General features: G+C 46.2%; 54 protein-coding genes and 1 riboswitch (2 of these 55 cut by a window edge). Of the genes, 25 read left to right on the top strand and 29 right to left on the bottom strand.

Annotated features, from left to right (window positions below; translation table 11 throughout):
* The 4 genes from AB4263_RS04105 to radC form a co-directional block, all read right to left on the bottom strand.
* Positions 1-238: the 5' portion of a hypothetical protein gene (locus AB4263_RS04105; RefSeq protein ID WP_372097578.1), read on the bottom strand. The gene continues 287 nt to the left of window position 1, outside the view; only the first 238 of its 525 coding nucleotides appear in the window; its start codon is at positions 236-238; its stop codon lies beyond the left edge, outside the window.
* 204 nt (positions 239-442) lie between these two features.
* Entirely contained in the window at positions 443-610 is a 168-nt protein-coding gene (gene rpmG, locus AB4263_RS04100; protein WP_002535344.1) for a 50S ribosomal protein L33, read from the bottom strand.
* Between the two features lie 13 nt (positions 611-623).
* Positions 624-860, bottom strand: a complete 237-nt coding sequence (rpmB, locus tag AB4263_RS04095; protein ID WP_004728407.1) for a 50S ribosomal protein L28 — start codon at positions 858-860, stop codon at positions 624-626.
* Positions 861-1,151: 291 nt separating this feature from the next.
* Positions 1,152-1,826, bottom strand: coding sequence for a DNA repair protein RadC (radC, locus tag AB4263_RS04090; RefSeq protein WP_048607667.1), 675 nt, complete (start codon positions 1,824-1,826; stop codon positions 1,152-1,154).
* Positions 1,827-2,050: 224 nt separating this feature from the next.
* Here radC and coaBC point away from each other — a divergent pair, with 224 nt between their 5' ends.
* The 3 genes from coaBC to lpxL all read left to right on the top strand — a co-directional run bounded on the left by coaBC (position 2,051) and on the right by lpxL (position 5,042).
* Positions 2,051-3,292, top strand: a complete 1,242-nt coding sequence (coaBC, locus tag AB4263_RS04085; RefSeq protein ID WP_372097576.1) for a bifunctional phosphopantothenoylcysteine decarboxylase/phosphopantothenate--cysteine ligase CoaBC — start codon at positions 2,051-2,053, stop codon at positions 3,290-3,292.
* Positions 3,293-3,431: 139 nt separating this feature from the next.
* The gene (gene slmA / locus AB4263_RS04080) at positions 3,432-4,022 is read left to right on the top strand and encodes a nucleoid occlusion factor SlmA (RefSeq protein WP_017063086.1); all 591 of its coding nucleotides are present in this window, start codon (positions 3,432-3,434) and stop codon (positions 4,020-4,022) included.
* Positions 4,023-4,061: 39 nt separating this feature from the next.
* Entirely contained in the window at positions 4,062-5,042 is a 981-nt protein-coding gene (gene lpxL / locus AB4263_RS04075) for an LpxL/LpxP family Kdo(2)-lipid IV(A) lauroyl/palmitoleoyl acyltransferase (protein WP_372097574.1), read from the top strand.
* Between the two features lie 77 nt (positions 5,043-5,119).
* On the opposite strand, the gene pyrE is transcribed toward lpxL, so the two are convergent.
* Both pyrE and rph read right to left on the bottom strand, forming a co-directional pair.
* Positions 5,120-5,761: an orotate phosphoribosyltransferase gene (gene pyrE / locus AB4263_RS04070; RefSeq protein ID WP_017059267.1), complete on the bottom strand. Its 642-nt coding sequence runs from the start codon at positions 5,759-5,761 to the stop codon at positions 5,120-5,122.
* A gap of 107 nt (positions 5,762-5,868) precedes the next feature.
* Complete coding sequence (gene rph / locus AB4263_RS04065) at positions 5,869-6,585, bottom strand: ribonuclease PH (protein ID WP_009847983.1); 717 nt, start codon at positions 6,583-6,585, stop codon at positions 5,869-5,871.
* Positions 6,586-6,833: 248 nt separating this feature from the next.
* Here rph and AB4263_RS04060 point away from each other — a divergent pair, with 248 nt between their 5' ends.
* Positions 6,834-7,700 carry a YicC/YloC family endoribonuclease gene (locus tag AB4263_RS04060; protein WP_017063084.1) on the top strand — a complete coding sequence of 289 codons (867 nt, stop codon included), beginning with the start codon at positions 6,834-6,836 and terminating at the stop codon, positions 7,698-7,700.
* Between the two features lie 329 nt (positions 7,701-8,029).
* On the opposite strand, the gene AB4263_RS04055 is transcribed toward AB4263_RS04060, so the two are convergent.
* From AB4263_RS04055 to AB4263_RS04045, 3 genes are all read right to left on the bottom strand, one after another.
* Positions 8,030-8,242, bottom strand: coding sequence for a cold-shock protein (locus tag AB4263_RS04055; protein WP_004735656.1), 213 nt, complete (start codon positions 8,240-8,242; stop codon positions 8,030-8,032).
* A 310-nt stretch (positions 8,243-8,552) separates the two neighbouring features.
* Positions 8,553-8,978 (bottom strand): phosphate-starvation-inducible protein PsiE, encoded by a 426-nt coding sequence (locus AB4263_RS04050; protein WP_017062464.1) that lies wholly within the window; start codon positions 8,976-8,978, stop codon positions 8,553-8,555.
* Between the two features lie 221 nt (positions 8,979-9,199).
* A complete protein-coding gene (locus AB4263_RS04045; protein ID WP_372097572.1) occupies positions 9,200-10,570 on the bottom strand; it encodes an NCS2 family permease in 1,371 nt (456 codons plus the stop codon).
* 58 nt (positions 10,571-10,628) lie between these two features.
* Positions 10,629-10,728, bottom strand: a riboswitch (purine riboswitch).
* 348 nt (positions 10,729-11,076) lie between these two features.
* Between AB4263_RS04045 and gmk the strand changes: the two genes are divergently transcribed.
* The 4 genes from gmk to recG all read left to right on the top strand — a co-directional run bounded on the left by gmk (position 11,077) and on the right by recG (position 16,638).
* Positions 11,077-11,700: a guanylate kinase gene (gmk, locus tag AB4263_RS04040; RefSeq protein WP_017062466.1), complete on the top strand. Its 624-nt coding sequence runs from the start codon at positions 11,077-11,079 to the stop codon at positions 11,698-11,700.
* Positions 11,701-11,819: 119 nt separating this feature from the next.
* On the top strand, positions 11,820-12,092 hold the full coding sequence (gene rpoZ, locus AB4263_RS04035) for a DNA-directed RNA polymerase subunit omega (protein WP_009848003.1): 273 nt from the start codon (positions 11,820-11,822) through the stop codon (positions 12,090-12,092).
* A gap of 53 nt (positions 12,093-12,145) precedes the next feature.
* The gene (gene spoT, locus AB4263_RS04030; protein ID WP_372097570.1) at positions 12,146-14,272 is read left to right on the top strand and encodes a bifunctional GTP diphosphokinase/guanosine-3',5'-bis pyrophosphate 3'-pyrophosphohydrolase; all 2,127 of its coding nucleotides are present in this window, start codon (positions 12,146-12,148) and stop codon (positions 14,270-14,272) included.
* A 287-nt stretch (positions 14,273-14,559) separates the two neighbouring features.
* A complete protein-coding gene (recG, locus tag AB4263_RS04025) occupies positions 14,560-16,638 on the top strand; it encodes an ATP-dependent DNA helicase RecG (protein ID WP_017066313.1) in 2,079 nt (692 codons plus the stop codon).
* Between the two features lie 276 nt (positions 16,639-16,914).
* On the opposite strand, the gene envZ is transcribed toward recG, so the two are convergent.
* Positions 16,915-18,210 carry a two-component system sensor histidine kinase EnvZ gene (gene envZ / locus AB4263_RS04020; protein WP_372097568.1) on the bottom strand — a complete coding sequence of 432 codons (1,296 nt, stop codon included), beginning with the start codon at positions 18,208-18,210 and terminating at the stop codon, positions 16,915-16,917.
* A 153-nt stretch (positions 18,211-18,363) separates the two neighbouring features.
* Positions 18,364-19,083 (bottom strand): two-component system response regulator OmpR, encoded by a 720-nt coding sequence (gene ompR / locus AB4263_RS04015; RefSeq protein WP_017068942.1) that lies wholly within the window; start codon positions 19,081-19,083, stop codon positions 18,364-18,366.
* Positions 19,084-19,261: 178 nt separating this feature from the next.
* Between ompR and greB the strand changes: the two genes are divergently transcribed.
* The gene (gene greB, locus AB4263_RS04010; protein WP_017063080.1) at positions 19,262-19,744 is read left to right on the top strand and encodes a transcription elongation factor GreB; all 483 of its coding nucleotides are present in this window, start codon (positions 19,262-19,264) and stop codon (positions 19,742-19,744) included.
* 664 nt (positions 19,745-20,408) lie between these two features.
* Positions 20,409-22,739 carry a Tex family protein gene (locus tag AB4263_RS04005; RefSeq protein ID WP_372097566.1) on the top strand — a complete coding sequence of 777 codons (2,331 nt, stop codon included), beginning with the start codon at positions 20,409-20,411 and terminating at the stop codon, positions 22,737-22,739.
* Between the two features lie 251 nt (positions 22,740-22,990).
* Here AB4263_RS04005 and AB4263_RS04000 read toward each other — a convergent pair whose 3' ends face one another.
* Positions 22,991-23,464, bottom strand: coding sequence for a hypothetical protein (locus AB4263_RS04000; protein ID WP_017066129.1), 474 nt, complete (start codon positions 23,462-23,464; stop codon positions 22,991-22,993).
* 353 nt (positions 23,465-23,817) lie between these two features.
* Positions 23,818-24,594, bottom strand: a complete 777-nt coding sequence (gene bioH / locus AB4263_RS03995; RefSeq protein ID WP_102394586.1) for a pimeloyl-ACP methyl ester esterase BioH — start codon at positions 24,592-24,594, stop codon at positions 23,818-23,820.
* A gap of 93 nt (positions 24,595-24,687) precedes the next feature.
* On the opposite strand from bioH, the gene AB4263_RS03990 reads away from it, so the two are divergent.
* From AB4263_RS03990 to cysQ, 4 genes are all read left to right on the top strand, one after another.
* The gene (locus AB4263_RS03990) at positions 24,688-25,401 is read left to right on the top strand and encodes a ComF family protein (RefSeq protein WP_170962812.1); all 714 of its coding nucleotides are present in this window, start codon (positions 24,688-24,690) and stop codon (positions 25,399-25,401) included.
* A 109-nt stretch (positions 25,402-25,510) separates the two neighbouring features.
* Positions 25,511-26,095, top strand: a complete 585-nt coding sequence (gene nfuA, locus AB4263_RS03985) for a Fe-S biogenesis protein NfuA (RefSeq protein WP_029235103.1) — start codon at positions 25,511-25,513, stop codon at positions 26,093-26,095.
* Between the two features lie 289 nt (positions 26,096-26,384).
* Positions 26,385-26,936, top strand: coding sequence for an ADP compounds hydrolase NudE (gene nudE / locus AB4263_RS03980; protein WP_017062476.1), 552 nt, complete (start codon positions 26,385-26,387; stop codon positions 26,934-26,936).
* A gap of 36 nt (positions 26,937-26,972) precedes the next feature.
* Positions 26,973-27,800, top strand: coding sequence for a 3'(2'),5'-bisphosphate nucleotidase CysQ (gene cysQ / locus AB4263_RS03975; RefSeq protein ID WP_017062477.1), 828 nt, complete (start codon positions 26,973-26,975; stop codon positions 27,798-27,800).
* Between the two features lie 119 nt (positions 27,801-27,919).
* Here cysQ and AB4263_RS03970 read toward each other — a convergent pair whose 3' ends face one another.
* From AB4263_RS03970 to gspC, 12 genes are all read right to left on the bottom strand, one after another.
* A complete protein-coding gene (locus AB4263_RS03970) occupies positions 27,920-28,699 on the bottom strand; it encodes a type II secretion system protein N (protein ID WP_017063075.1) in 780 nt (259 codons plus the stop codon).
* A gap of 1 nt (position 28,700) precedes the next feature.
* Positions 28,701-29,189 (bottom strand): type II secretion system protein M, encoded by a 489-nt coding sequence (locus AB4263_RS03965; protein WP_017062479.1) that lies wholly within the window; start codon positions 29,187-29,189, stop codon positions 28,701-28,703.
* Between the two features lie 20 nt (positions 29,190-29,209).
* Entirely contained in the window at positions 29,210-30,439 is a 1,230-nt protein-coding gene (gene gspL, locus AB4263_RS03960) for a type II secretion system protein GspL (RefSeq protein ID WP_017066632.1), read from the bottom strand.
* Complete coding sequence (gene gspK / locus AB4263_RS03955) at positions 30,408-31,457, bottom strand: type II secretion system minor pseudopilin GspK (RefSeq protein WP_017062481.1); 1,050 nt, start codon at positions 31,455-31,457, stop codon at positions 30,408-30,410. The genes gspL and gspK overlap by 32 nt, the downstream gene beginning before the upstream one ends.
* Positions 31,441-32,208, bottom strand: coding sequence for a type II secretion system minor pseudopilin GspJ (gspJ, locus tag AB4263_RS03950; protein ID WP_017063073.1), 768 nt, complete (start codon positions 32,206-32,208; stop codon positions 31,441-31,443). The genes gspK and gspJ overlap by 17 nt, the downstream gene beginning before the upstream one ends.
* Positions 32,195-32,590, bottom strand: a complete 396-nt coding sequence (gspI, locus tag AB4263_RS03945) for a type II secretion system minor pseudopilin GspI (protein WP_017062483.1) — start codon at positions 32,588-32,590, stop codon at positions 32,195-32,197. The genes gspJ and gspI overlap by 14 nt, the downstream gene beginning before the upstream one ends.
* Positions 32,577-33,170: a type II secretion system minor pseudopilin GspH gene (gene gspH / locus AB4263_RS03940; RefSeq protein ID WP_017062484.1), complete on the bottom strand. Its 594-nt coding sequence runs from the start codon at positions 33,168-33,170 to the stop codon at positions 32,577-32,579. Before gspH ends, gspI begins: the two co-directional genes overlap by 14 nt.
* A 97-nt stretch (positions 33,171-33,267) precedes the next feature.
* Positions 33,268-33,711, bottom strand: coding sequence for a type II secretion system major pseudopilin GspG (gene gspG / locus AB4263_RS03935; RefSeq protein WP_017062485.1), 444 nt, complete (start codon positions 33,709-33,711; stop codon positions 33,268-33,270).
* A gap of 88 nt (positions 33,712-33,799) precedes the next feature.
* Positions 33,800-35,020, bottom strand: coding sequence for a type II secretion system inner membrane protein GspF (gene gspF / locus AB4263_RS03930; RefSeq protein ID WP_017070113.1), 1,221 nt, complete (start codon positions 35,018-35,020; stop codon positions 33,800-33,802).
* Position 35,021: 1 nt separating this feature from the next.
* Positions 35,022-36,524 (bottom strand): type II secretion system ATPase GspE, encoded by a 1,503-nt coding sequence (gspE, locus tag AB4263_RS03925; RefSeq protein ID WP_017070112.1) that lies wholly within the window; start codon positions 36,522-36,524, stop codon positions 35,022-35,024.
* Entirely contained in the window at positions 36,524-38,548 is a 2,025-nt protein-coding gene (gene gspD / locus AB4263_RS03920) for a type II secretion system secretin GspD (RefSeq protein WP_215920959.1), read from the bottom strand. Before gspD ends, gspE begins: the two co-directional genes overlap by 1 nt.
* 41 nt (positions 38,549-38,589) lie before the next feature.
* A complete protein-coding gene (gene gspC / locus AB4263_RS03915) occupies positions 38,590-39,471 on the bottom strand; it encodes a type II secretion system protein GspC (RefSeq protein ID WP_017070110.1) in 882 nt (293 codons plus the stop codon).
* 331 nt (positions 39,472-39,802) lie between these two features.
* Here gspC and hslR point away from each other — a divergent pair, with 331 nt between their 5' ends.
* The 4 genes from hslR (at position 39,803) to AB4263_RS03895 (ending at position 45,183) form a co-directional block, all read left to right on the top strand.
* Entirely contained in the window at positions 39,803-40,189 is a 387-nt protein-coding gene (gene hslR, locus AB4263_RS03910; protein ID WP_017062490.1) for a ribosome-associated heat shock protein Hsp15, read from the top strand.
* A gap of 18 nt (positions 40,190-40,207) precedes the next feature.
* Positions 40,208-41,101: an Hsp33 family molecular chaperone HslO gene (gene hslO, locus AB4263_RS03905; protein ID WP_017062491.1), complete on the top strand. Its 894-nt coding sequence runs from the start codon at positions 40,208-40,210 to the stop codon at positions 41,099-41,101.
* A gap of 337 nt (positions 41,102-41,438) precedes the next feature.
* The gene (pckA, locus tag AB4263_RS03900; protein WP_017062492.1) at positions 41,439-43,064 is read left to right on the top strand and encodes a phosphoenolpyruvate carboxykinase (ATP); all 1,626 of its coding nucleotides are present in this window, start codon (positions 41,439-41,441) and stop codon (positions 43,062-43,064) included.
* 154 nt (positions 43,065-43,218) lie between these two features.
* Entirely contained in the window at positions 43,219-45,183 is a 1,965-nt protein-coding gene (locus tag AB4263_RS03895) for an AsmA family protein (RefSeq protein ID WP_372097563.1), read from the top strand.
* Between the two features lie 64 nt (positions 45,184-45,247).
* Here AB4263_RS03895 and AB4263_RS03890 read toward each other — a convergent pair whose 3' ends face one another.
* The 3 genes from AB4263_RS03890 to AB4263_RS03880 are packed head-to-tail and all read right to left on the bottom strand — an operon-like array spanning position 45,248 to position 47,547.
* The gene (locus tag AB4263_RS03890) at positions 45,248-46,183 is read right to left on the bottom strand and encodes a bifunctional GNAT family N-acetyltransferase/hotdog fold thioesterase (RefSeq protein WP_102428477.1); all 936 of its coding nucleotides are present in this window, start codon (positions 46,181-46,183) and stop codon (positions 45,248-45,250) included.
* Positions 46,184-46,199: 16 nt separating this feature from the next.
* The gene (gene dtd, locus AB4263_RS03885; RefSeq protein WP_004735590.1) at positions 46,200-46,634 is read right to left on the bottom strand and encodes a D-aminoacyl-tRNA deacylase; all 435 of its coding nucleotides are present in this window, start codon (positions 46,632-46,634) and stop codon (positions 46,200-46,202) included.
* Positions 46,606-47,547 (bottom strand): virulence factor BrkB family protein, encoded by a 942-nt coding sequence (locus AB4263_RS03880; RefSeq protein WP_032546762.1) that lies wholly within the window; start codon positions 47,545-47,547, stop codon positions 46,606-46,608. Before AB4263_RS03880 ends, dtd begins: the two co-directional genes overlap by 29 nt.
* Before the next feature lie 205 nt (positions 47,548-47,752).
* Between AB4263_RS03880 and AB4263_RS03875 the strand changes: the two genes are divergently transcribed.
* A complete protein-coding gene (locus tag AB4263_RS03875) occupies positions 47,753-48,394 on the top strand; it encodes a DUF2959 domain-containing protein (protein ID WP_029235101.1) in 642 nt (213 codons plus the stop codon).
* 31 nt (positions 48,395-48,425) lie between these two features.
* Positions 48,426-48,962, top strand: coding sequence for an AAA family ATPase (locus AB4263_RS03870; protein WP_372097561.1), 537 nt, complete (start codon positions 48,426-48,428; stop codon positions 48,960-48,962).
* Between the two features lie 285 nt (positions 48,963-49,247).
* On the opposite strand, the gene typA is transcribed toward AB4263_RS03870, so the two are convergent.
* Entirely contained in the window at positions 49,248-51,083 is a 1,836-nt protein-coding gene (gene typA, locus AB4263_RS03865; RefSeq protein WP_017070104.1) for a translational GTPase TypA, read from the bottom strand.
* Between the two features lie 562 nt (positions 51,084-51,645).
* On the opposite strand from typA, the gene glnA reads away from it, so the two are divergent.
* The 5 genes from glnA to AB4263_RS03840 form a co-directional block, all read left to right on the top strand.
* Positions 51,646-53,055, top strand: coding sequence for a glutamate--ammonia ligase (gene glnA / locus AB4263_RS03860; RefSeq protein WP_017059221.1), 1,410 nt, complete (start codon positions 51,646-51,648; stop codon positions 53,053-53,055).
* 392 nt (positions 53,056-53,447) lie between these two features.
* Positions 53,448-54,017: a DUF4124 domain-containing protein gene (locus tag AB4263_RS03855; protein ID WP_017059222.1), complete on the top strand. Its 570-nt coding sequence runs from the start codon at positions 53,448-53,450 to the stop codon at positions 54,015-54,017.
* A 168-nt stretch (positions 54,018-54,185) separates the two neighbouring features.
* Positions 54,186-55,262, top strand: a complete 1,077-nt coding sequence (gene glnL, locus AB4263_RS03850; protein WP_019826501.1) for a nitrogen regulation protein NR(II) — start codon at positions 54,186-54,188, stop codon at positions 55,260-55,262.
* Between the two features lie 121 nt (positions 55,263-55,383).
* Entirely contained in the window at positions 55,384-56,787 is a 1,404-nt protein-coding gene (glnG, locus tag AB4263_RS03845) for a nitrogen regulation protein NR(I) (protein ID WP_017063059.1), read from the top strand.
* 108 nt (positions 56,788-56,895) lie between these two features.
* Positions 56,896-57,671 carry the start of a GGDEF and EAL domain-containing protein gene (locus AB4263_RS03840; protein ID WP_017063058.1) on the top strand. It continues 1,807 nt past the right edge of the window, so the window shows 776 of its 2,583 coding nt (coding positions 1-776); its start codon is at positions 56,896-56,898; its stop codon lies beyond the right edge, outside the window.

Here is a 57,671-nt window from a genome sequence, read left to right as displayed (position 1 = left end):
GGGCGGAGCCTTTCAATTGATAACCCCACTGACCATCTTCGAGTACCAATGACCACTTAGCAAAGTGCAACGCTTGAAGCTTTGCTGTTGGGTTCAGGAGATAAGGATAAGGGCTATCAACCTGCGGTTCAGGCTCGATAAGGTACGCTTTGATCAATGTTGGAAGGTTTAACACGCCAATAAAAGCGATCACACTGAACATGAGTATGTTGTTCCACCGGCGTCCACGATATCTCATCTGATTCTGCTCATCTAACCTATTGAACATTCAGTATATCGTGAAAGTGGCAATACTTTCTATGTTGTACAGATTTCTATCTATCAGAGGCTATATCAAGCAAGAATAATTGAGTTCCTCAAATTGTAGATATAAAAAAACCCAGCGATTAAACTGGGTTTTTCAATTCTTTCTTCTACTGAAGAAGAGCAAAAAAAGCATCAATTACTTGATTTTAGCTTCTTTGTACATAACGTGTTGGCGAACTACTGGATCAAACTTTTTGATCTCAAATTTGCCTGGCATGTTACGCTTGTTCTTATCAGTTGTGTAGAAGTGACCAGTACCTGCAGAAGATACTAGACGAATTTTCTCACGAATGCCTTTAGCCATTGCTTAATTCCTCTTAAACGTTTTCGCCACGTGCACGGATATCAACAAGAACAGCATCGATGCCTTTCTTATCAATGATACGCATGCCTTTAGCAGTTAGACGTAGTTTAACAAAACGTTTTTCGCTCTCTACCCAGAAACGATGAGTTTGTAGGTTCGGCAGAAAACGGCGCTTAGTAGCATTGCGTGCGTGTGAACGGTTGTTACCCGTTACTGGACGCTTACCAGTTACTTGGCATACTCGGGACATGAATGTCTTCTCCAATCGTTTCAGCTCGATATCAACCTTGGTGGCCGAACCTCTCTATCAATTAAAATAGAAGGTAAAAACCGTTATGGAAAATCCATACAAGGCTATCAAAGGTCGCGCATTATACTAACTTGACACGCATTGCTCAAGACCCGAACAGATCCTTTTTACGGATTTCGTGATCTTTTTTTGTGCAGCGCAGCTTGCTTGAGTAATCAGAGCTGATTTTAGGTCTAAAAATGTGGCCGGAATAATAGCAGATTTAACGCAACTAACAACCTAAAATGTGATTCAAATCCATCCACGCTCTGCAAAAGAGACAACTTCACCATCTCCAACGACAAAATGGTCGAGAACTCGGATGTCCACCAGCGCTAATGCATCGGTTAATCGGCGTGTAATCCGCCTATCCGCTTGGCTGGGCTCAGCAACACCTGAAGGATGGTTATGAGCTAAGATTAATGCCGCCGCATTATGATGAAGTGCCCGTTTAACCACTTCCCGCGGGTAAACCGATGCGGCATCGATGGTTCCTTCAAACATCACCTCGTCCTTTATTACCCTATTTTGGTTATCGAGGAACAATATATAGAAGGCTTCTCGCTGGCGATCACGCAACATGCTCGAAAGATAAAGCTTAGTATGACTAGGGCTAGTGAGTGCATCTCCGCGAGATAACGTCTCTGCTAGATAGCGCTGTGTCATCTCTAACACAGCCTGTAATTGAACATACTTGGCCTGCCCCATCCCTTTATGGGCACAAAATTCTTCCTGCGTTGCTGAAAAAAGATGACGGAGCGAGCCAAAGTCTTTGATCAACTTGTCAGCAAGTTCCAACACGTTCATTCCTTGTGTCCCTGTTCGCAGAAATATCGCGAGCAATTCCGCATCACTCAAAGAATCAGGCCCTCGACTCAATAACTTTTCTCTCGGCATCGATTCGGCAGGCATTTTATCTATTGGCATATAAAAGCTAATCACTAGTCATAAACACGACCCACCACCTTAATGAGATCGTAATCTGAGATCCTTCGATAGAGATAAAAGGAAACGAGTCACTAGCAAAACCGTGTAATTGATAAGTTTGATAACACCAACTTGATGAGCGTCAAATCTGTTCTAATTCTGCTTCTAGGCACTAATCCTTTGTTCTGATATCGTAAGTCGCAGAGAAATTAAGGAACAGAATCATGCAAACATTGGTTAATCAACTGGATAACGCTGACCTACAAGGCCTAGCTGGGAAAAAAATCCTACTTGGCATTAGTGGTGGTATCGCTGCGTATAAATGTGCCGAACTGACTCGACGCTTAATTGAACGTGGGGCACAAGTACAAGTCGTGATGACAAATGCAGCCAAAGAGTTCATCACTCCTCTCACCATGCAAGCCGTCTCTGGAAGGCCAGTGTCTGATAGTTTGCTTGATCCTGCTGCTGAGGCTTCCATGGGGCACATCGAGCTCGCAAAGTGGGCTGACTTGGTATTACTAGCGCCAGCAACCGCTGATCTGATTGCGCGCATGACAGCTGGCATGGGTAACGACCTACTGACCACTTTGGTTCTAGCAACCGATGCGCCAGTTGCGGTATCTCCGGCAATGAACCAACAGATGTACAGCCACCCTGCCACTCAAGAGAACATCGCAACACTAAAACGTCGTGGTTGTGAGATTTGGGGACCGGCGGCTGGCGAACAAGCGTGTGGTGATGTGGGAATGGGTCGCATGCTAGAGCCTATGCAGCTCGTGCACCGCTGTGAAGACTTCTTCCAACCTAAACCTCTTGCTGGTCGCTCTGTGTTAATCACGGCGGGTCCAACTCGTGAAGCCATTGACCCTGTGCGTTACATTACCAACCACAGCTCGGGCAAGATGGGCTATGCTCTGGCTGAAGCGGCAGCGAAACAAGGCGCAACAGTAACTCTAATCAGCGGCCCTGTATCACTCGCGACACCAAATAAGGTTAATCGCATCGATGTCGACAGCGCTCAGCAGATGTTTGATGCCGTGAGTGCCAATGCAGCTCAACACGATATTTTCATCAGCTGCGCCGCGGTAGCTGATTACCGCCCTGAGACCATCGCAGACCAAAAGCTTAAAAAGGTCGACGGTAAAGACGACATGACCATTCAAATGGTTAAGAACCCTGACATCGTCGCTTCTGTCGCTGCAATGACTGAAGGTCGCCCATTTACTGTCGGCTTCGCAGCTGAAACTCAAGATGTTGAGAAGTACGCGCGCGGCAAACTGGAAAGAAAGAACCTCGACATGATTTGCGCCAACGACGTTTCTGTCGAAGGTCAAGGCTTCAATAGCAGTAGCAATGAGCTGCATCTTTATTGGAAAGGCGGCGATAAGTCTCTGCCACTGGAAAGCAAAGACACACTTGGTTTCCAGATCCTCGATCAGATCCAACAGCTTATTGATGCATAAACGCACAAATTTGCTCTGACAATCTGCTGACACCTCTCGATTCTGTTGACCTAGGGCTCACAAAACTAGGAAACAGAATTGATTGGTGTTTATAATCCTTCTTCACTCAATCCTCATCTTTAGGAAAGGAAGTAAATAGATGGCTGGTGCTCGAAAATCAAACCGTCGTGAAGAAATCCTACAAGCTCTCGCACAAATGTTGGAATCGACCGAAGGTGCTTCTCGTATCACAACGGTAAAGTTGGCCAAGCAAGTGGGTGTTTCTGAGGCTGCGTTATACCGCCACTTCCCTAGCAAAGCTCGTATGTTTGAAGGCCTAATCGAGTTCATTGAAGAAGCGTTGATGTCTCGAATCAACCGTATTCTGGATGAAGAGAAAGACACGCTAGAGCGCATACGCCTAGTGCTACAACTTATCTTAGTTTTCTCAGAACGTAACCCTGGCCTGACTCGAATTTTGTCTGGTCATGCTCTAATGTTTGAAAATGAACGCCTGCGTGATCGCATCAACCAACTTTTCGAACGCATTGAGACGCAACTTCGCCAAATCCTGCGTGAAAGAAAACTTCGTGAAGGGAAATCATTCCCGGTTGATGAGAAAATCTTAGCCGCTCAACTGCTCGGTCAAGTTGAAGGCAGCTTGAATCGCTTTGTTCGTTCAGACTTCAAATATCAACCGACAGAAAATTTTGATGCTTATTGGGCTCTATTAAGCGCTCAGATTAAGTAGCAATCAAATTAAGTAGCAATCAAATCTTAAGTGATGGTTATGACGACGAAAACTTCTCCGACAAGCAGCACTGCACAACACGTTATTACTAAGCCACCTTTTACTCTGGCGTTACTCCACCCTAAATACTGGGGAGTATGGTTCGGCTTTGGGCTGTTGGCGCTTATCGTTAACGTTCTACCTTACCGCCTGTTATTACTGTTAGGACGCTCATTGGGCACTTTGGGCGCTCGCTATGGCAAAAAGCGCGTCGCAGTCGCAACACGTAACTTGGAGCTCGCCTTCCCAGCCAAGCCAGCAGACGAAGTTGCAGCAATGGTCAGTGAGAACTTCAAGAACACCGGTATGGCACTGATCGAAACCGGTATTACCTGGTTTTGGCCGACGTGGCGTTTCAAGCGAATCCTAGTAGATAAAGACACTCAAATGCTGCGTACACATAAAGCCAACGGCAAAGGTGTTCTGCTGTGTTGTGTGCATGCCTTGAACCTAGAGATCACTGCGCGAGCAATGGCTGTTCTCGGTATTTCAGGTTTAGGTGTTTATCGCCCGCACAACAATCCGGCTTATGAATTCATTCAATACCGTGGTCGTACTCAAAACGGCAACCGCCTGATTCACCGTAAAGACGTGAAGCGTATGATTCGAATCCTGCGTCAGGGTGAGATCCTTTTCTACCTTCCGGATCATGATTACGGTCGTAACAAGTCTGTGTTTGTGCCTTTCTTCGCAGTAGAAGATGCGTGTACCACAACAGGCACCAGTATCCTAGCTTACACTAGCCGATGTGCACTTGTTCCGGGGTCTGGTTTTAGAAATGCCGATGGCAAATATGAGATCATGGCCGATGAATCAATTGAAGATGACTATCCACAGAAAGATGAGAAAGCGGCTGCCGCCTACATGAACCGCTACCTTGAGAAGATTATCTTAAGAGCACCAGAACAGTGGATGTGGCTGCACAAGCGCTTTAAGACCATGGAAGACCCAGAAGTGGAGCGCGGCATTCGTTATAAATAATGAATACTGAACCAAAAGGAAAGGGGCTGATGAATCATCAGCCCCTTGTGCATTCTATAGTCTAATTACGAGTAGTATTAGATGCCGTATTGAGCGCGGTATGCTTTTACTGACTCTAGGTGTGCTGCGTCTGTGCCTTTCTCTTCAAGGAAAGTCACCAAGTCAGTCAGGCTAACGATTGAGATAATCGCACAACCGAAGTCACGCTCAACTTCTTGAATCGCAGACAGTTCGCCTTTGCCCTTCTCTTGACGGTCGATAGCAACAAGCACGCCCGCTAAATCAGCGCCATTTGCTTGGATGATTTCCATCGACTCACGAATCGCAGTACCTGCAGTGATCACGTCGTCCACTAACATGATGCGACCTTCAAGCGCGCTACCGACAAGGTTGCCACCTTCACCGTGGTTTTTCGCTTCTTTGCGGTTGAAGCAGTAGGGCGTGTCTACATCGTGGTGATCCGCTAGTGCAACCGCTGTCGTCGTTGCAATTGGGATACCTTTGTATGCAGGACCAAATAGTACATCAAACTCAATGCCAGAATCAGCCAATGCTGCTGCGTAGAAGCGACCTAAGCGCGCTAGGTCACGACCTGTATTAAACAATCCAGCATTGAAGAAGTAAGGGCTCTTGCGGCCAGACTTTAAAGTAAACTCACCAAACTTAAGTACTTCTTTCTCTAGTGCAAATTCAATAAATTCACGTTGATATGCTTTCATGTTTTTCCTCTATGTTTACTCAATAAAACTTAACTTACGCCCTGTACCACCCTTTCAGGTTTTACAGACAAAAAAATAGCCCCCAAATTGGGAGCTATTAAAAATGACTAGTCGGCCAACGCAGCTTTCTGCGCTTCGACGATATCGGCAATGCCCTTATTAGCCAGGGCTAAAAGCTGCATCAGCTCTTCGTGGCTGAACGGTTCGCCTTCTGCGGTACCTTGAATCTCAATCATCTTACCGTCTTCCGTCATTACAACGTTCATGTCGGTATCGGCTGCTGAATCTTCAACGTACTCAAGGTCACACAGTGCTTGTGCACCAACGATGCCCACTGAAACTGCCGCTACGTGGCCTTTCATTGGGTTCTTTTTCAGTTTGCCGCTTGCTAGTAGGCTGTTGATAGCATCAGCCATTGCAACGCTTGCACCTGAGATAGAAGCAGTACGAGTACCGCCGTCTGCTTGGATAACATCACAATCGACAGTGATCATAATTTCACCCATTACTTTCAGGTCAACAACAGCACGTAGGCTACGAGCGATCAGACGTTGGATTTCCATCGTACGACCACCTTGCTTGCCGCTCGCCGCTTCACGACGGTTACGAGTGTGCGTTGCACGTGGCAGCATGCCGTATTCAGCCGTTACCCAACCCTTTCCTTGGCCTTTTAACCAACGCGGTACGTTTTCTTCTACCGTCGCATTACATAGAACTTTAGTGTTGCCGAACTCAACTAATACAGAACCTTCAGCATAAGCTGTGTAGTTACGAGTAATTTTAATTGGACGAATTTGATCTACAGCGCGGTCATTTGGACGCATTGGTATCTACCTTATTAACAGTCTGAAGTGATTTACTATCGAAAGAGTGCATCACCTAAGAAAGGGGTGAGACAGTTTTGATTGGGGCAAGATTATATAGCAGTTTATCGTGCAAATCTATTTACCGTTCAAAGCTATTTATCACGAAAGGCTATTTACAGTGAAAAGCGACAGGCTTCGAGAGCACACCATATCGTGATACTATGCGTGCGCGTTATTTTCAGAATGATAAAAGACAGGAAAATTCGATGATTTATAGTATGACCGCGTACGCACGCAAAGAAGTAAAAGGCGATTGGGGCAGCGCAGTATGGGAAATCCGTAGTGTAAACCAACGCTACCTAGAAACTTACTTCCGTATGCCTGAACAGTTCCGTGGTTTAGAGCCAATCTTGCGTGAGCGTTTCCGTAAGCGTCTAGCGCGCGGTAAGGTTGAATGTAACCTACGCTTTGAAGCAAACCCTGCTGCAAAGGGCGAACTAAGCATTAACGAAGGTTTGGCTCAGCAAGTAATCAATGCGGCGAACCAAGTAATGACGATGACTGGCGAAGAGAGCCGTTTGAACCCATTCCAAGTCATGAACTGGCCTGGTGTGATGGAAACGCCAGAGCAAGACATGGATGCCATCAACAAAGACCTACTTGAAGCATTCAACGATGCTATCGCAGAGTTCATTGATGCTCGTGCTCGTGAAGGTGAGAACATGAAGGCGCTAATCGTACAGCGCTTAGATGCAATCACTGAAGAAGTAGTGAAAGTTCGTGCACGCATGCCTGAGATCCTAGAGTGGCAACGTGAGCGTCTTCTTACCAAATTTGAAGATGCGAAAATCGAACTGGAAGGTTCTCGTGTTGAGCAAGAGCTTATCCTGCTAGCGCAGAAGTCAGACGTAGCAGAAGAGCTAGACCGTCTAGATTCTCATGTGAAAGAAGCGAATGCAGTACTGAAGAAAGGCGGCGCTTGTGGCCGTAAGCTAGACTTCATGATGCAAGAGTTCAACCGTGAGTCAAACACGCTAGCGTCTAAGTCTATCAGCACAGACATCACAGCATCGGGCGTAGAGCTTAAGGTTCTTATCGAACAGATGCGTGAGCAAATTCAGAATATTGAATAACAGTTTGTCAGTAACACGCTGAATAGCCATTAACTGAATCAGTGTTGATTAGATCAAGATAAGCTCCTAGTTTTAGGGGCTTTTTTTGTGGATACAGTAATAGTAATCAGGATGAGCAAGTGACTGGTTGTTACGTAGAAGGTTGAGTTAGAGCAAAGAGCAGATACAACGATAGTTAGAACGAGATAACGGACGTAAAACAGGATTTTTGAATACTTAGAGAGGGTATTGCTAATGGAGAAGAGTGTTGCGGTAAAACTGAGGGGGGAAACAAATTTGAGAGAGAAAGTGACGCAAGTTGCTGTTGCAACCTGCGCCGACTTAAAATCTTATAGAGCTACAACGTTTGCAGCTTGAAGACCTTTTTGGCCTTGCTCTACTTCGAAAGACACTTGTTGGCCTTCTTTAAGAGTCTTGAAACCTTCAGAAGCGATTGCACGGAAGTGTACGAATACGTCAGCGCCGCCGTTGTCTTGAGTTAGGAAACCGAAACCTTTCTCTTCGTTAAACCATTTTACTACGCCGTTTGTTTTGTTAGACATGATGTGTCCCTTATATAAAAATAAAAAATTAATCGCCAAAAGTGCGATGCGCTGAAAGCTTGAATTATTTAATGTATCTATGAAGCCAAGGGAAACACTGAGAATAACAATGAAGCAATACTAAGGGTTTTACTTTACAACTGATGTTTCATTTAATAACTCTGAAAACAGAGCGAGGCCATTCTTGGTGATCTGGGTCGGGTTGTAAAGCTTTATTTGAAAATAATTGATGTTTTTTTGTTCGGTTGGCTTGAATTCAAGCCCAGCTAGGTCACCGGGCTTGATTTGTAAGACTTTGATCTCAAAAAATTTACTCGTCCGGCTGCTTAGTTCTGAGATCGACATATGGCCAGTAATGGTGACCGACTCGAATCAACAGAGTTGCTGCTGCTAAGATAAATGCCGCTAAAGATAACCAAACGATCAATACCGCATCGAGTTCTTTCATGCCCAAAGTGATGTAACGAGCAATCGCCATCATCGCGATATAGATTGGGTATCGCACTGGGATCTTACCGTTCATCACAAACTGCTGAACCATCGCCAACACTTCTAAATAGATAAACATCAGCAGAATGTCGGTCAATTGCACTCGGCGCTCAGCGAAGACATGCATGAACTCTTCGACCATCGCAAACAAGGTCGCGAGCGTGATCGCCACCAGCAATACCGCTTCCATAATGTGGAATACTTTTAAAAACGGCTTACTAAAAGATTTAGGTAAGTGAGAAGGCATAGTCACTCTTCAAAAAATAATTAATCCAGTCTCTACAATAGCATGCATCAATATAAGTCGCGTACTGTCAAAGCACCGACTTTAGGCTAACGCCATCAACTCATCGGTAACCAACATTAAGAAGCAACGGTAAAAAGCAACAAATACAAAAATGGCCCCGCATTCACTGCAGAGCCATCTGTTTGTCTTTTACTTAGCGACTTCTTAGTGACTAATTAGCCTTAAAGCAGAATCAGGTAAGTTAAGAACACCACACACAGTCCGTAGATAAGCGGGTGTACTTCTTTGCGCTTACCTGCCACAACCATTGTGAATGCGTAGCTGGTGAAGCCCATCGCCATACCGTTCGCAGGAGAGAAGCTTAGCACTGTGAACATGATGGTAAAGAAGGCTGCAATGCGTGACTCTTTCTTTTCCCAGTTGATCTGACCAAGACGACCTACCATGTAGATGCCGACTACTACCATCGCCGGTGCAACCATTGCAGCCGAGAAGATAGAGAAGATTGGGTATAGGAATAGCGAGATTAGGAACAGACCAGCCACCATGACTGCTGCCAAACCCGTTTTTGCACCTTGAGAAGAAGCGATGCCAGACTCAGAGAAAGCAGTGATCGATGTGGTACCAAGAATTGAACCAATCACAGTACCGCCCGCATCTGCTACTAGAGCCGATTTCGCGTTTGGCACCTTGCCGTCTTTATCGATGATACCCGCATCACGGCCAACGCCGACAATGGTGCTCAAGCCATCAAAGAAATCGACAATCAAGAAGATAAGTACGATGAACAGTAAGTCGAACATTTTCTCTGGCGTGAAAGCAGAGAAATCGAAGATAGCGCCGAAGCTGCCAGCCATGCTTGGTGGCATAGCAATGAACTGCTCTGGGATTGGTGCGTTTGAAGTGCCCATGAAGACGTCAGCAAGAATCGTCAACACGATAGCAGAAACGAATGAGATGAACGTTGCTAGCTTGATGTCACGAACCATACAACCCAGTGCGATGAAGATGCTCACGTAAGCGATGATCACTTTTGGATCAGAAATGTCGCCTAAGCCTACCAATACGAATGGGTTAGAAACGATGATGCCCGCATTCTTAAGACCTAAGAAAGCAATGAACAGTCCGAGAGACACGGTAATCGCCAACTTCAAATCTTCAGGAATCGATTCAATCATCGATTTACGAATATTGGTCAATGAGAACGCAAGGTACAAAATACCAGATAGGAAGATACCGAACAGCGCTTCATTCCAAAGCACGGCAACAGATCCACTTAACAGCAGACCTTTGAAAAAGCCGTTCATACTCATGCCCGGCGCTAGCATTACAGGGTAGTTGCCCCAAATGCCCATAATTAGGGTTGCGATTGCCGCAGACAGAGCCGTTGCAGTAAACACGGCACCTTTGTCCATGCCTGGAATATCACCCAAAATTGCTGGGTTAACCGCCAGAATGTAACTCATCGCCAAGAAAGTAATGAAACCCGCATACAGCTCAGTGCCAATCGTGGTTTTTCTTTCAGTGATTTTAAACATCGAATCAAGCGAGCCAGAGGTGTTCTGGGCTTTCAGGGTGGAATCGGTACTCACAACAAAACCTTTGCAATAAATTAAGAATTTGGTGATTCAAATGCTGTGTGAATAGAGAGGTCTCTACACTAAAAACTGTAGTCACCAAGGTAGGCTCGGTAGTAGAAACATCTAGTCCATATCACTAGATATATACAGCATTTAATCGTTTGCGCGGATTGTAAGGATTGAGATTAAAACTTCAACAAATTTTGTCCAGATCACATAAAAAAGTACCGATGACGAGTCATTACATTTATACAAAGATCCTTGAGAAGATCATTCGCTAATAAATAACGATCAAGCCAGTTGTTCTCAATCATCTAAATATGCTACTCTTCGCCTCCATTTTTCTGACCTAATTTTCACCAGTTGCTTCTATTAGTTTTACTCGTTATCTCTTTATAGACGTAACCAACGGCACAATTAGTAGATGCGCCATCGGAACAAAAATTAGAGTCAGTGCTATCTTTTAAAGTGTAGGTTTATTGCCTTCACTCAATCCAACCAACAGTGGAAATATACAGATGGGCAAAGGTACTCTTTACATCGTATCTGCACCTAGTGGCGCAGGTAAGTCGAGCTTGATCTCAGCAATGCTAGAAACCAATCCAACCTACGCAATGAAGGTATCTGTTTCACACACCACTCGCGGTATGCGCCCTGGTGAAGAAAATGGTGTTCACTACCACTTCGTAGAGAAGCATCATTTTGAAGACCTTATTACTAAAGGTGAATTCCTAGAGTACGCTGAAGTGTTCGGCAACTACTACGGTACTTCACGCGTTTGGATTGAAGAAAACCTAAACCGCGGTATCGATGTATTCCTAGATATCGACTGGCAAGGTGCTCGTCAGATCCGTGAACAAATGCCTCAAGCGAAGAGTGTATTCATTCTTCCACCATCAAATGGTGAACTAGAGCGTCGTTTGAATGTTCGCGGTCAAGACAGCGACGAAGTTATTGCGAAACGCATGAGCGAAGCAAAATCAGAGATTTCTCACTATGCAGAATATGATTATGTGATCGTGAATGACGACTTTGATGCAGCCCTAATGGACTTCAGAGCTATCATTCGTGCGGAACGCTTAAAAGAAGATAAGCAAGCAGCGAAATACAGCGGCATGCTTACTGCTTTATTAGCGGAATAATCTAGATCCCCTAGATTTTCTATTGAGATAAGTATACGGTGATCTAGAAAGTATCTAGTTAAACTTGTATACTTTCTCGTCATCAAAAATTTATTAGTTAATTACTATTTGGAGTCCTCATGGCACGCGTAACTGTTCAAGACGCTGTTGAAAAAGTTGGCAACCGTTTCGACCTAGTTCTTATTGCGGCTCGCCGCGCACGTCAAATGCAAACTGGCGGTAAAGATTCACTAGTGCCTGAAGAAAACGATAAGCCAACGGTTATCGCTCTTCGCGAAATCGAAGAAGGTCTTATCACTAAAGACGTACTAGATGCTCGTGAACGTCAAGAGCAACAAGAGCAAGAAGCGGCTGAACTTGCAGCAGTAAGCAGCATCGCTCACACTCGTTAGCTCATATTCGCAAAAAGCGTCATTCGAACTAATTAACCTTCCGGGCCTTTAATTTGTATCTATTCGATAGCCTCAAAGACGTTGCCCAAGAATACCTAACAGAGCCTCAAATTGAGGCTCTGCGTCAATCTTATGTGGTAGCGAGAGACGCCCATGAAGGGCAAACCCGCTCAAGCGGTGAACCATACATTATCCACCCTGTAGCTGTTTCAAGAATCCTGGCAGAAATGCGTCTGGATATCGAAACCCTGCAAGCTGCTCTGCTTCATGATGTCATCGAAGACTGTGATGTCACTAAAGAAGATCTAGAGGAAAAATTTGGCAATACCGTTGCTGAATTGGTTGATGGTGTATCTAAGCTGGATAAGCTTAAATTTCGTGATCGCAAAGAAGCGCAAGCAGAGAACTTCCGCAAGATGGTTCTCGCCATGGTGCAAGACATCCGCGTTATCTTGATCAAATTAGCTGACCGTACTCACAACATGCGCACGCTTGGGGCACTTCGTCCTGACAAAAAGCGTCGTATTGCTCGTGAAACCCTAGAGATTTATTCTCCACTAGCTCACCGTCTTGGTATTCATAACATCAAGACCGAACTAGAAGAGCTGGGCTTTGAAGCCCTCTATCCTAACCGTTATCGCGTACTTAAAAACGTAGTGAAAGCTGCGCGTGGTAACCGTAAGGAAATGATCCAACGTATCCATAGCGAAATTGAAGGCCGCCTTGAAGAGGTCGGTTTGCCTGCTCGCGTACTTGGTCGTGAAAAAAACCTGTTCTCCATCTACAACAAGATGAAAACTAAAGAGCAGCGCTTCCACACCATTATGGACATCTACGCTTTCCGCGTCGTGGTTGATACCCCAGATACTTGTTATCGCGTACTTGGTCAGGCTCACAGCCTGTACAAGCCTCGCCCTGGCCGCATGAAAGATTACATTGCGGTACCAAAAGCCAACGGCTACCAATCTCTGCACACGTCAATGATCGGCCCTCACGGGGTGCCAGTTGAGGTTCAGATCCGTACTGAAGATATGGATCAAATGGCAGACAAAGGTGTCGCAGCGCACTGGTCTTACAAAGGCAACGGCTCACGCAGCAGTAATGGCACAACCGCACAGGTTAAAGCACAACGTTGGATGCAGAGCTTACTTGAGCTGCAACAAAGCGCGGGTAACTCATTCGAATTCATTGAAAACGTTAAGTCTGATCTGTTCCCAGATGAGATCTTCGTGTTCACGCCGAAGGGTCGCATTGTCGAGCTTCCGGCAGGCGCAACAGCGGTCGATTTTGCTTACGCGGTGCATACCGATGTCGGCAACATGTGTGTAGGTGCTCGTGTAGACATGAACCCTTACCCACTCAGCAAATCGCTGAAGAACGGTCAAACTATTGAGATCATCAGTGCTCCGGGCGCACGTCCGAATGCAGCATGGCTCAACTACGTAGTGACCTCACGCGCACGTACAAAGATCCGTCAGGTTCTAAAAACCATGCGTCGTGAAGAGTCGATCACGCTAGGCCGTCGTTTACTGAATCATGCACTTGGCGAACACTCTATTGCCGATATCGGCCAAGAGAATATTGACCATGTATTGTCTGACTTACGTCTAGAAAGCGCTGAAGACTTACTGGCGTCGATTGGTCTTGGTGAGCTGATGAGTATCGTAATTGCTCGTCGTCTGCTTGGTGATGCTGACGAACTGACTGAAGTAGAAAACAACAGTGACACACCGAGGAAGAAACTTCCGATCCGTGGTGCTGAAGGTCTACTACTGACGTTCGCTAACTGTTGTCACCCGATTCCAGATGATCACATCATTGCCCATGTATCGCCAGGTCGTGGCCTTGTGGTTCACCGTGAAACGTGTCCAAACGTTCGTGGTTACCAGAAAGAACCAGACAAATACATGGCGGTTGAATGGTCTGACGATTACGACCAAGAGTTCACCGCTGAACTTCAGGTTGATCTGCAGAACCACCAAGGTGCACTGGCTGAGTTAACTAACGTTATCTCAAAAACAGGCTCTAACATTCACGGTATTTCAACCGAAGAACGTGATGGACGCCTGTACACAGTGACTATCTTGCTGACCACCAAAGATCGTGTTCACCTTGCAAGTATTATGAAAAAGCTACGTGTGATGCCACACGCGCTGAAAGTAAGACGTCGTAAGAACTGATCAAAGTAAAGATGAGGGATTCGAGATGGCGAGATGCGAAGAGCAAAAGACTTCGTGACTCACCATCTTGGCTCCACATTTTTTTTAATCTTTTCGTATCTCGATTACCCGTATCCCGCATCTGCTCTTCATCCCTTCGCATCTCGATTACCCGAATCCCGAACCTGCTCTTAATCCCTTCGAATCTCGTTTACTCGCATCCCGTATCTGCTTCTAAGCTTTATCCTGTACAAAAATCCAGTAAAATGCTTGAATAGATTATCTCTCTTACGTTTATGAGCCTTGTTATGTCACAGCTTTTATCTGCTATCCCTCTCAACTCTTTATCTGGAGTCGGCGCTAAAGTCGCAGAGAAACTGGAAAAGGTTGGGCTTAACAACGTACAAGACCTACTGTTTCACCTACCTTTACGATACGAAGATCGAACACGCATCTACCCAATCGTAAAACTGCACGCTGGCCTTTGGGCTGCAGTACAAGGCAAGGTCATGCATGTCGATACCATTTTCGGTAAACGTAAGATGTTGGCGGTAAAGATCAGTGATGGTAACGGCACCATTACTCTGCGCTTTTTCAACTTTACTGCCGGTATGAAGAACAACTTTGCCGAAGGCAAACAAGTCCATGCCTACGGTGAAATCAAGCGCGGTAATATGGGACTTGAGATCGTCCATCCTGACTACAAGTTCTTTGCACCAAGGCAACAACCAGATGTGGAAGCGAACCTAACTCCGGTGTACCCAACCACCGAAGGGCTAAGACAAGTCACGCTGCGTAATCTTACCGATCAAGCCTTAGAGCTAATCGACAAGGCCGCAGTTAACGAGCTTCTCCCATCAGGTTTATACGACCACCAAATTACCCTCGCACAAGCACTGCATACCATTCACAGGCCGCCCCCGGGCATTGACCTAGAGCTGTTTGATGAAGGCAAGCACCCTGCGCAACTGCGCCTAATTATGGAAGAGTTACTGGCTCAAAACCTGTCTATGTTGTCTGTTCGTAGCAAAGGGCAGCAAGACAAGGCAATGCCTTTTCCTCCAGTAAACACCCTTAAAGATAAGCTACTGGCTCAGCTGCCGTTTTCACCAACCAATGCCCAAGCACGAGTGACCAAAGAGATCGAAGCTGACTTGGAAAAGCCGCATCCTATGATGCGTTTAGTGCAAGGTGATGTGGGCTCTGGTAAAACCTTAGTCGCTGCACTGGCGGCGGTTCGCGCATTGGAACACGGTCAACAAGTAGCACTTATGGCACCCACTGAACTACTCGCAGAACAACACGCGATTAACTTTGCCAACTGGTTTGAGGCAATGGGTATTCAAGTTGGATGGCTAGCAGGTAAGCTCAAAGGCAAAGCTCGTGAAACTGAACTAACACGTATTGCCAGTGGCGAAGCGCAAATGGTGGTCGGTACTCATGCCCTGTTCCAAGAGCATGTCGAGTTCAAAAACCTTGGTTTAGTGATCATTGATGAGCAACACCGATTTGGTGTCCACCAGCGATTAGAGCTACGTGAGAAAGGCGCAAAGCAAGGCTACTACCCACATCAGTTGGTCATGACCGCTACCCCAATCCCACGAACGTTAGCAATGACGGCCTATGCCGACCTCGAAACTTCGATTATTGATGAACTGCCACCGGGACGAACCCCAATTCAAACCGTGGCAATTCCTGATACCAAGCGCGATGACATTGTTGAACGTGTGAAGAATGCGTGTCTCAATGAAGGCAAACAAGCCTACTGGGTATGTACGCTGATTGATGAATCGGAAGTACTGGAAGCTCAAGCTGCAGCTGATACAGCAGAAGAGCTACAACGCAAACTGCCTGACGTAAAAATTGGTTTAGTCCATGGCCGTATGAAACCCGCCGAGAAACAAGCGGTGATGCGAGAGTTCAAAGAGAACAAGCTGCATCTATTGGTTGCGACAACCGTGATTGAAGTTGGTGTGGATGTTCCGAATTCGAGCTTAATGATCATCGAGAACCCAGAACGTCTTGGCCTAGCGCAACTGCACCAACTGCGTGGCCGTGTCGGCCGAGGTTCGGTCGCAAGTCATTGTGTATTGTTGTATCACTCTCCGCTGTCTAAAACCGCTCAGAAACGCCTAGGTGTGCTACGTGAAAGTAACGATGGCTTTGTGATTGCACAGCGCGACTTAGAAATCCGTGGCCCCGGTGAATTGCTCGGTACCAAACAAACTGGCTTGGCTGATTTCAAGATCGCCGATCTAATTCGTGACCAACGTTTGATACCTGAAGTGCAGCGTATTGCGCGTCATATTCACGATAGCTACCCAGACAATGCTAAGGCGATCATCAACCGTTGGTTGGGTGAACGCGATGTTTACTCTAAGGCGTAGTTAACACTAAGGCATAGTTAACACTGAGACCGTATTCAAACGTAAAAAAGGCTTCCTCAAGGAAGCCTTTTTAGTGTGCGTTACTTTCATCAAGCAAGAGCGAGATTCCCTATTCGCTCGTTCCTCACGATAGGGAATGACGATCAAAGTAAACTTTCATCATCAAAGTCCATGGTTAGCAATTCGTCATCCTCGGAGAGGGAAGAATGACCGAGTCGGGGATCTCTTAACCGTTCCTCGAACCGAACTTATCGTCATCAAACGGACCGATGATAACTAGGGCTTAACCGGGAAACTGATCTGCGCTTTTAAGCCACCTTCACTGCGGTTATTGACCACAACAGCACCTTGATGCTGGCTAACGATACGTTTCACAATTGCTAAGCCCAAGCCCGTTCCTTCGCTACCACGAGCCGTGTCACCACGCGTGAAAGGTTCAAACAGCTTTCCGATCTGGTCTTGTGGAATACCCGGCCCGTTATCTTCTACCGTCACCCAAGCAAGCTTGTTATCCGCCGTCATACCAGTTGATACCTTGACCCAACCATTACCGTAACGCAGCGCATTCACCACCAAGTTGCTCACAGCACGCTTCATCGCGATCGGATTACCTAGCGCTGGCTTCATCGATTCTGGAATATCGGTTTCAATCTGGACCTCATAGCCACCTTCAGAGCTAGAGACTTCTCGCGCAATATCATCGACAAACACCGCTTGGAATGAGTCTCTGTCAACAGGCTTTAGGTAATCCATGAACTGACTGATGATCTCGTTACACTCTTCGGTATCACTGATGATGCCTTCCGCCAAATAGCTGTCTTCTGGCGACATCATCTCGGTTGCTAAGCGAATACGCGTTAACGGAGTACGTAAATCATGGCTGATACCCGCCATCAACAAGGCGCGGTCTTCTTCTAGCTCTTGGATGCCTTTCGACATCTGGTTAAAGGCTCGAGTTACCGAGCGAATCTCTTGTGCGCCTTGAACTGGCAATGGCGGTGGAATATCACCTCGCCCGACACCTTGCGCCGCTTTCTCTAGCGCTATCAAAGGCCGGTTTTGCAAGCGAATGAACAGCCAGCCACCCGCGACAATCAACATAGCCATGATCAGGCTGTTACGGAACAGAGGCGCAAAGTCTTCTTCTTGCAGCTCAGACAGAGGAATACGAATCAATGAGTTAGGTAGCTGCGCGATGTCCATCCACAACACGTAGCTCTCTTTACCCAAGATCAATCGCACTTCGGTTTCAGAGCCCAGCTCCTTGGTCATCTCCTCACTCATCAGGTCGATTGCTACTGCATGGTAATACTCACCCGCCGCTTCGCTGCCCTTGGCGTGAACGGTTACCCCGAGCTGTTCAAGCACACGCTGACGCAATGGCGCATCGATCTCGATATCACTGCCTTGGTCCAATACCAGGTTTAGCTCGTGAGCCAAAATCTTATTAAACTGCTGCAAACTTGGCATCAACGCATAGTTAAACACCGCGTAATAAGAAAAAATTTGGCTAGCGACCAATAGCGTTAAGAAAAGCACTATCGACTGAGTAAAGGAGCTACGTATACGCATGGGGTACCCGAGATGTAGAAAGATAAAGAAAGTGTTATATGACTATAACTCTAAACCATTGTGCTGAATAGAAAACGGGCCATCGCATATTAATGAGATGACCCGTAAGATTCACAGAATCGGTAAAGCAGCTATAGAGCTTATAAAGCTGGATTACACAGCTTTGCCATCTGGAACGAATACATAACCCAAGCCCCACACCGTTTGGATGTAACGAGGTTTACTTGGATCTTCTTCAACTAGACGACGCAGACGTGAAATCTGAACATCGATAGAACGTTCCATCGCTGAATACTCACGGCCACGAGCCATGTTCATCAGCTTATCGCGAGACATTGGCTCACGAGCGTTAGTGACCAGTGACTTAAGTACCGCAAACTCACCTGAGGTCAGAGGCATTGGCTCTTCACCACGGAACATTTCACGTGTACCTAGGTTCAAGCGGAACTCACCAAAGGCAACCACAGATTCTTCTGTGCTTGGCGCTCCCGGAGCTTCAATCACTTGGCGGCGCAGTACAGCTTTAATACGAGCAAGCAGTTCACGTGGATTAAATGGTTTTGGCAGGTAATCATCAGCACCCACTTCCAAGCCCACAATGCGATCCACTTCATCACCCTTTGCAGTAAGCATCAGGATTGGTAGCGAGTTGTTTGCGTTTCGTAGACGACGACAGATCGATAGACCATCTTCGCCCGGCAACATTAAATCCAATACCATCAAGTGAAAATTTTCACGGGTTAACAGGCGGTCCATCTGCTCACTGTTTGCCACGCTACGCACTTGAAAGCCCTGCTCTGACAGATAGCGCTCTAACAGTGCACGTAAACGAGCATCGTCATCGACCACTAAAATTTTGTAGTTTTCTTGCATGTAATGGTTCCACCTATTAAAGCTTAAACCTAAGGTTAAGCATTCTTGGTAAATTGTATATTGGTATAAGACATTAAAAATGTAACATTATTGGAGAAAAAGTCGCCTAAATAATTGTTAACGTATGTTGCCTTTCTATATATTCTATCTTAGATCATCATTTCATTAAGTCAGATTTATGAAAACCAAACTTATTACTCGAGAAGGTTATAACAAGCTCAAAGCAGAACATGACCACTTATGGCACGAGAAACGCCCTGAAATTACTAAGATAGTCACTTGGGCTGCAAGCCTTGGAGATCGTTCAGAAAACGCAGATTACACCTTCAATAAACGTTTGCTTCGTCAGATTGATCGCCGAGTGCGTTTCTTAAGAAAGTTCCTACCTGATGTCACGATCGTGGATTACTCACCTCAACAAGAAGGTAAGGTCTTTTTCGGTGCTTGGGTCGAAATTGAGAATGATGATGGGGAAATTAAGAAGTTTCGAATTGTCGGCCCAGAAGAGATCTACGGCGATGCTAAAGGCTATATATCTATCGACTCACCAATGGCTAGAGCTCTGCTCAAGAAAGAAGTGGATGATGAGTTTACGGTAAAAACACCAGAAGGCGACAAAGAGTGGTTCATTAACTCAATTTGCTACGCAGACAACGAATAACCAAACCTAATAAACACCTAGCGATGAGCTGAGTGTTCAAGCAAACCCAAACTCCAGATAAAAGAAAACCCCGCAAGGCTTTCGCCTAGCGGGGTTAAGTCTCTATCGCAGCAATCCGGCTACTGTTTATCTCTTCGAGATAAGGTGCTCCCTGCATCTTTCCTTGATAGTGGCTAAATCCTTTAACCAATTTCCTTTTTGTTCATCGCCATCCTAGCGGTGTCCATTCTAGCCTGTCATCCTGACTGGCGAATCTCATCCAGAGATTATCACTTCCTTGCTGACCACTCATCCTAAGTAATCAAATCTTCATCCTGAAGATACCTAGTCCATTAGGCTTTTTCCTGTTCCTGCCAACTCCCTGTCGACAAGTTAAATATTACGGCAAATGGCCGTGTTTCCTAGATAGTCTTAAAAAACATTTCAGGTGAGAAATACGCCCACAAACACACAATCAAATAAAATCAGCAACTTAGTGTAACATCAAGACGATTTCATCGGTCTAAAGCGACTTAGTCTCACATCACTTGTAAGAGATCTCGCACAAAGCGGGTATCAGAAACGGAAATTCGACTTCTGACAGGATAATTACACAGCCAAAGCTAGAAAAAGCGTACGCTCACCCCCATGTATTTGTCACGATATTAAATAAGAGATTCATCGGATGAGCCAAGCTATCTGTCGACTGATCGCTGAAGAACTGAATGTCCGTTCTGAGCAAGTCACTGCCGCAGTAAACCTAATTGACGACGGTAACACCGTTCCCTTTATTGCCCGCTACCGTAAAGAAGTTACGGGTGGCTTAGACGATACCCAACTACGTAACCTTGATAGCCGCCTTTCATACCTTCGCGAGCTAGACGATCGTCGCCAAACAATTCTTAAGTCGATTCAAGACCAAGGAAAACTCACGCCAGAACTCGAGCGTGATATCACTCAGGCTGACAGCAAGACTCGCTTAGAAGATTTATACCTGCCATACAAACCAAAGCGTCGCACTAAAGGTCAAATTGCTATCGAAGCAGGCTTAGAACCACTTGCCGACACACTGTGGAATGAACCACAGCACGATCCAGAAACGGAAGCGGCGAACTTCATCAGCAACGATAAAGGCATTGCCGATACCAAAGCTGCTCTCGATGGTGCTCGTGCGATCATCATGGAACGCATTGCGGAAGACGCAAACCTACTAGAAAAGATTCGCCAACACCTAACACGCAACTCAGAGCTAGTCGCTCGTGTAGTGACAGGTAAAGAGCAAGAAGGCGAGAAGTTCAAAGACTACTTCGAGCACAACGAAACACTCAGCAAAGTGCCGTCTCACCGTGCACTTGCCATGCTGCGTGGCCGCAATGAAGGCTTCCTAACACTGGCGATGAATGCCGATCCTGAGCAAGAAGAAGGCGCTCGTGGTTCTTACTGTGAGAACATTATCTCTGATCACTACGGCATTACTCTGAGCAGTGCTCCTGCGGATGCTTGGCGTAAGCAAGTGATTAGCTGGGCATGGCGCATCAAGGTTTCTATGCACATGGAAACTGAATTGATGGGCGCAATGAAAGAGCGTGCAGAGATCGAAGCGATTGAAGTATTCGCAACCAACCTAAAAGACCTACTCATGGCAGCGCCAGCTGGTCCTCGAGCAACCTTAGGCTTGGACCCAGGTTTACGCACCGGTTCGAAAATCGCTGTCGTGGATTCAACCGGTAAGGTTTTGGCAACAGAAACTATTTACCCTCACCCACCTCAAAAGCAATACGACAAATCGGCACACGTGGTTGAGCAGATGGTTCGTCAATTCAATGTTGATTTGATTGCGATTGGTAACGGTACGGCTTCACGCGAAACCGACAGCTTTGTGGCTGACGTAATTAAACGCGGCAACCTAAAAGCGCAAAAGATCATTGTTAGCGAAGCGGGCGCATCGGTGTATTCTGCGTCTGAACTAGCTGCAAAAGAGTTCCCGAACATGGATGTATCAATTCGTGGTGCGGTGTCTATTGCTCGTCGTCTGCAAGATCCACTGGCAGAGCTAGTGAAGATTGACCCTAAATCGATCGGTGTGGGCCAATACCAACACGATGTGAGCCAAACTATGCTCGCTAAGCGCCTAGATGCGATTGTCGAAGACTGTGTAAACGCCGTAGGCGTTGATGTGAATACAGCGTCTGCCGCGCTACTTACTCGCGTAGCCGGCCTTTCTAGCACCATCGCTCAGAACATCGTGGATTTCCGTGATGAGAATGGTCGCTTCGAAGCACGTACTATGCTAAAGAAAGTCGCTCGCTTAGGGCCAAAAGCCTTTGAACAGTGTGCTGGTTTCCTACGTATTATGGATGGTAAGAACCCGTTAGATGCATCATCGGTTCACCCAGAAGCTTACCCAGTAGTGAAAACCATTGCTGAGAAAAACCACAAAGACATCAAATCTCTGGTAGGTAACACCGACTTCTTACGTGGTTTGCACGCGGTTGATTACACCAATGAAAACTTTGGTGTTCCAACGGTCAGCGACATCATCAAAGAGCTGGATAAACCGGGTCGAGATCCTCGTCCTGAGTTCAAGACGGCAACGTTCGCCGATGGCGTAAATAGCATGTCTGACTTAGAACCCGGTATGATCTTAGAAGGTGTGGTATCGAACGTGGCTAACTTTGGTGCCTTCGTTGATATTGGTGTTCACCAAGATGGCTTAGTGCATATTTCAGCGCTCACCGATCGCTTTGTCTCTGACCCACGTGAAGTGGTTAAAGCGGGCGACATCGTGAAAGTGAAGGTGATGGAAGTGGATGTTCAGCGTAAACGTATTGCACTAAGCATGCGTATGAAGGACGAGCCGGGACAAGACAACCGTGCTCAACGTTCAAGTGCACCTCGCACACAAAACCGCTCGAATCAAAACTCGCAAGGTGGCCAACGCCGTCGTGAAGAGCCGCAACAAAACGCTGCAATGGGTGGAGCATTCGCTGCCGCTTTTGCTAAAGCGAAAAAGTAATCCATTAGCTCATCTAAAAAGCTGATGTGCTTAAAACAGAAAACCTGCATCCCTTAGGGTATGCAGGTTTTTTTATTATGTGTTCAAAAAAGACATCGAAGCTTGGTTGTATTCTTCGTGTTTATACTCAAAATAATTGGAGTTGCAGCTAGGCAACAAGTAAGTTCAGCCCTATGAGCATAGGGGTTCTATGTGATTAGGGTGAACTTACGCAGTTAACAACGCTGCAGCTTCAAGTATGAAGAGTATAATTATAATACGACCAACATCTCTGACGGAGCATGAGGCGCAACAGCATGACCATAATGATACTTTATGACCTTACGTCGTTTCTCCATCTGTCCTTCCTGAATCGCCGCATCTAAAACATGCTTTGGCAGGCGGAAACGCATGGTATAACCTTTGCCTTGATCAGCACTGTATGTTTTCAGTGCCAATAAGCTGAACAGCCGATCAAAAGGGTCTTGTGGCTCTTCTTGGCTAACCGAATTGGCCTCTGACTCGTTCTCCATTTCATAACCTGGATGGTCTGAAGGATCCCAAGCCGACTGCTGCCTTCGTTTATCGTCTGATTTTACCTTACGCTCTGCATTGGTTCTCGCCAATGCTACTGCGGGAGCAATAGGTTCTCGGACTCTATTATCACGCGCAACTTGCTCTGTTTGCACATTAACGGACGGGGCGATTAGTGGCACACTCACTGCAGTTGCAGGTGACACAATCATCGCGAACTCTCCTCAAGAATCGCCCATCAATATTGCCATAACACTGTTGTACCGAGAACGCACAACAGGCATAGCCCAACTTAGCGCAATCAGCTCTGGAGAGAGTTAGGTCTGAGTATCATGCAACACGTTGGTGTTATACCAATCGTAGTAAATAACTGATCATCCTAGCTTGTTAAAATGCTCGATAACGGCGTTAGATTTTTTGATTGTAGAATAACTACTTATCGAAACTACTTGTCAAAAAAAAGCTGCCTTGTTCTCAAGCCTTTTACCTACGCTATTTTTGAACACTTACTTACTGTGATTGGTATTAGCTTATATATCGACCAAGCCGGATATATATTTAGCAATTATTTTTGTGCGAAGCTGACAAGCTCACTGCAAAAGGCATCCGCTTCGGTCATAAACGGTGCATGCGAAGACTGGGTAAATATGTATTGCTCGGTATGAGGCAAGGCTGTACCTAAGTCTTTTGCAACCTTGATTGGCACCAATCCATCTAATCGACCATACAAGCGTAGCATTGGTACTGAAATCTCAGGCAGTTGTTCACGCAGATCGACATCCGACAGCATCTTTAATCCTGCCAATAATGAATCAGGGTTCGGCAACGGGCGAGACAGCACCGCTTGCTTGAGTTGTTTTACATCTTGCCTTGCTGAAGGGCTGCCCATGGCTTGCAATGCCATAAAGCGTTCGATGGTGGTTTGGAAATCTTCAACCAGTTGCTCGGTGAATGCGCTTAATACGTTGGGCTGAATGCCTCGCCATAACACGGGCTCTTTTGCAGCGGCGAATTTGGGAGAACTAGCGACAGTCACCAGCTTGCTCACGTAATTTGAGTGATGGAGAGCCATGTGCGTTGCGACCAAGCCTCCAAGTGACCAACCCACCCAAATCGCTTGCTTTGGTGCTTCGGCCAAAAGCTGCTGAGCAATCTCTTCAAGATCTTGAGCGTGGCAGTGCGCGCTGTGTCCATACCCTGGTAAATCGACAACATGCACTCGAAAATCAGCTTGTAATGCATTAACGGTTTGTTGCCATACCGCACCGTTCATTCCCCAGCCGTGAACCAGTACTAAATCAGGCCCTTGCCCAGAAACATGCCAATATAACGCGTCACTCATTCTCAATATTCCCTACTTTTTCCATCAGCGATAATCCGCGCTTTTCAGTATGGTGAGCAAAAGGAACACCATAACCCAAAAGCATCACGAGCTATGTTATCCGATTGGCTACAAAAACACACACCACGTCTGGTCACACCTCAATGCCACCTGTGCAAACTTGATAAACTGCCCAGTGATACACATCCTCGATGGTGCAATTCTTGTCTCAAACTCTTTCAGCCAGTACCACGCTGCCAACGATGTGGTTTAAAAACACTGCTCACAGTAGAGCAGTGCGGGCAGTGCTTATCTCAACCTCCACCCTGGCATCGCCTCTACTGTGTCGGCGATTACACCTTCCCTACAGCAGGTTACATTCAGCAAATGAAGTACGCTGATAAGTTTTGGTTTGCACGTGATCTATCTAAGCTATTGGCATCACGTATCGAATATCCTGCTCCACTGATCACCAGCGTGCCGCTGCATTGGCGTCGATATACTCATCGCGGCTTTAATCAAAGTAAGCTGCTAGCCGACTACACGGCTCAAGAGCTTGGCGTTGAAAGTGATGTGCTCTTTCGTCGAATTCGCTCAACGGCTTCCCAGCAGGGGCTGACTAAATCCGCACGATTACACAATCTAAAGAGCGCTTTTGCGCTGCGAAAACAAGACGTTCAAGGAACTATCCCCTCTCACGTCGCGATAATTGATGATGTTGTAACCACCGGCAGTACTGTGTATCAATTATGCCAATTACTACTTGAAGTGGACGTTAAAAGGATTGATATTTACTGCATCTGCCGCACTCCTGAGCCCTCTGGATAAAAGCTGTGAATCACTACTTGAACAGCAATCCAACAAAAAAGGGCTGAATTACAAATCTGACAGGAGTAGAATGGCGCTAATAACCTACAAATCTACTCAGGTATTCGTCGTGTCAAATATTACTATTACAGAAACAGCTCAAACTCATTTTGCCAATCTGCTGTCACAGCAGCCTGAAGGTACAAACATTCGTGTGTTCGTGGTAAACCCGGGTACACAAAACGCAGAGTGTGGTGTTTCTTACTGCCCAACAGATGCTATCGAAGCGTCTGACACAGAGCTTAAATTCGAAGCTTTCTGTGCATACGTAGATGAGCTAAGCCTACCGTTCCTAGATGAAGCTGAAATTGACTTCGTTACTGACAAAATGGGCTCTCAGCTAACGCTTAAAGCACCAAACGCTAAGATGCGTAAAGTCGCAGACGATGCACCACTTCTAGAACGTGTTGAATACGCAATTCAAACACAAGTTAACCCACAACTTGCTGGTCACGGCGGTCACGTTAGCTTGGTAGAAATCACTGAAGACGGCGCAGCTATTGTAGCATTCGGTGGTGGTTGTAACGGTTGTTCTATGGTTGATGTAACGCTAAAAGAAGGCATCGAGAAAGAACTTCTTCAACAGTTTGAAGGTGAACTGACTGCTGTTCGTGATGCAACTGAGCACGATCGTGGTGAGCACTCTTACTACTAATCACTGATTTAGTGTTAGTTGTTATTTGAAAGGTTGATGCGCAAGCATCAACCTTTTTTGTTATGTGGATAAGCAAGTTAGGACTATCGCGTTCTCTCTATACTCTTTTGCTATACAACCATATTTTCACCTCGTTACCATCTTGAGTAAGGTATTCAAGTGATCGTAATCGATTCCTGCTTCAATAATTTTCGGATATGAAAACTCGGATCTAGGAACTCAAGGTCATTTCCCCTATATTAGAATGACTTTATAAGAAAGAATTCCAATGAGCTAAGGAGCGAGCGCAATGACGAAAAGGACCAAGCCAGAGATTTTGGCTAAACAAACTGTCGCTCAATCAAGACTATTCTCTATCGAGTCTCTCGACTTACGCTTTTCAAACGGCGAAGAGCGCACTTACGAACGCATGAAGCCCAGCGGGCGCAACGCAGTGATGATGGTTCCTATTACTGAGCAAGGCGATATTCTATTAGTACGTGAATATGCAGCGGGAACTGAACGCTACGAACTTGGCTTTCCAAAAGGGCTGATTGATCCAGGTGAGCAGCCAAACGAAGCCGCCGTTCGCGAACTCAAAGAAGAGATAGGCTTCGGTGCCAACAAGCTTACTCCGCTGAAGGAAGTGATCCTTGCACCCTCTTACTTCTCTAGCAAAATGACGCTGTTTATTGCAGAAGACCTCTACCCAGAAAAGCTAGAAGGTGATGAGCCAGAGCCTCTCGATATTGTGCGCTGGCCACTTGCTCAAGCCGAAGAACTGTTAACACATCTCGATTTCTGTGAGGCTCGGAGTATTACAGCCCTGCTTTTAAGCCTTCGTGTATTAAACAATAACTAGAACATTCAGGCTCGCTCTAAGAGTAAGAGAACATTTATGCCAATAACAAAAGATTTGTCTCACCTCCTACCCTCTGTCATTGAGATTGCTCGCTCTGCTGGTCAACTCATCTTAGAGATCTACGAGAAAAAGGATTACGAAGAGTTCATTAAGAGTGATGACACTCCAGTAACCAGTGCCGATCTTGCAGCACATAAGCTGATATTAAAAAAACTCAGTGAATTGACGCCTGATATTCCCGTATTATCCGAAGAAGACGCCGACATCAGCCTAGAGCAACGCTCTCAATGGGATCGCTACTGGTTAGTTGACCCACTGGACGGCACCCAGGAGTTCATCGCACGAAGTGGTGATTTCGCGACAATTATCGCCCTAATCGAGCATAACAAGCCAGTGATGGGCGTGGTATACGCACCCGTTTCAGGTGTGAGCTATTACGCTTACAGTGGCAAAGGCGCTTGGAAGATCCCAGACCTTAATGACAGCGTGAAAATCAAAACGCATCGTCACGAGCTGCCAAACCAGTCAATCGCCATGGCGATCAGCCGTCGCCAGGACATCAATCGCATCACTAGCCGTATGAGCTCAGCATGGAATTATGATTTGGTTCCTCTAGGCTCAGCAGCGCTTAAGGCCTGTTTAGTCGCAGAAGGCGCTGTGGATTGTTATCTGCGCCTTGGACCAACCGGAGAGTGGGATACCGCCGCAACGCAGTGCATTGTTGAAGAAGCTGGCGGACGTATCTTAAGTACTCAACTAGAACCGCTTTCGTACAATGAAAGAGAAACGCTAGAAAACCCGAACTTCATTGTACTCGGTGATGCAGATTTACCGTGGGTAGAAATTTTGCAAGGCAAAGACTAGGCGAGTTTGCTCCCTTTAACTGTCAGATATCCTCTAGATTCTCAGAACAAACAAAACGGGCACCTCAGTGAGGTGCCCGTTTTTTATATCTCGTAATTTAGTGACCCTTAGCCGTTTAGCTAAAAACGACCTTGATAAGTAAACTGGTACTTACCTTGGCTATCAGGATTACCCAACCATTTAAGCTGATTTTGCATCGTTGGCGGGAATTCAACACCCGGTTTAAACCACGCTGCAGATGTGTAGCGCTGGTTAGATGTTAGACTCGCTGAGAACTCACTGTCTACTTGAGTGCTCTTCTGAACGCCTTTGGCTGCAATTGTACTGTCTTCACAGGTTATGTCCGCAATCACAGGACCAAGGTCTAACGAACCAACAGGTGAATCGACTGCAGCACCAGACCAAGCCACAGTACCTTCACCAGACTGACACCAAGGTTGAGCATGAACCGCATGCTTGATCGTCAGCTCAACCTTTCCACCAATTGAAACCGGGACTGGAATGGCTGGGGCGTATTTCATCACGTTCATAGCAGGCATTGAGGCCACTAAGTTCTCTGCATACGCGCCACTCATGCTGTACCCGACACGCCCTTTACCTGACAAGTTCATGTCGCTGTTACGACCAAAACGAACCGCCAGTTCTGCTTTGGCTTGAAATAGCTTAGAAAACTGGAAGTCCCACTGCACTGAACCGTAATTAACACGCTGCCAGGCGATATTATTGGCGCTGCCCTGCCAAACCGTTCCTTCAACACCTTCAATATTCAAGCCACGCACAGCCGGTGCATGTTTGAGTACAAAAGAGGCCGGTAGATGCAGCAACAGACTAACCGAGAAAAAGACAATAAAGATGCCGCCAAAAAGTAAACCTAACTTCAAAGATAAACCGCGTTTCACATTAACCTCGTTTAAACTGTAGTCGGTTGACCTCAATAACCCCTGGGTTATCGGAGCGATCAATGTCCATAAACTCAACTTCGACACCCTGCTTCTCTTTCAAGTATGTCAGCCAATCTAAGAACTGATTAAAAGGCACAGGTTTCACCCAGACTTGCAGCATCTCGCCACGTGGTTGCACACGTATCAGCTCGATATTAAAGCGACGCATAGAAGCAGGCACAGATTGATTCAGAGGTTGACTGGCACTAATGCCGCCACTGCCTCGTAGTTCAACCACTTCATTGGCTTTATTGGTTACCCAAGCCAGTAGTTGCTTCTCGCTTTGAATGCGGGTCTGCGCAAGTTCAGCTCGCTGACTGAGTGGCTGGATTAGCCCCCAATAAACGACACCGACCACCAATAGAATTGAGCAACCAATCACTAGTCGTTGCTCTCTTTGACTTATTGAAGTCCACCACGCTTGGAGTGGCTCAATCATATTTCTCATCACTGATCTCCTTACGCAGGTTATTGATGGGGTTTAAGAGTAAAGCTGCCAAATACGGCATCACCATTACGATTCAATGGCCCTTGCTCAACGGTAAACTTCTCTTCAAGTTTCACTCGCGCAGTCTCGAAATATTGGAAGTCAGTACTTTTCGCTTCCAATCTCACCTCTGAGCGGTTGCCGTCGTAGCGAATACTATTCACTTCGATGGCTTTCACTTGTCCTAAAGTTTCTGGCAGTAACGCTAGCCATCCAAGTAAGGAATCACCATCACCCGAGCCACCATACTTCTTAGCTTCGTCGTTCATCTGGCGCTTAAGGTAGCTGACCGTCGGAATACGTTGCTTGCCCGGAAGTACGCTTCTAAAAATACGTTCACTCTCCGTTCGGTACGCTTCGGCTTGTGCTTCGTACTGCTGAACCTTTAAGACTTGCTGAGTGACGATCACCGCCACCAGCAAACAAGCTGCGATCGCTACTTTTTGCCATACACGCCAGTACTTACTGAATGAAGATTTGGTTTTAAAGGTGCCAGTCAGTAAGTTTACGCCACTTGTAATGGCTTGTTGGCTCAGTAAAGACATCACCAGTTCCGCAGGTTTAGCTTGCCACTCAATGCCACTTTGCAGTTGAACGTCATCACTTGGCAGTGCGGTGTAGCTAAAAATCGTTGGTGATTGCTCTTCGTCATCTAAGGCAACCCAATCGCTTTGTAAGAACATCGCTAGCCACGCCTCATTGATCGACACTGCTTGATAGTTGCTTTGACGCAATAACCAATGTTGGTCGATCTGCAGCGCACTGATGCCCTGATCTTCTAAAGGCAACGCTAAGGTATCAGGCAATACTTTACGAAAGATAATGTTCGCTTCGCGGAAAGTATCCAGCGCCTGCTTAAGCCAATCACGTTCCACACCACACACTGTCGCGTGCGTTGCGTCTTTCTCTAAAATAGTCAGGTGTAAGTCTTCGATATCTTGTGCGACTTCGTCTTCTAATAAAAACGGCAGCATAGAATCGAACTGGCGAGCAGCACCTTTCGGGATCTCAACACGCTTAATTAAGCATTCACTTCCCGGCAATAAAGCGATACAGCTGCGCTTTTCAGCGTAAGGCGTTAACTCGTCAAGCTGATCCCAGCTAGACAGTTCACCGCTTGCTATCACTTCTTGTTGGCTTGTCGACCAAACTAACCACTGCACAGGGCTTTGTGGTTCGCTACTCAGTCGAACGGTCAGAAACTCGCTCACTGATTCCTCCAAAACGACGGCGTACTACCGTCACTGTTTCTCGATTACTACTATAGAAAAGCGTCCGTATACGTACACGTGACTGCTCAACTAATACCTCTGCATCTAGCTCAAAATAGGCGCTATCTACAGTTAAATATGCTTTCGCTTTTTTGCTGACTTCGGCACTCACACCCACAATAGCAGGCTCAGCCATAAACGCATCCACCGTATCCCAACCATCGAATGGGCGTTTGTCTATCAGCTGTTTGGCATCCGATTCACTTAAGCCGGGGGCAAACATCGCTTCCAATAACGGCGCCTGCTTTTCCGTAAGAGTATTCACATTCAAACGGAAATCGTCGCTCGGCAGAGCACAAACAAAGGGGCGAACCTTATTCATCACCTCACCAGTGACTTGATAAACCGAGCGTAGCTCGGACTCATCGGCCATTAAGCCATTCGCTGCCAAATAAGATGGCTTCATCGCCTCATAAGTACTGTCTTCTACACCAGCTGAAGAGGTGGTTCGGGTATCACTATCAACAAATTCCCAGCTTGAATGTGCAATAACCTCGGCCTGATAAGGCTCAACATCTTGGTTTTCCAACAAGGTTTGCCAAACCGTAATTAAATAAGGTGTTTGGTTACTTGAAGTCGTCGCCACACCAGCCAACGCATTGAGATTAAAACATGCCTGAGCATCAACAATACGGCCTTTAACTTGACCATAATCCAACGGGTATACCTGTTCTTCTAACGCCCATGGTTGACTCAAGTTGACGGTATCACTGTCTTTGTAGCTTTGCCTAATGCCGTCTTGCACCAGCGCTTCGACACCAATGCTGTACCAGTAAGCCTGTTGGTAATTCAGTTGATTGCCCACGCGCTTAAATTGAGTAAACAGGCGTTCCGACATACTGCCTGCGATGGTTGCCATTATCGCCAGTAGCATCAGGATAATGATCAGCGCAACACCTCGCTGCTTGCGCCCCATGGCAGACCTTGTCAGTGCAAACTTATTAGTTCGATGAGTCATTATTCCCCTCATTACTACTTGAAGAGTCACTGTTTGAAGAATCATCGGCCTGATCTAGCGTGCCACCAGGGGTGAGATAAATACGCTCTATCTCACCATAATCTTTCAAGGTTAGCTTTAACCTTACCGCTTTCGGTAGCGATTTGTCGGCTTGCCACTCTTTCCCCCAGCGGCTTCCGTCATAAAACTCGAATTCCAAGCTTTCAACATCATCAAGCAAAGGCGTAATCACACCTTCTTGTCCTGCAGGAGTATCGGGGTAGCGCCACCACACACGCTCAAGCGTTTCTTCTTTAATGCGGTAACCCACTTTGGTGACTTCTCCGCGAGGAAACTGCTGCTGTGGGTTATGCCAGCCAAGGCGAGTAAACATGATGCCAACGCTGTCGGAATCCAGTAAATACTCTTTAATTAAGATCAGCTTAGATGATGCTTCTTCACCGTTGGTACGAAATTGTCGCACCGCCATCTGGCGAAAATCATTATCTAAAATGACTAAGCTACGTTGCAGTTGATTTAAACGAGCACTGCGCTCGATTGAAAGCTCGTTGCTGCGCTGAACCTGATTTACTACCTGATAAGCCGCCATGCTTAACGTGGCAAAGATAGCGATCGAGACCAAAACCTCAATTAAGGTAAAGCCTCTCCCTTTCGAAGATAGTCCTTGTTTACGAGGCACACGCTTATTGGCGGACATGCTCTTACTTAGCGACTTGCTCTGAGCTAACGACACGCTTTTACTTGACCACATAGCTGCGCACCGTGACCACTGGAGAAGCTTGTTTACTGGTTGCCACACTCACATCAAACGCCTTTAATAAATCATCGCTAGTATCGATTGGCGTGACCTTCCAAAACCACTCTCTCTCGGCCAACTCTTGTGTGCCCTGCGCTTTTTTTAGCTTCTCAGGATGCAGCATCACCAAAGCCATTTGATTATCAACGACCATAGCCGCGAAGGTTTTTTCTTCGAGATAACTGAGGGTATTGATGTGCTGAGTAACAGCACGAATCACACTGATCGCCGCAGTCGCAAAGATAGCGAGCGCAACCAATACCTCAAGCAGCGTCATTCCTCGAGAACCAAGGGGCATACCACGAAAACGATAAGGAGAACGGTTATTCCTCTTCATCTTCTTCTCCCGGTTCTAGCAGTCGAATCACACCATTGTCCAATACTCGAATACGCCAACCATCTTGTATGGTGTCTCCGGTATTTGGATAAAACGACAATACAAATGGCGTCATTTCAGCACTCGACAAGATGTAGATCTGTGGTGGTTTCGGCTTCTTTTCCTCTTCAAGATCAGCAAACATATCTTCATCAAACAAGCTTCCTGGGTTGAACAACCGATCATCGTCTTCCCATGCGCCACCACCTAAGGTCAGTGACAATGCGAGTTCTTCCGGTAGTTCAGTTAAAGAGGGGATTTTTTCAAAATCGACTTCTTGCCAGCCTTCAGACTTAAGCGCCATCAGTACATAGGTCGATTTCTTTTCATCAACTCGAACGCCAAAATCTAAGCCGCTCAAAATAGCCTCTTCATTGAGTAATTGAACTCGCTGATAAAAGCTTTGAGCGTATTTTTTAGCAACATCTTTGCTATTGGTAGGTATGGTCGCGATCACCGCGACCGCCGTTACTGACAGTAATACCAACACCAAAAGAATCTCAATTAAGGTGAAACCTGGCTGTGTTTGCTTAGTTTTCACCTTTAGACTCCATCTGTTTATGTCCTAACATCAAGTAACGGTATCAAGCCCAATAACTTATCAACCAACAATAGCGAATCAAACAATAAGCTGAAGCTTATTGGAAATCCTGCATGTTCCAGTTGCCGATATCCGCCGCAATACCTTCACCACCTTCTTGGCCATCAGCACCAAGAGTGAAAATATCAATAGTGCCGTTATCACCAGGGCTTAGGTATTGGTACTCGTTACCCCATGGGTCGTTTGGCAGACGCTTGATGTAGCCACCGTCGCGGTAGTTACGAGGCTCTGGGCTGCTTGGCTTAGAAACCAATGCATCAAGACCTTGATCCGTTGTTGGGTAAACGCTGTTATCCAGTTTGTACATATCTAGCGCGTTCTCTAGCGCCACAATATCAGTGATGGCTTTTTGTTGGTCAGCCTTCTCTTTGTTACCCAATAGGTTAGGTACAACAAAGCTCGCCAATACGCCAAGGATAACCACAACAACCATCACTTCTAATAGGGTAAAGCCTGATTGTTTCTTCATTCTGTTTTTCATTATTTTCTCCAAATTACAGACAGCGAGTTGAAGGTAATAATGTCCTTCTTCTCGTTAATCCAAAAATTAACGTCTTATGAGCAGTTGATTAACCACTCATCAAATTATTCATTTCAAGCATCGGCATCAGAGTCGCCATCACAATGAACAGCACTAAGCCTGCCATCAAAGCGATAAGTGCTGGCGTAAAGATACCTAACGCGATATTCACGGTCGATTCAAAGCTTTGATCCTGGTTATCTGCCGCTCTTGTTAGCATTTGCTCTAACTGACCACTCTGCTCACCACTGGCGATCATATGCAGCATCATTGGAGGGAAGAGTTTGGTTTGATCGAGCGCTTTACGCAGGCTTGCCCCTTCTCTAACACTGTCTGACGCCTGCAGTACTTGTTGCTTCACATGGTGATTCGACATTACATCAACCGCAACCTTCATCCCCTCAAGGATAGGAATCGCACTCGAGGTACAGATAGAGAGTGTTCGTGCAAAACGAGAGGTATTAATTCCTTTCGCGATCTTGCCGATCAGTGGAATGCTTAATAGCTTGCGATCCCAACTCATGCGAACACCCGGCTTTTTCAGAGCGGTCTTAATCAACACAATCACACCGATGATCAACAACAGTAATTGGATGCCCCAATTCTGGATAAATTCACTCGATGCCAATAAAAATTGTGTCGATTGAGGAAGTTCTTGGCCCATTTGGATAATCGGTTCAACGATCTTAGGTACCACGGTTGCCAGCAGGAACGAAACAATCGTCACCGCAAACACCACCAGCACCACAGGGTAGATCATCGCTTGCAGCAACTTAGAGCGCATCTTCTGACGGTTTTCTGCGTAATCAGCCAGTCGCTCCAATACCGCATCTAAGTGACCCGATTTCTCACCAGCCGCGACCATGGCTCTAAACAGTTCATCAAAGATATGTGGGTAATCAGCCAAGCTATCGGCTAGCGAATAACCTTCCGTTACCTTCGAACGAACCGCCAGTAACATGGTTCGAATACGTGGCTTTTCAGATTGCTCCGCCACGGCTTTCAAGCACTCTTCTAGCGGCATGCCTGATTGCACCAAGGTGGAAATTTGGCGAGTAATCAAAGCAAGATCTGGCGTGCTGATACCACGCTTAAAGCTGGTCGAAGGCTGTGCACCTTTCGTCGTTTTAGCTTTAGCTTCGGTCATCTCAACCGGCATCAAGCCTTGTTCTTTGATTCTTTGGCGAGCCTGACGAGCATTATCTGCTTCAATTGAGCCCTTTTTGCTCTTACCCTTGGCATCCAGCGCTTTGTATTCAAATGCCGCCATACTAGACTTCCTTGGTCACACGCATCACTTCTTCTAAGGACGTTACCCCTTTCAGAACTTTGCTCAAGCCATCATCTCGAATACTTGGTGTTGTGCCACGAATTGCTTTCTCAATCGCCTGTTCGCCAGCCTCACTGTGAATCAGTTCTTGTACCGAATCGTCAATCATCAATAGCTCATGAATACCAGTACGACCTCGATAACCCTTATGGCCACACTCTTCACAACCTTTGGCATGGTAAAGCGTCAGGCTTTCTTTCTTCTTCAACCCAAACAGTTTCTTCTGCTCTTTATCGGCTTCATAAGGTTCTTTACATTCGTTACATAAAGTACGAACCAGGCGCTGAGCCAAAACACCCAGCAGTGAAGAAGAGATCAAGAAAGGTTCAATGCCCATATCACGCAGACGTGTAATCGCACCAACGGCAGTATTGGTATGCAGAGTCGACATAACTAAGTGACCGGTCAAAGAGGCTTGGACAGCGATCTCTGCGGTTTCCAAATCACGGATCTCACCAATCATGACCACATCAGGATCTTGACGAAGAATGGCACGTAAACCACGCGCAAAGGTCATATCAACCTTAGGGTTCACTTGTGTTTGACCAATGCCATCAATATCAAATTCAATTGGGTCTTCAACGGTAAGGATGTTTCGTTCATTGCTGTTGAGTTCTTGCAGGCCTGCGTACAGGGTCGTCGATTTACCTGAACCTGTCGGGCCGGTCACCAAGATAATGCCGTGTGGGCGCTGAATCAGCTTACGGAAGTTTTCATGGTTTTCTGCTGTCATACCTAAACTGTGCAAGTCTAGACGAGTGGCGTTTTTGTCCAACAGACGCATTACCACACGCTCACCGTGCGAAGAAGGCATGGTTGAAACACGAACATCAACCGCTCGGCCACCAATACGCAGAGAGATACGGCCATCTTGTGGCACGCGCTTTTCCGCAATATCCAGTTTAGCCATAACCTTGACACGTGAAACCAATAGCGGAGCCAGTTTACGGCTTGGCGCTAGAACATCACGCAGCACACCATCAACTCGGAAACGGATACAAAGTGACTTTTCAAAGGTTTCGATATGAATATCCGAAGCACCTTCTTTGATCGCCTCACCCAGCATCGCATTGATTAACTTGATGATTGGCGCGTCGTCTTCTGATTCAAGTAAGTCTTCGTCTTGAGGCAGTTCTTCCGCTAATGAGAAGAAGTCATCACTATCAGCACCAATGTCTTCCATGAGCTGACGAGCTTCTGACGAGTCACGCTGATAAGCATCGGTCAGTTTTTTATCAAACTCATCGAGAGTAATCGCTTGTGGCGTGAAACCATTTTTCACCACTCGACTCACTTCAATGATCGCCGCCGATTTCAGTGGCTCAACATAATAAAGTATCGGTGCGCGCTCTGGATGTTGGTATTCCAACACCATCTTGTAGCGATTCGCAAAGCTAAACGGCAAGCGCTGATAAGTACGTGCCGCCCCTACCAATTCAGCCATTATTCTTGTTCCATTTGATCGATGAAGGCTTGAATTTCAGCCGGGTGATTCATGTCGGCACCAAATTTAGGCAATACCGGGATGTTATCGTCTGCCATTAATTTCAGTCCTTGCTCAGCCTTGTACAACTGCTCAGCACGGATGAAGTTGTATTTACGCTGAGTGATACCATCGGCTGTCATACCATCACGAATAATGGTTGGTTTGATGAAGACCATTAGGTTCTTTTTCTCAACTTGAGTACTGGTTGATTTGAACAAGTGTCCTAGAACAGGGATATCACCCAAGAACGGCACCTTAGATTCACTTTCCAGTGCTCGCTCGTCAATCAAGCCACCAAGCACCAGCATTTGACCGTCTTGAACAATCACAGACGTGTTCAGTTGACGCTTAGCAAAACGAACATCAACTGCACCATTGGCGCCCAATACGTTAGAGACTTCTTGTTCTATTTGCAGTTGAACCGAATCACCCTCGTTGATTTGTGGCACCACTTTAAGCTTGATACCCACTTCTTTACGTTCAACCGTTTGGAATGGGTTGTCGTTGCTTGAACCTGCGGTCGAGCCAGTTAAAACAGGCACCTCTTCACCCACAATGAATGAAGCCTCACCGTTATCCATCACGGTAATACTTGGAGAAGATAGGATATTTGAATTTGAATCGGTCGCTACTGCACTGATCAAGGCGGTCCAGTCACCCATGACGACACTCATTGCGGCGCCATTAACGCCAGAAAGAGCAGAAGCTAATGTTGAGTAGTCACCGGATTCTGTGGTCGTTTCATTACGCAAAAAGGCGCCATTATCATCATAGACTGCAGTGGTCGTTTCAGTGTCTTTCGCTTCTTCTAAACCAACCATTACGCCACCGATTGACGCACCTGTGTTGCCATACTGAATCACAGCACCAGTATCAAGGTTACCCCATTGCACACCAAGGTTAATGCCATCACCCTCTGCCATCTCGACAATTAGGGCCTCAATCAATACTTGAGCACGACGAATATCCAACTGTGCGATCACATCTTGAAGCGCATTCATGATGTCCGGTTGTGCGGTAATCACCAACGAGTTGGTATCACTGTGAGCGGAGATCATCACTTGGTTACGTTGCGATGAGCTGCCTTTGGTTGAAGATTGCTTTTCTGATTGCAGGTTGTCCGACACGCCTTTCAGCACATCGACTAAATCTTCTGCTTTGGCGTATTTAAGGTAAATTACTTGGTTGTTGCCCTTGGTTGCCATTTCCACATCAAGCTGTTCAATCAACCTTCTTAAACGGCTACGTACCTTAGGGTCACCTGAGATAAGAATCGCATTGGTACGTTCATCGGCAACTAATTTAGGTTGTAGAAATGCAGGTGTGTTTTTCGCATCAGTGGTTTTGCTTAACGCATCAACGATACGTACCATTTCTGCCGCAGAAGCATTCTTTAGCTCAACTACTTCAATCTCTTTATCACCCGCTTGGTCAACACGCTTGATGATTTCAGCTAAACGGTTTACTACCGCCGCTCGGCCTGTAATAAGGATGATGTTGGCTGGGTCGTAGTGCACAACGTTACCCGCGCCTGCATTGTCGTTTAGTTGACGAAGCAGAGGAGAAAGTTCACGTACCGAGACATTACGAACCGTCACAACACGTGTCACCACATTGTCGCCTTTGATCGTGTCACTGTCTCCAACGACTGGAATTGCCGATGTTTTCGAATCTTTGGCCTTGATGATCTTAAGAACACCTGAGTCCATTTCGACAACCGCGTAGCCATACACTTCCAATACGTTTAGGAAGAAGCTGTAATATTGCTCTTCATTGAGTACGTCGTAGCTGCGTACATCGATTTTTCCGCGCACCGAAGGGTCAACGATGATCGTCTTCTCTAGGTTACGACCAACAATATTAATAAACTCTTGAATATCAGTGCCTTTAAAGCTGGCACTAAAATCACTCGCGATGGCTGCGGGTGTGCAGATTAAGCTTCCTGCCAATAACCATGCACTTTTCTTAAACCAATGCTTCACGTACTTCTCCTACACTTTCGTCCTTCGTTAGACGCAAAGTTTTAAAATTCAATAAACACTTCATGTTGTTGACCATCTCTCTCGACCACCAGATTTAGCTCTGTTAGTTCTGAGATGGAACGGAATATGTTGCCCATAGCAGCAGGGTCTGTCAGGTCTTGTCCATTTAACTGAGTGGCAATATCTCCGTTTTGGAGCCCAACAGAGTTAAAAAGTTCTGAATCTTTGCCAGGGCTCACACGATAACCGATCACTTTATCGTCACGCTTCACCTGAGACAGTCGAACATATTGGAAGATTTGTTGCGGATCTTTCATTATCTTCGCTTTAATTTCATCAAGCTTCTCTTCTGCTGAAGCCGGATTATTACCACGAACCGAAGAAGAGCTACGAGGTGGCGCAGGCGTTGATACAGCCAAACGCTTGTACTCAATACCTTCAAGCATCAAGGTTTCGTCTCGTCCTGAGTTATCAATGATAACGCGGTCGATTAATACCGCTTTTAACTTGGCTCGAGTGCCTTCAATCTCTTCATTAATTCCGTAGGTCGCTTGCGTGCCGCGATTGGCGATCACCGCTAAGCTCAGTTTTGGATTCGAGCTCGCGACTGCACCCACTAAAACGAGGTTTAATCGCGTCTTAGGCGCATCTTGGATAACTTGCTGTTCAACCACAGCGGGCGTGCTTGGGTTGTAAGCACCAAACATGTTGCTCTGCTGCAAAGAAGAGATATCAAGGGTCGATTGAGGTGCTGAAGACGATGAAGCCGTTGCTGTCCAAGGCGCGATAGTCTGCTCAGCAGGTTCGATAAACCATGCAAGCTGCCCTAAGATCCATGCGGAAGCTGCAATCAATACACAACAGGTCGCTAAGCTTAGTTTCTGCTGAAGTACAAATCCATTCTCTAATAAGCGGCTCAACATAGGAGAATTCCCTACGCGATTTTTGAGCTCTAAAAAGTTCACTTTCCTAGTCCCTTTTCATGACGACAAACGCTGCAAATCATTAAACTTTCAGCTTTTTTATTCATTCGTTCGATACCAAGCTTATTTAAGCAATAAGATCCTGAACTATATCATAGCAAATCGATAAATCGGCATAACATGGCTATTTTGTATTATGACTTGAAAAAAATGCCAACCGCCTCCACTTTAAGCTTCTACTTAATGTGATAAGCATCATCAAAAACATGTTGCGCACTGTTCGTTACAGTTAAACCGCATTCATTTCTCACTTAATAAGGCACAGCCCTATATGAAAACTGCTAATGAAGCTGTCAGACTCGATAAATGGTTGTGGGCAGCTCGTTTTTACAAAACCCGGTCTATTGCTCGCAACATGGTCGATGGTGGCAAAGTCCACTATAATGGTCAGCGCAGCAAGCCAAGTAAAATTGTCGAACTTGGGGCTGTGATTACACTGCGCCAAGGTAATGAAGAAAAGACGGTAACGATCGAGAAAATCTCAGCCCATCGTGGTGGAGCCCCGATCGCTCAAACCCTCTATGAAGAAACCACCGAAAGCTTGGCAAAAAGAGAAGAGTTTGCACAACAGCGCAAGCTAAATGCTCATAGCCCAGCACCAGAACGTCGTCCAGATAAAAAGCAACGTCGTGACATCATCAAGTTCAAGACTCAATAAGCTAGAAGGAATAGCCAAATGGCAGACCCAATGTCTACAAGTAATGTTTTAAATCGCTACCTATTTGAAGACCTATCAGTACGTGGTGAATTGGTACAGATGGACGAAGCGTACCAACAGATTATTTCTAGCAAGGAATACCCAGCGCCAGTTCAAAAGCTGTTGGGTGAGCTACTGGTTTCAACGACGCTACTAACGGCGACCCTAAAGTTTGAAGGTTCTATCACGATGCAGCTGCAAGGTGACGGCCCAGTATCTCTAGCAGTTATCAATGGCGATCACGATCAGAAGATCCGTGGTGTTGCTCGCTTTGAAGGCGATATCGCAGACGACGCAGGTCTACACGCCCTAATGGGTAAAGGTCATCTAGTGATCACTATCGATCCTAAGAAAGGTGAGCGTTACCAAGGTATCGTTGGTCTTGAAGGTGACACGCTTGCACAAGTTCTTGAAGGCTACTTCGCTAACTCTGAACAGCTTAAGACTCGTCTATGGCTGCGCACTGGCGAGCATGAAGGCAAAGCACACGCTGCAGGTATGTTGCTACAAGTAATGCCTGACGGCACCGGTACTCCAGACGACTTCGAGCACCTAGAGCAACTAACAGACACCGTGAAAAACGAAGAGCTATTCACTCTAGAAGCGAACGAACTGCTTTACCGTTTGTACAACCAAGAGAAAGTACAGCTATTCACACCACAACCGGTTGAGTTCTTCTGTGGCTGTTCACGCGAAAGAAGTGGCGCTGCTATCATTACCGTTGCTCAAGAAGAGATCTACGACATCCTAAGCACCGAAGGAAGCGTTGGTCTACACTGCGATTACTGTGGCACAAACTACTCGTTCGACAAGAATGATGTTGATGCACTGTACGCAGAAGCAGCAGATAAAGGCAGCAATACGGTTCATTAATTTACGGCATACCAAAAACACGTAATTTACCCCAAAAAGGTCAGCACTCAGCTGGCCTTTTTTGTGATCAAAATAGCGCAAACTCCGTAACATCTCGTAATAAAATCACCGCTTAATTTTAATCAATTAATAATGTTCTCGCCCCTAGCGCAAAGGTTTGCGTACAGGATAGACTAGTTGGGCCAATATGTGACGAGGCGCTTAAAACCCCAAGGTTAATATGGATATTTTTTGAGCTGTATCCCTGTTTCCCCCGAGCCTCGTTGCTAGCATGGTGAGCAGATAACAATAAAAAATTATTACAAAATCCCTACAAAATATCCTACAAGGAGCACCTATGACCGTTATGGAACATACTAAGGCTGCACAAATTGATCTAACTAAGCACGGACTGACTGGCGTTACTGAAGTTCTTCGTAATCCTAGCTACGAGCAGTTATTCGTTGAAGAAACACTGCCAGGTTTGGAAGGCTACGAAAAAGGCGTAGTAACGGAACTAGGCTCTGTTGCGGTAGACACTGGTATCTTTACTGGCCGCTCACCAAAAGATAAGTACATTGTTAAAGATGACACGACCCGCGATACCATGTGGTGGTCAGATCAAGGCAAAAATGACAACAAACCGATTACAACTGAAGTATGGAATGAGCTGAAAGAGCTTGTGACAACTCAGCTATCTGGCAAGCGCCTGTTTGTCATCGACGGTTATTGTGGTGCTAACCCTGATACGCGCTTAAGCGTGCGTATTATCACTGAAGTAGCGTGGCAAGCGCACTTCGTTAAGAACATGTTCATTCGTCCAACTGACGAAGAGCTAGCAACGTTCGAACCTGATTTCGTGGTAATGAACGGTGCTAAAACAACTAACCCTAACTGGGAAAAGCAGGGTCTAAACTCTGAAAACTTCGTTGCTTTCAACCTAACAGAGCGCGTTCAAATCATCGGTGGTACTTGGTACGGCGGTGAGATGAAGAAAGGCATGTTCGCAATGATGAACTACCTGCTTCCTCTGCAAGGCATTGCTTCAATGCACTGTAGTGCAAACGTCGGCGAGAAAGGCGATGTAGCCATCTTCTTCGGTCTATCTGGTACAGGTAAAACTACGCTTTCAACCGATCCTAAGCGTGAGCTAATCGGTGATGATGAGCACGGTTGGGATGACGATGGTATCTTCAACTTCGAAGGTGGTTGTTACGCGAAGACGATTCGTCTATCTAAAGAAGCAGAACCTGAAATCTACAATGCAATCCGTCGTGATGCACTACTAGAAAACGTAACAGTTCGTGGTGATGGTTCTATCGATTTTGATGACGGTTCAAAAACTGAGAACACTCGTGTTTCTTACCCGATTCACCACATCGATAACATCGTTAAACCAGTATCAAAAGCCGGTCACGCTCAAAAGGTTATCTTCCTGACTGCTGATGCATTCGGTGTACTGCCACCCGTTTCTAAACTGACTCCAGAGCAAACGAAGTACCACTTCCTATCTGGCTTCACTGCAAAACTAGCGGGCACTGAGCGTGGTATTACTGAGCCAACGCCAACGTTCTCTGCTGCATTTGGTGCGGCATTCTTAACTCTCCACCCAACTCAGTACGCTGAAGTGCTTGTGAAGCGTATGGAAGCAGCTGGCGCTGAAGCTTACCTAGTGAACACAGGTTGGAACGGTACTGGTAAACGTATCTCTATCCAAGATACGCGAGGCATCATCGACGCTATCCTAGATGGCTCAATCGACAACGCTGAAACTAAGGTTATCCCTATGTTTAACCTAGAAGTGCCACTAGCGCTGCACGATGTTGACCCAGCGATCCTTGACCCACGCGATACGTACACTGACCCTCTACAATGGGAAAGCAAAGCGAAAGATCTAGCCGAGCGCTTCATCAACAACTTTGATAAGTACACAGACAACGCTGAAGGTAAGTCACTGGTTGCAGCTGGTCCTCAACTGGACTAATCCAACCATCTGCTCGGGCTTAGCCAAAATCAAACGCCCAATTTAAAATGATATTTTTGTAGCAAGCCCCTCTTTTGAGGGGCTTTTTTGTTGATGCTTGACCCTTTTTGTTCCACTCTGTTTTAAGACTATTGAAATTTAAGGCTTTCAGGGAATGAAAAAGGTATTCATGGTGTTCGGCATTGTGTTGGCTATCGCCGTTGCAACTATCGCAGCGCTGCTATTAAGCCTTCAGACCCAATACCGTGCGGATGTTGCCAACTTTTTTATCAAACATACGATTGAACAACCTGTATTCATTGAAGATGTTGAGTATCAGGCGCCTTATCACATCACCTTAATGGGCATTACCCAAAGCCAACCAGAAAAGCAAACACCTCTGTATATCGACAAGATCGATCTTTGGTTCAGCCCCAGCTCGATGACAGAGGCCAAACTGGTCTTTGAATCTGTTTTGATCAGCGGCCTACAATTAGAGGCAGACGATCTAAAAACACTGACTTCTTTATTTACCCAACCAAACATCAAGCTCCACCAGCTGGCCATCAACAATCTCGACTTTTCGACGCCAGAGTTTAATGCGCGAGGCATCGACCTACAGATCTCCGCCCCAACGTGGAACAACGATAACTCGCTGCTACCTTATGGAAAAACCCAACTCTCTGCCTCACAACTGTATTGGCAAGGTGAGGCATTCGATAATCTGTTGATTGACCTAGACTTAAAACCTAGCGACAGCACCCTTTATGGTGCTTCGTTTGACTGGCGTGGCGCCAAGATTTCTGGGCAAGCTGAACAATATCAACAAGATTGGTCGTTGGTGAATGTGACCGTCGATGGCTTACGACTCAATCAGAAACAGACCCCAAACCTACTAAGCAAAGAGTGGGATGTTGCAGGCATTAAGATTAATCACATCAATAGCTTAGATATTCTGCGTAGCGACGTAGAGTGGCAAGATGGCCACCTCGCTGCCTTTGATGCCTCATTAGAAAATATCCAACTGCCTTTTGAAATCTGGAAACAACAGAAAGCCATTTTTTCTCTACAGGCAGAAGGAGTGACCATTGATGATGACATGTTCATCGAGCCAAGCCTCAAGCTCAACCTAGAAGCAAACCGGATTCTGATTGAGGATTTCTATACTCAATTCCTGCAGGGCACTGTTCAGCTCAATGGCGAAGTCGCCCCTAGCAGCATTCAATTGGCGCAGCTCGACCTGCAAGGCATCAAGTGGATTACCGAAAACCAAGATAGCCCTCTACCGGCCGCTCGCCTATTGCCTTGGCTCACACAGCTCCAGAACGTCGAGATTAACCGACTTAATATAGAACGCAGCCAACTTATCCAACTAGCACAAACGCCTTACTGGCAGGTCTCTGGATTACATATCGAGGGGCATCAAGTTCAACTGCTGCAAGATAGAAAACTGGGCTTATGGCAAGGGAAGCTGATGGCGAGCGCCAATGATGCCAGCTACCAAAATATTCTCAGCGCACAGCCTGTGGTTGAGATGAATAGCGAACAAGGAAAATGGACGCTGACTCGTCTGTTTGCACCACTCAGGAATGGTTACATTGAAGCCAATGCAACGCTCGATTTTAACCAAATCAGCAAGCCATGGAGCTTAGATATTTCTGCCGATGGGTTACCCATTGCGCCTATGCTGCAGCGACTTGAATTACCACTCGATGCAACCGGCTATGGCGAGTTTGAACTTCAAGCCGCAGGTTTATATGGCGACTCACTGATGCTCGGTTACTCAACCACAGGGCAACTCACTGGCAGCGTTCGCCAGGGTGTGATGACCTTTAATGACAAGCTTTCTGAAACATCGACTGATAACGTGTTTGAAATTCCAGAGCTTAATGCGCATTTTGACCGTGGGCGCTTCACTCTCGAACCGATGCACATTATTGGTGCATCATCAGCAGAGCAAGGCGAACAAAGGGTTCAAACGCTCAATGGCGAGGCTTCTGGAGAACTCGACTTGCTTAAAGCTGAGCAACACACCCTCTCGATTACCCTTTCGGACCCATGTCATCAAATCTCAGGAAAGCTCACCCAAGCTGAGTATTCCGAGATTAACGACTGCCAACAAAAAAGCGCCACTCCATAGGAGTAGCGCCTTGTATCTTTAATCTGTATCTGTATCTGTATCTGTATCTGTTAGCCAGTGTCAGCTATACGCTTACGTTGGAGTCTGTTGATAATCGCTTTTTGTAGTCAGGGATCAGCATATAGGTTCCCGTAAACTCTACCGCTTCCACATCGCCGCTATGAATGGTCACGTGAATGATGATACGTGCCTTTCTTCCTGACGCAAGGCGGTCCAAGTCACCACTGATCCCATCCAATGAAGTAGAGGCAACAGGGTTTTGCTCAACCGGGTGACGATAACGAATATTACTGTCTGCCAGCACGATATCACCGGTCAGCCCGCGTTCTTTCATCAATAACCAAGTCATCCCCCAACCAGTTAAGGTCGCTAAGGTAAAGGCAGAGCCTGCAAACATGGTATTATGCGGGTTCAAGTTGGGATTCAGCTGAGCACTACACTCAAATTGGTAACCCGTGTATTGGTTGATCTTGATGCCCATCTTGTCACTGATCGGGATCTGATGTTCCCAGCGCTGCTGAAGCTCATTACACCACTCAGGCTTACGCAGAACGTCTGCCATTGGGTCAAGATGCTTAACCATCTGTTGGTGACGCACAGGGCCACGTTGATCGTTAATCTCACCGCGACGTTCAAATTCATTCTTCTCATAGAATGAGATCGCATCTTCACGTGCATTACACACCAAGCGCTTAGCACCCTCTTGGCGAGCCAATGACTCAAGTGCGACTAGAATCAACGAACCCATGCCTTTACTTTGGCGAGATTTCTTCACCGCCATATAGCGGATCTGACCTTCCAGATCTGGGGTGATATACAGACGACCAATCGCCATCGGGCGACCACGACCATCAACAATCATGCGATGGTGACTCATTGGGTCATATTCATCGCGCTCAGAACCTACCGGCATTCGCCAAGGTTCACGGAGCATCTGCCAACGAAAATGGTAATACTTGTTTAGCTGATTTTCGGTGGTTGGTGTTATGAGTTTAAACATGCTTATTCCTTTAAGCCTAAACCTGCAGCCAGAATGTCACTGGGCCATCATTAACCAAAGACACTTTCATGTCGGCTGCGAATCGGCCACGTTCCGTTGGTAACACTGATTCACACTGGTCAGAGAAATAGTTATAAAGACGCTCAGCATCTTCTGGGTGAGCACCACGAGAGAACCCTGCTCGAGTCCCTTTCTTGGTATCGGCCGGCAGAGTGAATTGAGACACCACTAATACCTTACCTTCTACTTGCTTCACGTTGAGGTTCATTTTATCGTCTTCGTCTCCAAAGACACGATAAGTGGTCACTCGTTCCATCAAACGTTTGGCTTTGGCTTCGTCGTCACCTTTTTCTACGCCTAACAAAACTAATAAGCCTTGTTCAATCTCACCAACTACTTCGCCATCAACACGGACGGCAGCTTCACTTACTCTCTGGATCAGTGCTATCACTGTTGTTTCCTTGCTCTGTGATTTTGTCTTTATCCGACGAGTGTACCATTTCTTTCGAGTCACTCCACTGTTCCTGCTCACCCAATGCAGCGGTCACCTCAGCACCCACCAGCACAATCAACCAGCACAAATAAACCCAGACAAAAAGAATTGGTATTGCCGCCAATGCGCCATAAATCAACTGGTAAGAAGGGAATTGAGTAATGTAGGCCGCGAAGCCTTTCTTACTGAGTTCGAACAACAGAGCCGCCACTAGAGAACCTGCAGCCGCATGAGAAAAGTGTATCTTTTTGTTGGGAACCAACAGGTACAGACCGAAAAACGCAAAGAAAGAGAGAATCAAAGGCAGTTTGCGAATCACAGTATTAAAGGCGCCAGACACTACCTCGTTTTGCAGCAAGCTCAATGATGTCACATAAGAAGTAGCAGCAATACTCGCCCCGACTAGAATAGGTCCTAGCGTAAGCACCATCCAGTACATAGAGAAAGACAGCACCGCACGTCGCTTCTCATTAACACGCCAGATGTAGTTTAGGTTCTTATCGATATTCGAGATCAACATCAGTGCCGCAATGAACAAGAACACACTACCGACCGCCGTCATCTTACCCGTGTTGGCAACAAACTCGAGCAAGGCACCGTGCACCGCATCTCCTGACGCTGGAACAAAGTTGATAATAACGAAGTTTTGAATCACGATACCAACATCAGCAAAGATGGAGAATGACGACAAGATAGAGAGCAGAACCGTCAACATCGGTACGATCGAGAGCAAAGTAATGTACGCCAAGTAGCCCGCATTCACGTTGACTCTATCATGCGTCATTCGCGCCAAAAGATAGCGAGAAAACTGAATACTGAGTGTGGCGACCTTTTTTATCTTCAACTTGTAACTCCCTTGTAACTCGTTCATAGTCCTAATTATTATTCCGATATATCAATCACAGTGAATAAGTGTTCAAAAATAGCGTAGGAAAAAGGCTTGAGAACAAGGCAGAGTTTTTTGATAAGTAGTTATTCTACAATCAAAAATTCTAACGCCGTTATCGAGCATTTTAACAAGCTAGGTTGAGCGGTTATTTACTACGATTGATATTATTTAACTATAGGAAACTAGGATGCCTTATTTAATAGTTATAGTCCTCTCTATTTTTACTCTTACTGGATGCCAATCAGCTTATTACTCCGCAATGGAGCAAGTGGGCTATCACAAGCGTGACATTATGGTCGATAGAGTGGAAGACGCTAAAGAGTCGCAGCAGGATGCTCAGGAAGAGTTTACCAGCGCACTTGAAGCACTCAGCAGCCTGACTAACTTCAGTGGCGGCGACCTTGAAGACATGTACAACCAAATCAATGATAAATACCAAGACAGCGAGAAAGCCGCGCAAAATGTCAGTGACCGCATTGCTGCGATTGAAGATGTGTCGGATGCGCTGTTTGAAGAGTGGCAGAGTGAGTTAGATCTCTACACCAGTGATTCACTGCGCCGCTCGAGCGAGCAAAAACTTCGTGAAACTAAATTGTCTTACCAAACGATGCTGTCAGCAATGAAGCGCGCCGAGAAGAAAATGGACCCAGTGCTCAATACCCTTCGCGACAACACGCTTTACTTGAAGCACAACCTCAATGCGAGCGCTGTCGGCTCGCTGCAAGGTGAGTTTATGAGCTTAGAAAAAGACATCGCCTATGCAATAGAGCAGATGAATGCGGCAATAGCAGAGTCGGATAAATTCCTAGCTCAACTCAATCAGAAGTAGTGCCATTAGAAGCGAATTAAGATAAACCCGTATGAACCCAATCATTGTTACTGGCGGCCCAGGGGCTGGTAAAACCACACTAATTAATGCCTTGGGTGACATGGGTTACCCGATATTCGCTGAGCCCTCTCGCCAGTTAATCGAACAGCAGAGTCAACTTGAGAACGGTATCTTACCTTGGTTAGACCTTCCAGGCTTTGCTCGCCTATGTTTAACCGTCATGAGCGAACACAAAGACCAAGCCAGTCAGCATCCTGTTGCCTTTCTCGATCGCGCCATTCCAGATATCTGTGGCTACTTGGCTCAGGCGAAACTAGAGATAAACACAACCTACCGAGAAGCGAGCCAAGGTTATCACCCCCAAGTGTTGTTCTGTCGCCCTGAGGCTTCAATTTATGTACAAGATGATGTGAGACCTTATCCGTTTGAGGAGGCGTTAGAGATTCACCACGCGTTAGAAAGAGTCTACCAAGAACTTGGTTATGAGGTGGTTGAAGTGCCGTTTATGTCGGTCGCTGAACGAGTGCAGTTCATTGAAAGTTACTTAGCAACAAGAGATGCTCTCTAGCTTAGTGAGCATCTCTTGCCTGCCCCCTGTGCATATCGAAGAGAGATTCCAGATATTTCGTTCCTCAATTCTGGAATGACGATTCGATGACAGGAAATGGATAAAAGAGAACGGGTACCAAAGATAGTCCCCCTCTTAGTGGCTGACTATCTCCAGCCTAAATACGCTCTTCGTATCCCGCATCTCGTTTACTCGAATCTAAACAAACTAAAAAACAAAAGCCCCGAGCAGCTAGGCTACTCGGGGCTTTCTTATCTACTTAGCTAGAAGCTAGTCAGCTGGCAATTAAGCCTTAGCTGGACGTGCTGCACGCTTACGTTCGTTTTCAGTAAGAAGCTTCTTACGGATACGAATGCTTACTGGCGTTACTTCTACTAGTTCGTCTTCGTCGATGAACTCAAGAGCTTGCTCTAGAGTGTGACGGATAGGTGGCGAAAGAACCTGTGCTTCATCAGTACCAGATGCACGAACGTTCGTTAGCTGCTTACCTTTCAGACAGTTTACTGTTAGGTCGTTTGAACGGTTGTGAATACCGATGATTTGACCTTCGTATACTTCATCCGCGTGCTCAGCAAATAGACGACCACGTTCTTGTAGGTTGAATAGTGCGTAAGTCAGAGCTTTACCAGTTGCGTTCGAGATTAGAACACCGTTGTTACGTTGACCGATTACACCGCCTTTGTGAGGACCGTAGTGATCAAATGAGTGGTAAAGAAGACCAGAACCAGACGTTAGAGTTAGGAACTCAGTTTGGAAACCGATAAGACCACGAGAAGGCATCATGAAGTCCATGCGAACACGGCCTTTGCCATCTGGAGACATATCAGTTAGCTCACCTTTACGTAGACCGATGTTTTCCATGATGCCACCTTGGTGCTCTTCAAGCACGTCGATAGTCACAGTTTCAAACGGTTCAGTTAGGTTGCCATCTTCGTCTTTCTTGATGATAACTTCTGGACGAGATACAGCTAGTTCGAAGCCTTCACGACGCATGTTTTCAATCAGGATAGACAGGTGAAGTTCACCACGACCTGAAACACGGAAGCGATCCGGGTTATCAGTTTCTTCAACACGTAGTGCAACGTTGTGTACTAGTTCTTTTTCTAGACGCTCAAGGATGTTACGTGAAGTAACGAACTTACCTTCTTTACCCGCGAACGGAGAAGTGTTTACTTGGAACGTCATTGTTACTGTTGGTTCGTCAACAGAAAGCGGAGTCATTGCTTCAACATTGTTTTGGTCACAGATAGTGTCTGAAATCTTCAGCTCACCAAGACCAGTGATTGCAATGATGTCGCCAGCGTTAGCTTGCTCAACTTCGTGACGGTCAAGACCTAGGTAACCAAGAACTGTACCTACTTTACCGTTACGTTTTTTGCCTTCTGCATTCACGATAGTTACTTGTTGGTTTGGTTTAACTGAACCACGAGTAACACGAGCAACACCGATAACACCTACGTAAGAGCTGTAATCAAGTTGCGAAATTTGCATTTGTAGTGGACCGTCAAGGTCAACTGCAGGCGCGTCTACTGTATCAACAACAGCTTGGAACAATGGTTCCATGTTCTCGCCAGTTTCGCCTTCAGTCATTGTTGCCCAGCCGTTTAGAGCTGAAGCGTAAACAACTGTGAAGTCTAGTTGCTCATCAGTAGCACCTAGGTTGTCGAAAAGGTCGAATACTTGATCCATAACCCAATCAGGACGAGCGCCTGGGCGGTCAATCTTGTTGATTACAACGATTGGCTTAAGACCGTGTGCGAATGCTTTTTGCGTTACGAAACGAGTTTGAGGCATTGGGCCATCAACTGCGTCAACGATAAGCAGAACAGAGTCAACCATAGACATGATACGCTCAACTTCACCACCGAAGTCCGCGTGTCCCGGAGTATCTACGATGTTGATGCGGTAATCATTCCAGTTGATTGCTGTGTTCTTAGCAAGAATGGTAATGCCACGCTCTTTTTCGATGTCATTCGAATCCATGACACGCTCTTCAGCTTCACCACGAGACTCAAGAGTGCCTGACTGTTGTAGCAGTTTATCAACCAAAGTCGTTTTACCGTGGTCAACGTGCGCGATGATCGCGATATTTCTTAACTTATCAATCTGTGGAGTAGACATGGATTCTCGATTCACTCATAAAAGTAGCCGTCACTTATCTCAAAAGTTTGGATAATAACCGCTAGCTTGATTTAAAAAACGGTCAATAATATACCAGATTCTAGACAAAAACCCAGAAATATGTGATCTGAACCAAGGCTTTTTTCTTTATTAGCGATTCATATCCGCTTAACTTTGATTCAGTACAGTGTTGAACAGCCCAATTCGTAGGACTCTAAAAAAGTATCACCTGCGAGTGGCGAACCAAATCTCCCGCAAAATAACAAAAGTGGATTGACAACTTAGGCAATTCATTGCTGAATGGTGCTCGCTTATGTCTCATATTGGTGCACAGACAAACAATTGCACCAACAAGGTGCGCCCGGAGATCATTTTGGTGCAAAAACCAAATTAAGCAAAACCGAAAAACAAGTAAATCATTGAAATTAATGGAATAATTTTTTTGGCACGTTTTTGGCTATAGATAAATCAGCATCGATTAATGCACTTATAGACATTAATCAATGCTAGTTTCAACCGAATCGAGCTAATACCGAATTAATAACACTGGAGGTTATCCAAGATGTCAGTAGAAAATGTACTATCCCTGATCCAAGAGAACGAAGTTAAATTTATCGACTTACGTTTTACTGATACAAAAGGTAAAGAGCAGCATATCTCTATTCCTTCTCACCAAGTTGATGCAGACTTCTTCGAAGAAGGCAAAATGTTTGACGGCTCTTCAGTAGCTGGTTGGAAAGGCATTAACGAATCTGACATGGTAATGATGCCAGACGCAGCATCTGCTGTACTGGACCCATTCACAGAAGACGCAACACTAAACATCCGTTGTGACATCCTTGAGCCTGCAACAATGCAAGGCTACGACCGTGACCCACGCTCTATCGCTAAACGTTCTGAAGAGTACCTACGTTCTACAGGTATCGCAGACACAGTTCTAGTTGGTCCAGAGCCAGAATTCTTCCTATTTGACGACGTTAAGTTCTCAAACGACATGTCTGGTTCTTTCTTCAAGATCGATGACGTAGAAGCAGCTTGGAACACAGGTTCTGACTTCGAAGGCGGTAACAAAGGTCACCGTCCTGGCGTTAAAGGCGGTTACTTCCCAGTAGCTCCAGTAGATTCATCTCAAGACATCCGTTCAGCAATGTGTCTAGTAATGGAAGAGATGGGCCTAGTTGTTGAAGCTCACCACCATGAAGTAGCAACTGCGGGTCAAAACGAAATCGCTACTCGCTTCAACACGCTAACAGCGAAAGCTGATGAAACTCAAATCTACAAGTACGTTGTACACAACGTTGCTCACGCATTTGGTAAAACAGCGACATTCATGCCTAAGCCACTAGTTGGTGACAACGGTTCTGGTATGCACGTTCACCAATCTCTAGCAAAAGACGGCGTTAACCTGTTTGCTGGTGATAAGTACGGCGGCCTATCTGAAATGGCTCTTTACTACATCGGTGGTGTAATCAAGCACGCTCGTGCAATCAACGCGTTTGCTAACCCATCAACTAACTCGTACAAGCGTCTTGTACCTGGTTTCGAAGCACCTGTAATGCTTGCTTACTCAGCACGTAACCGTTCTGCTTCTATCCGTATCCCAGTAGTACCAAGCCCTAAAGCACGTCGTATCGAGCTACGTTTTGGTGACCCAGCAGCTAACCCATACCTATGCTACTCAGCAATGCTTATGGCTGGCCTTGACGGCATCAAGAACAAGATTCACCCAGGCGAAGCTATGGATAAAGATCTATACGACCTTCCTGCAGAAGAAGCAGCTGAAATCCCAACAGTTGCAGAATCTCTACAAGAAGCTCTAGCAGCGCTTAGCGAAGACCGTGAGTTCCTAACAGCTGGCGGCGTATTCTCTGACGATTTCATCGATTCTTACATCACTCTGAAATCTGACGACGTACAACGCGTGAACATGGCTACACACCCACTTGAGTTTGAACTGTACTACTCAGTTTAATCTCCTGTAGAGATAAGCCATTTCTTACTGCAACCTTGTAAGAATCGCTGACTAAATATTAGGCTCGCCTCGCAGGCGGGCCTTTTTTATATTCTCCCTCCCCCCGCTTCCTCGTACCATACTAGATACCAATCGTAGTAAATAACTACTCAGCCTAGCTTGTTAAAACACTCGATAACATCGTTAGGTTTTTTGATTGTAGAATAACTACTTATCGAAACTATTTTTGCCGAGCAGGGCTGCCTCGTTCTCAAGCCTTTTTCCTGCGCTATTTCTGAGCATTAACTTACTGTGATTGGCATTTAACAAAAGCCCTCAGAGGCTGTCGCGCTAAATACAATAAAACCAACGCCAAACGTGAAATCACCTAGCGGTGAAAAGAGGCTAAAGATATGAAAAACATACTGTTCCTAATCGGGTTAACAGTCGCGCTCTCGTGCTCTGCTCAAACGGTGTATACCTGGATAGATGAAGATGGCGTGCTCCACTTTAGTGATAACCCTAGCGCTCAAGATGCCGAGGCTCTTCGCCTGCCAGATGTGCAAGCTTCAGCACCCGCCCCTAAATTTGAGGCCTCAACTCCGGTTGACGCTGCTGCTTCCTCTACAACTAAAACGGCAACGCCAGCCAAAACTCAGGCAGAAACCGAAACCACAAAGCGCGAGGTTCCTACTCAATTAGCCCTCACCATGTTGACTCCAGTTCATGATCAAACCATTCGTAGTAATCGCGGCTTAATCCCGATTCAGATAGAACTCAACCGAAAGCTTGGTATAGGTGAGCAATTACAATTGATGCTCGATGGCCGTCGATATGGCGCCCCACAGACCCAACCTATTTGGGAATTAAAAGGTATCGATCGAGGTACTCACACCATTGCAATTCAAGCACATAGAAGCGGCAAGCTTATTGCATCTACTAGTCCAGTCACCGTGTATTTACATCGAGCGACGCTCAAGTAGGCCAATGTGTTAAAAGAGGCCAAATAACCTCTACTTTTCACCTAATCGAAGCAGCTTTCAGCGACTCTAATGAATTATCTTTAGCTTCTGGTTGATATGCGCCATACTTGAACTTAGCTACGCACCAATTTGGTGCAGTGAGAAAAACACCAGTTCAAGGACGAAATAGTGAATCGATCAGCCAAAAGCGACAGCATAGATACACACCATCTTTCCAGCGCCATTCTCGACAATATGGTGACTTCGACATTGATGCTCGATGAGCAATTGTATGTCCGATACGCCAATCCGGCGGCTGAGCAGCTCTTTTCACAGAGCGCACGACGCATCGTTGATCATCCACTGAGCCAACTTATCCAACACGCTTCACTTGATTTGGCACTGTTGACGCAACCGCTACAAAGTGGCCAGAGCATTACCGACAGTGACGTTACCTTCGTTGTTGATAACCGCCCACTGATGCTTGAAGTCACGGTTAGCCCAATCTCTTGGCAACGAGAGACGCTGTTATTGGTTGAGATGCGCAAGATAGACCAGCAAAGACGCCTCAGCCAAGAGCTCAACCAACACGCACAACAACAAGCGGCTAAGTTGCTGGTACGCGGGTTAGCACATGAGATCAAAAATCCACTCGGTGGCTTAAGAGGTGCGGCGCAGTTACTTGGGAAAATGCTTCCTGATCAGTCTCTTAATGAATATACGCAGATCATTATTGAGCAAGCCGACCGCTTAAGAGCATTAGTCGACCGTCTGCTTGGCCCACAGAAGCCGGGGACTAAATCAGAAGAGAACCTTCACCAGATACTTGAGAAAGTCAGGCAGCTCGTAGAGCTCGAATCGGGTTCAACGCTCGCCATCGAAAGGGATTACGACCCGAGCCTACCGGACATCTTGATGGATTCGGCACAGGTTGAACAAGCGATGCTCAATATCGTGAGCAATGCAGCGCAGATTCTAAAGACTCAAGATTCTGGCAAAATCACCATTCGCACCAGAACGGTGCATCAAGCAAATATTCACGGGCAGCGACACAAACTCGCAGCTCGTATTGAGATCAGCGATAACGGTCCGGGCATCCCCGATGATTTAAAAGACACGCTGTTTTACCCAATGGTCAGCGGACGAGAAGGTGGAACAGGGCTGGGGCTATCGATTTCTCAAAACCTGATCGATCAACACAATGGGAAAATTGATGTTGAAAGCTGGCCAGGCAACACCACATTCACGATTTATCTACCGATTTAGGTCATAAGAACCTCGCTATTGGACAGCGAGATGAAAGGCTTAGCTCGGTAACACAAAGATTAAGACATCATAAAAACAACAATGATTATCACAATAGATTTGGCTGCAAAGGAATTGAATTATGAGTAAGGGATACGTTTGGGTCGTCGATGACGACAGCTCTATCCGCTGGGTAGTAGAGAAAACACTTTCATCTGCGGATATTAAGTGTGAAACATTTGCTGATGCTGAGAGCGTGTTGCTTGCGCTTGAGCGCGAGACACCGGACGTATTGGTGTCTGACATTCGCATGCCCGGCATTGACGGGATTGAGCTGTTGCATCAGGTTCATCAACGCTCTCCCGACCTGCCCGTGATCATTATGACCGCGCACTCAGACCTTGATGCGGCGGTGAATGCTTATCAAAAAGGCGCCTTTGAATATCTTCCAAAGCCGTTCGATATTGATGAAACACTGACTCTAGTCGAACGAGCGATCGCGCACAGCCAAGAGCAGAAACGCGAACAAGCCAGTGAGGTCGCTGAAGACACCAACGCGCCAGAAATCATCGGTGAAGCACCGGCAATGCAGGAGGTTTTCCGAGCGATTGGCCGTTTGTCTCGCTCATCCATATCCGTGCTGATCAATGGTGAATCGGGTACCGGTAAAGAATTGGTCGCTCACGCTCTGCATCGTCACAGCCCAAGAGCTAAGAAGCCCTTCATTGCCTTGAACATGGCAGCAATCCCCAAAGATCTGATCGAGTCTGAACTGTTTGGCCACGAAAAAGGTGCCTTTACCGGTGCTAACAGCGTTCGCCAAGGACGCTTTGAACAAGCCAACGGCGGCACCCTATTTCTGGATGAGATCGGTGACATGCCACTCGATATCCAAACTCGCTTGTTGCGTGTACTTTCTGATGGTCAGTTCTATCGTGTCGGCGGTCACTCTGCAGTTAAGGTAGACGTTCGTATCGTTGCCGCAACCCACCAAGATCTTGAGCGCTTAGTGCATGAAGGCGACTTCCGTGAAGACCTTTTCCACCGACTCAACGTTATCCGAATCCATATCCCGGCACTTCGCGAACGTAAACAAGACATTGAAAAGCTGACTCATCACTTCCTAGCATCCGCCGCCGAAGAGCTCGGTGTTGAAGTGAAGACACTGCATCCTGAGACCATTTTGAAGCTCAACCAGCTCAATTGGCCTGGTAACGTACGTCAGCTTGAGAATATTTGTCGTTGGTTAACGGTGATGGCTAGCGGCAGCGAGATACTGCCTTCCGATCTACCACCGGAATTGTTGGAAGAAAAAGTCGTGACCACTTCAGGTTCTGGGGATAACTGGCAGCAACTGCTCGCTAATTGGGCAAAGTGTGCGCTTGATTCAGGAGAAAAAGAGCTGCTAACTTATGCTCTGCCAGAATTTGAACGTATACTGCTAGAAGCTGCACTCCACCACACTAATGGTCATAAACAGGATGCAGCTAAGGTTTTGGGATGGGGAAGAAACACCCTAACTCGTAAACTCAAAGAACTGTACTAGACCTTATATGATTCTCGATGCAGCTACTTTTTAACCAAAAAAGTGTCGCTTGGTTTGAATAGTGTCGGTACAATTACAGTACACTATTCACCAAAGTTGTAGCTAAAGATGTCTTTGAAAACACAAATTACTTTGAGAACCGCAGTGGTTCTGCCATTCGTGATGATTTTTCTGTTCACTATGGGTGTAATGGTTTTCACTCAAAAGCTAAGCTACAAAGAGATGGTGAGTGATGTTAGTGCACGCCAGCTGACATCACTGACTGACAATGTTCATCAAAGCCTGTCTAATTTTTTAGAAAAGCCATTTCACGCCAACCTCTCGCTCAGCCATAACATCGGCTACCACCATCTTTATCAAGCAGGCAATCTTAGTAAGGTCCAAGACTATATTTTTTATACGTTTTCAGACCATTACACTGCTGTACCTCAACTCGATGCGATCGGCTTTGGTTCTGAAGATGGTAACTACGTCGGTTTCCGCAAAGAAGCCAACAAAGGCTACACCTTGATGGTGCAAGACGAACGCACCAATGATCAGCTGGTCATTTACCGTGGCAGCAAAATTAGTGAAGACATTCGATCGGTGATTTCAGGTTACGATCCTAGAATCCGTCCTTGGTACACACCCATTGCGACACAGAAAAAACCGTTATGGTCACCAATTTATGCCAATGCTGACGAACGTCAAGAAATCACCTTATCTGCTCTAGCGCCTATCTATGATGATAATGAATTCAAAGCCGTCGTAGTCAGCGACATCAAAATCAATACCTTCAATGCGTTTCTCAGAAAGCTCAAAGATAGAACGGATGCCTCTGTTTACATCATCGATAAGCAGCAACGCTTGGTCGCGCACTCAGGCGGAGGCAGTGTCGTTTCATG

It is taken from the genome of Vibrio sp. 10N.261.55.C5, assembly GCF_041470505.1.
GTDB lineage: Bacteria > Pseudomonadota > Gammaproteobacteria > Enterobacterales > Vibrionaceae > Vibrio > Vibrio crassostreae_C.
This window is presented reverse-complemented; position numbering and strand designations above follow the sequence as displayed.

What these genes read in the sequence shown, in the direction of transcription:
- rpmG (WP_002535344.1), bottom strand. Translation starts at nt 610, where the DNA reads ATGGCTAAAGGCATTCGTGAGAAAATTCGTCTAGTATCTTCTGCAGGT.
- rpmB (WP_004728407.1), bottom strand. Translation starts at nt 860, where the DNA reads ATGTCCCGAGTATGCCAAGTAACTGGTAAGCGTCCAGTAACGGGTAAC.
- radC (WP_048607667.1), bottom strand. Translation starts at nt 1,826, where the DNA reads ATGCCAATAGATAAAATGCCTGCCGAATCGATGCCGAGAGAAAAGTTA.
- coaBC (WP_372097576.1), top strand. Translation starts at nt 2,051, where the DNA reads ATGCAAACATTGGTTAATCAACTGGATAACGCTGACCTACAAGGCCTA.
- slmA (WP_017063086.1), top strand. Translation starts at nt 3,432, where the DNA reads ATGGCTGGTGCTCGAAAATCAAACCGTCGTGAAGAAATCCTACAAGCT.
- lpxL (WP_372097574.1), top strand. Translation starts at nt 4,062, where the DNA reads ATGACGACGAAAACTTCTCCGACAAGCAGCACTGCACAACACGTTATT.
- pyrE (WP_017059267.1), bottom strand. Translation starts at nt 5,761, where the DNA reads ATGAAAGCATATCAACGTGAATTTATTGAATTTGCACTAGAGAAAGAA.
- rph (WP_009847983.1), bottom strand. Translation starts at nt 6,585, where the DNA reads ATGCGTCCAAATGACCGCGCTGTAGATCAAATTCGTCCAATTAAAATT.
- AB4263_RS04060 (WP_017063084.1), top strand. Translation starts at nt 6,834, where the DNA reads ATGATTTATAGTATGACCGCGTACGCACGCAAAGAAGTAAAAGGCGAT.
- AB4263_RS04055 (WP_004735656.1), bottom strand. Translation starts at nt 8,242, where the DNA reads ATGTCTAACAAAACAAACGGCGTAGTAAAATGGTTTAACGAAGAGAAA.
- AB4263_RS04050 (WP_017062464.1), bottom strand. Translation starts at nt 8,978, where the DNA reads ATGCCTTCTCACTTACCTAAATCTTTTAGTAAGCCGTTTTTAAAAGTA.
- gmk (WP_017062466.1), top strand. Translation starts at nt 11,077, where the DNA reads ATGGGCAAAGGTACTCTTTACATCGTATCTGCACCTAGTGGCGCAGGT.
- rpoZ (WP_009848003.1), top strand. Translation starts at nt 11,820, where the DNA reads ATGGCACGCGTAACTGTTCAAGACGCTGTTGAAAAAGTTGGCAACCGT.
- recG (WP_017066313.1), top strand. Translation starts at nt 14,560, where the DNA reads ATGTCACAGCTTTTATCTGCTATCCCTCTCAACTCTTTATCTGGAGTC.
- envZ (WP_372097568.1), bottom strand. Translation starts at nt 18,210, where the DNA reads ATGCGTATACGTAGCTCCTTTACTCAGTCGATAGTGCTTTTCTTAACG.
- ompR (WP_017068942.1), bottom strand. Translation starts at nt 19,083, where the DNA reads ATGCAAGAAAACTACAAAATTTTAGTGGTCGATGACGATGCTCGTTTA.
- greB (WP_017063080.1), top strand. Translation starts at nt 19,262, where the DNA reads ATGAAAACCAAACTTATTACTCGAGAAGGTTATAACAAGCTCAAAGCA.
- AB4263_RS04005 (WP_372097566.1), top strand. Translation starts at nt 20,409, where the DNA reads ATGAGCCAAGCTATCTGTCGACTGATCGCTGAAGAACTGAATGTCCGT.
- AB4263_RS04000 (WP_017066129.1), bottom strand. Translation starts at nt 23,464, where the DNA reads ATGATTGTGTCACCTGCAACTGCAGTGAGTGTGCCACTAATCGCCCCG.
- bioH (WP_102394586.1), bottom strand. Translation starts at nt 24,594, where the DNA reads ATGAGTGACGCGTTATATTGGCATGTTTCTGGGCAAGGGCCTGATTTA.
- AB4263_RS03990 (WP_170962812.1), top strand. Translation starts at nt 24,688, where the DNA reads ATGTTATCCGATTGGCTACAAAAACACACACCACGTCTGGTCACACCT.
- nudE (WP_017062476.1), top strand. Translation starts at nt 26,385, where the DNA reads ATGACGAAAAGGACCAAGCCAGAGATTTTGGCTAAACAAACTGTCGCT.
- cysQ (WP_017062477.1), top strand. Translation starts at nt 26,973, where the DNA reads ATGCCAATAACAAAAGATTTGTCTCACCTCCTACCCTCTGTCATTGAG.
- AB4263_RS03965 (WP_017062479.1), bottom strand. Translation starts at nt 29,189, where the DNA reads ATGAGAAATATGATTGAGCCACTCCAAGCGTGGTGGACTTCAATAAGT.
- gspK (WP_017062481.1), bottom strand. Translation starts at nt 31,457, where the DNA reads ATGACTCATCGAACTAATAAGTTTGCACTGACAAGGTCTGCCATGGGG.
- gspJ (WP_017063073.1), bottom strand. Translation starts at nt 32,208, where the DNA reads ATGTGGTCAAGTAAAAGCGTGTCGTTAGCTCAGAGCAAGTCGCTAAGT.
- gspI (WP_017062483.1), bottom strand. Translation starts at nt 32,590, where the DNA reads ATGAAGAGGAATAACCGTTCTCCTTATCGTTTTCGTGGTATGCCCCTT.
- gspG (WP_017062485.1), bottom strand. Translation starts at nt 33,711, where the DNA reads ATGAAAAACAGAATGAAGAAACAATCAGGCTTTACCCTATTAGAAGTG.
- gspF (WP_017070113.1), bottom strand. Translation starts at nt 35,020, where the DNA reads ATGGCGGCATTTGAATACAAAGCGCTGGATGCCAAGGGTAAGAGCAAA.
- gspE (WP_017070112.1), bottom strand. Translation starts at nt 36,524, where the DNA reads ATGGCTGAATTGGTAGGGGCGGCACGTACTTATCAGCGCTTGCCGTTT.
- gspC (WP_017070110.1), bottom strand. Translation starts at nt 39,471, where the DNA reads ATGTTGAGCCGCTTATTAGAGAATGGATTTGTACTTCAGCAGAAACTA.
- hslR (WP_017062490.1), top strand. Translation starts at nt 39,803, where the DNA reads ATGAAAACTGCTAATGAAGCTGTCAGACTCGATAAATGGTTGTGGGCA.
- hslO (WP_017062491.1), top strand. Translation starts at nt 40,208, where the DNA reads ATGGCAGACCCAATGTCTACAAGTAATGTTTTAAATCGCTACCTATTT.
- pckA (WP_017062492.1), top strand. Translation starts at nt 41,439, where the DNA reads ATGACCGTTATGGAACATACTAAGGCTGCACAAATTGATCTAACTAAG.
- AB4263_RS03895 (WP_372097563.1), top strand. Translation starts at nt 43,219, where the DNA reads ATGAAAAAGGTATTCATGGTGTTCGGCATTGTGTTGGCTATCGCCGTT.
- AB4263_RS03890 (WP_102428477.1), bottom strand. Translation starts at nt 46,183, where the DNA reads ATGTTTAAACTCATAACACCAACCACCGAAAATCAGCTAAACAAGTAT.
- AB4263_RS03880 (WP_032546762.1), bottom strand. Translation starts at nt 47,547, where the DNA reads ATGAACGAGTTACAAGGGAGTTACAAGTTGAAGATAAAAAAGGTCGCC.
- AB4263_RS03875 (WP_029235101.1), top strand. Translation starts at nt 47,753, where the DNA reads ATGCCTTATTTAATAGTTATAGTCCTCTCTATTTTTACTCTTACTGGA.
- AB4263_RS03870 (WP_372097561.1), top strand. Translation starts at nt 48,426, where the DNA reads ATGAACCCAATCATTGTTACTGGCGGCCCAGGGGCTGGTAAAACCACA.
- typA (WP_017070104.1), bottom strand. Translation starts at nt 51,083, where the DNA reads ATGTCTACTCCACAGATTGATAAGTTAAGAAATATCGCGATCATCGCG.
- glnA (WP_017059221.1), top strand. Translation starts at nt 51,646, where the DNA reads ATGTCAGTAGAAAATGTACTATCCCTGATCCAAGAGAACGAAGTTAAA.
- AB4263_RS03855 (WP_017059222.1), top strand. Translation starts at nt 53,448, where the DNA reads ATGAAAAACATACTGTTCCTAATCGGGTTAACAGTCGCGCTCTCGTGC.
- glnG (WP_017063059.1), top strand. Translation starts at nt 55,384, where the DNA reads ATGAGTAAGGGATACGTTTGGGTCGTCGATGACGACAGCTCTATCCGC.